Genomic DNA, 55976 nt, shown 5'->3' with positions numbered 1-55976 from the left:
CGCGACCTGATGGTGGACGTGCCCGGCTGCCGGCGCCGCGACGGCTCCCGCAGCGAGGCGATGTTCACGCAGTTCAACCAGGCCTTCGCGAGCGGCGGTTCGGCCTGCACGATCCGCACCCTGGAGAAGCTGACCGACATCCGCGTGGACCACCACATGGTCGTGGACTTCCAGGGGTTCAAGGAGATGGTCGACGCGGTCGACGGCGTCCGGGTGTGCCTGAAGGAACCGATCGACGACAAGGACGCCAGGCTGAACGTCCCGGCGGGCCGGGTGACGCTGAACGGTGAGCAGTCCCTGGGCTACGTCCGCGCCCGCAAGACCGTCGGCGACGGCAGCGACACCGACCGCATGGGCCGCCAGCAGCGCTTCCTCGGCGCCCTGGTGAACAAGGTGCAGAGCAACGACGTCCTGCTCAACCCGGCCAAGCTGTACCCGGTGCTCGACGCGGCCACCTCGTCGCTCACCACGGACCCCGCGCTGGCCAGTCTGCGCGGCCTCTACCAACTCGTCCGCGGCATGCGCGACATCCCCACCGCACGCGTGCGCTTCCTGACCGTCCCGCGCACGTCCTACGCCTACAACGCCAATCGCGATCAGCTCGTGGAGCCCGAGGCCGAGGAACTCTTCGACCGGCTCCGCTCGGACACGCCCGTGACAGTCTCGAAAGAACTTCCGGTAGATACCGCCACAAAGGGCGACAACAGGACATCGAGGAACGAGCGGCACGCGGGAGGCGACGACGGCGGCTCACGGCCGGGCAATACGTCCGGCCACCACGAAGCGGAGTCGTACGGCGACGGAAAGTCCCCGGAAATGCGGCCCGTTGCACCCGCCGGCACTCCGCGCCCCGACCCCACTTTCCGCGGGAACACGGCCGCCGACGACGCCTGCGAGTAAAGCACGGGCCAAGTCCCAGAAGTCGAGTCTCAAGAAATGCGTCGGATTGCCCAGTTGTAGGGAAGTGGAATTTGTCACCGTCGTCGCTCGACGTTGAACTGGGCGGATAGTGTGAGCGATCCGGTGCACCCGGCCACGAGGTCCGTCCTGGGGGTCGCGCATCGCAGACCGAGACCCGAGCGCCTTACTTGAGGGGAGAAAGGCGCCGCGTGGCCCCGACGGAGGATTCAGACAACCGTGGACGCGCAAGGCCGTGGGCGGGCGGACGACATCGATCCCGCAGACCAGTGGGTGCTCAACCCGAACACCGGTGAATACGAACTGCGACTGACTCCTTCCGGACCGCAGTCGACAGTCCCCAGACCGCGCAGAGCCGCTGCCGCCGGCGAGACCCGCGCCCGGACCGCGACACCGGGCCGCGAGAAGCCCGACGCGCCGGCTCCCGACACCGTGCCCGGACCGCGCAGGCGCCGCGGCACGCCGCCCGAGCCGGCCCCGGGCCGCCGGCGCACCAAGCAGAAGAAGAAGGGGAAGGCCAAGAAGATCCTGCTGTGGACCGGCGGCGGCATGGCCTTCGTCCTCGTCGCCGCCACCGGGGCGGGCTACCTCTACCTCAAGCACCTCGAAGGCAACGTCCAGACGACGGACGTCGGCGACGCGGGCTCCAGCAGCTTCAGCAAGGACGAGGCCTTCAACCTCCTCATCATCGGTACCGACAAGCGCACCGGCGAGGGCAACGAGGGCTACGGCGACAAGAACAGCGTCGGGCACGCCGACACCAACATCCTGCTGCACGTCTCCAAGGACCGTACGAACGCGACCGCGATGAGCATCCCGCGCGACCTGATCGTCGACGTACCGGACTGCCCGACGACACTCTCCGACGGCACCGAGAAGGTCATCGCGGGCACGGAGAACCAACGCTTCAACACCAGCCTCGGCCAGTTCGACCGCGACCCGGGCTGCACCATGCGCACGGTCCAGGCGGTCACCGGCATCAAGCCCGACCACTTCATGATGGCCGACTTCAACGCGGTCAAGACGCTGACCACGGCCGTCGGCGGCGTCGAGGTCTGCGTGACGAAGGCCGTCGACGACGCGGACTCGCACCTCAAACTGCCCGCGGGCAAGTCCGTGGTGGAGGGCGAGCAGGCGCTGGCCTTCGTGCGGACCCGGCACAGCTTCGGCAACTCCGGCGACCTCGACCGGATCAAGGTGCAGCAGCAGTTCCTCAGCTCGCTGATGCGCAAGATGGCCTCCAGCGACACCCTCACCAGCCCGACCAAGCTGTACAAGCTGGCCGAGGCCGCCACCAAGGCGCTCACCGTCGACTCCGCCATCGGCAAGGTCGGCACCCTCAAGGACATGGCTCTCGAGCTGAAGAAGGTGCCGACGAAGAACATCACCTTCACGACCGTGCCGGTGGTCGACAACCCCGCCGAGAAGACGCCGGTGACGGTCGTCGTCAACAAGACGCTGGCGGACCCGCTGTTCGAGATGATCCAGAACGACACCTCGCTGACCGAGGTGAAGCAGAAGGAGAAGAAGGAGAAGGCCGAAGTGGCCGCCCGGCTCAAGGGCGACCGCTCGGAGGCCTCCGAGATCCGCGTCGACATCTACAACGGCGGCGCCGAGGCGGGTTCCGCACAGGAAACTCTCAACTGGCTGCAGAATGATGAGGGCGTGCTCAAGTCCAGCCAGCTCGGCAACGCCGACGAGACGCTCAGCAAGACGACCCTGGAGTACTCTCCCGACCAGGCCGACCAGGCACGCAAGCTGGCCGACCTGATGGGCCTGTCGGCTTCCGCGATGAAGCCCGGCAAGAGCGAGAAGAACGCCCAGGGTCTGCCCGCGATGGTGCTCACCCTCGGCAAGGACTTCAAGGGCGCGGGAGTGTCGCTGACGGCGCCGACCAAGGTGTCGGACGACGTCCAGAGGTCCACTGCGGACAAGGAACAGTGCGCCAGTTGATGACCTGACGGGTCCGTCGTGCGTCTACATGGACGTGGGTGCCCAACCAAGAGGGGTGCTCGCGCGTCCAACTGGGCGTACGACGGGCCCGTTTGTCAGGCGCAGGGTGGGGAGAGGGCAGGGAGATGGCGCGGAGCAGTGTGCGTGGGGAGGGGTCACGCCCACGTGTCCGGCAGGCCGGTGAACTGGGCTGGGACGACAGTCTGTACGCGGAGGACGGCGACACCGTTCAAGATCCGGCGCAGGACGTACGGGAAAGACCGGCCGGCACCGCCGATACGGCTGACACCGCCGACGCCCCGGGCGGCGGCCGGAAGCAGGCGAGCGGCGGCACACCCGCCGGTCCCGGGTCCCCCGCCCGGCCGGGCAAGGGCGGCGGCAGCGGTCCGGGCGGGCGGCCGCCGCGCCGCAGACGCCGGGCGCTGCGCTGGTCGGCGACGGTCCTGGCGGTACTGATACTCGGCACCGCGGGTGCCGGTTATCTCTACTACCAGCACCTGAACGGCAACATCAAGAAGGACGACCTCAACCTCGGCGACGAGAAGGACAGGGCCGCGGCGCCCACGGCGAACGCGGCCGGCCAGACCCCGCTGAACGTCCTGCTGATCGGCTCCGACGCCCGGGACACCAAGGAGAACCAGGAACTCGGCGGCGCCAAGGAGACCTTCGGCTCCACCCCCCTCGCGGACGTCCAGATGCTGCTGCACCTGTCCGCCGACCGCACCAACATGTCGGTCATCAGCATGCCGCGCGACACCCTGCTCCAGATCCCCAAGTGCACGGACCCGGACGACGGCAAGGTCTACCAGGCGACCACCGGCCGGACCATGACCAACCAGTCCCTCGGCCGCGGCGGCCCCGGCTGCACCGTGGCCACCTGGGAGAAGCTGACCGGCATCCACATCGACCACTTCATGCAGATCGATTTCTCCGGCGTGGTCTCGATGGCGGACGCCATCGGCGGCGTCCCCGTCTGCGTGGACGCCAACATCTACTCCAAGGACAGCGAGGGCCACGGCTCCGGTCTGAAGCTCACCGAGGGCACGCACTCCATCAAGGGCGAGCAGGCCCTGCAGTGGCTGCGCACCCGCTACGGCTTCGAGGACGGCAGCGACCTCGGCCGGGCCCGCGCGCAGCACCAGTACATGAGCTCGATGATCCGGCAGCTCCGCGAGAACGCCACGATCACCAACCCGAACAAGCTGCGCAGGCTCGCGGAGACGGCCACCAACGCCCTCACCGTCGACCCCGGCCTGGACACCGTGAAGAAGCTCTACGACCTCGGCTCCCAGATGCGGGACGTGAAGCCGGAGCGCGTCACCATGACCACGATGCCCAACCGGTACGTGGGCGCGCGCGTGGAGCCCACCGAGGACGCCGAGAAGCTCTTCCGGCTGGTCCGCGACGACATCGCGCTCGACGGCAAGGACAAGAAGAAGTCGAGTAAGGAGAAGGCCTCCGACGACCCGGCCGCGGCGGACGCCGAGATCGGCGTCCTGGTGCAGAACGGCACCCGTACCGACACCCTCGCCCCGGTCGCCGGGCGCGCGAGCGCCGTCAGCCAGCTCCTGGCCGAGGACGGCTTCGCCAGGGCGACGGCCGACACCACCACGGCGACCACCGAGGACAAGACGGTGATCCGCTACCCGAGCGCCGACCTGGAGGGCGACGCCCAGCGAGTGGCCAAGTCCCTCGGCATCGAGTTCAGTTCGGTCAAGAAGTCGACGGACGTCTCCGGCGTGACGCTGATCGTGGGCGCCGACTGGCGCGAGGGCGACACGTACAAGGCGGCCGAGGAGGACGACACGCTCCCGGACACCGCCGACGCGCTGAGCGGCGACAAGAAGAAGTGCATGCACGTGAACTCGGCGTTCACGTTCTAGCACTCGGTACCCGGCACTCGGTCCCTGATGACGGCTCGGCCCCTGACGCACGGGAGTGCGTCAGGGGCCGACGGCTGTGTCCGGGGGGCCGCTCAGGCGGTCTCCGCCTCCGCGCGGACCGCCGGGCGGCGCGAGGCGATGACCCGCTTCGCCAGCGACTTCGGGCTGGTCAGGAACCCCCAGCCCCAGGACATGTGCATGGTCGCGAGGGCGACGGGGATCTGGAGCCGGGCCTTCAGCGGCAGCCCGCGGCCCGCCGGCAGCGAACCCGCCACGATGGCCGCGAGATAGGCACCGGGAGCGACGAAGCCCCACGGTGAGACGGCGAGACCCACCACGATGCCCGCGGCGATCACGCACACCGCGGTCGGCGGGGCGAGATAGCGGGCGTTGATCGACCCCTCGTGGTAGCGCGCGACGACGTGCCGCCAGCGCCCGTAGTCCTTGTACTGCTTGGCCAGCGCGCGCACGGAGGGCCGCGGCCGGTACGACACCCGCAGCTCGGGCGAGAACCAGATGAGCCCGCCGGCCTCGCGGATCCGGAAGTTCAGCTCCCAGTCCTGGGCACGGATGAACTCCTCGTTGTAGCCGCCCTGTTGCTCCAGCGCGGCCCGCCGGAAGACCCCGAGGTAGACCGTCTCGGCCGGGGCCGCGGCGCCGCCGGTGTGGAAGGCCGCGTTGCCGACGCCGATCTTCGACGTCATGGCGGCGGCGACGGCGTGCTCCCAGTCGTTCTCGCCCTCGGCGTGCATGATGCCGCCGACGTTCTGCGCACCGGTCTCGTCGAGCAGCCGCACGGCGGTCGCGATGTAGTTCGGCGACAGCATGCCGTGCCCGTCGACGCGTACGACGACGGGGTGCCGGGACGCCTTGATCGCGGCGTTCAGCGCGGCGGGGGTGCGCCCTGTCGGGTTCGGCACCGTGTGGACGCGCGGGTCCTCACGGACGAGTTCGGCGGCGATCTCCTCCGTACGGTCCGAGGACGGACCGATGGCGATGACCACCTCCATCTCGCCGTCGTACTCCTGCGCCAGGATCGCTTGGACGGCCCCGCGCAGATGCCGCTCCTCGTTGAGGACCGGCATGATCACAGACACGGCGGGGGACCGCACGTCAGACTTCTCGCTCATCGGACGTCACGTTACCGCGAACGGGGGACACCGGTGCGCGCCGCGGGGGTGCGGGCCCGGGCCGCAGATCGTATCGGCCTACGGTGCTCACGGATTCCCCTGCCCGGCCCTCGCGGAGGTGCCCTCTTGCCCACGCCGTCCCGCTCCCCCGAGCCCCCGGAGCGTCCGCCCCGGCCGCCCCGTGCCCGGCGGCCGCCCGTACGGCGGAGACGGACCGGCTGGGCCATGCGGGCGGTGACGGCGCTCTCGGTGGGGGTGCTGGCCTCGGCGGGCATCGGGCACGCGCTGGTCACCGGGCTCGACGCGGACATCGCCCGGGTCGACCCGTTCAAGGACATGAAGAACCGTCCCGAGGCGGGCAACGGCATGAACGTGCTGCTGGTCGGCACCGACGGCCGGGACCGGATCACGCCCGAGGAGCGGACGAAGTACCGGCTGGGCGGACTGCCCTGCCACTGCACGGACACCATCATGATCGTGCACATCTCCGCGGAGCGGGACCGGGCCAGCATCGTCAGCCTGCCGCGCGACTCCTACGCCGAGGCGCCCGCGCACACCGACCGGATCAGCGGCGAGCGGCACGATCCGCACCCGGTGAAGCTGAACGCGGCGTACGCGGAGGGCGGCCCGCAGCTCACCGTGCGCACCGTCGAGAACATGACCCACGTCAAGATCGACCACTATCTGGAGGTCGACTTCACCAGCTTCATGAAGACGGTGGACGTGCTCGGCGGGGTGGAGATCTGTACCACGGAGCCGATGACGGACCTGTACACCGGGCTCGACCTGCCCGCCGGGCCGCACGAGCTGAACGGCGGGCAGGCCCTCCAGTACGTGCGTTCCCGGCACGTCGACAGCGCCTCCGACCTCGGCCGGATGCAGCGCCAGCAGCGCTTCCTCGCGGCCCTGATCGAGCGGGCCACCTCCTCCGGGGTGCTGCTGAACCCGATGCGGTTCCGGGACGTCACCGGCGCCGTGCTCGGCTCGGTCCGGGCCGACAAGGGGTTCGGCACGGACGACCTCCTCGACCTGGGCCGGGCGATGCGGAACTTCTCGCCCTCGTCGTCCGAGTTCACGACCGTGCCGATCGGCGAGCTGAAGTTCGCCGTGCGGGGGCTCGGCGAGACTCTGAAGTGGGATCCGGCCAAGTCGGCGAAGCTGTTCCGCGCGCTGCGCGAGGACCGGCCCCTGGCCCCGCACAGGGTGCGCAGCAAGGTGGTACGGGTGGAGGTGGCCCCGCAGCAGATCAGTGTGCAGGTGGAGAACGGCACGCTCACCGAGGGCCGCGGCAAGCGCCTCGACCGGGCGCTGGCCGCCACCGGCTTCCACACCACCGGCAACCCGGTCAACTCCGCCGAGCGCACCCACGAGCGGACCGTCGTCGCGTACGACCCGCGCTGGGACCGCTCGGCGCGGTCGCTGGCGGCGGCGCTGCCGGGGGCGGAGCTGCGCGAGATGCCGGGCCAGGGGCCGACGCTGAAGGTGATCGCGGGGTCGGACGGCAGGGCGGTCCGCAAGGTGAAGGCGGCGGACCCCTACCAGGGCGAGTTCGGCGTGGTCACCGGCGACCAGGTGGTCTGCCCGTGACGGAGGGCGTACCACCGGGCGGTCCGCCCACGCCGGACCACGCACCACCGGGCGGTCTGCCCACGCCGGACCACGCACCACCGGGCAGTCCGCCCACGCCGGACCACGCACCACCGGGCAGTCCGCCCACGCCGGACCACGCACCACCGGGCAGTCCGCCCGTGAGGGACCGACCGCGCACGGTCCGTGCTCAGTCGTTCAGGCCCTCGGCCAGCCGCTGCTGCCGGAGCTCCGTGATCGCGCGGCGGCGGGCCAGGCGGTGGGTGCGGCGGATCTGGGCCTCCTGACAGCGGCGGCGGTCGCGCTCGGTCTCCGGGACGACCGGCGGCACCCGCCGGGGCTTGCCGTCGGCGTCCACGGCGGCGAAGACGAGATAGGCGGAGCCGACCTGGGTCGCCGGGGCGGACTCGTTCCAGCGCTCGGCGAGGACCCGCACGCCGACCTCCATCGAGGTCCGCCCGGTCCAGTTCACCTGGGCCTTCACATGGACGAGGTCGCCCACCCTGACCGGCTCCAGGAACGCCATCTCGTCCATGGAGGCGGTGACGGCGGGTCCGCCGGAGTGCCTGCCGGCCACCGCGCCGGCCGCGTCGTCGACCAGTTTCATGATCACGCCACCGTGCACCGTGCCCAGCAGGTTGGTGTCGTTGTGGGTCATGATGTGGCTGAGCGTCGTCCGGGACGCGGAGGTCGGTTTGCCCGGCAGGTCTTCCGGAAGTGCTGCTTCCGCGGCGGGCGCCTGGTCTGTCATGACCTCCACCTTATGCCGGGGCCACTTTGTGTCAGCTTCGCAACAGCCGTGGTCCTATTTTCCGCCGACCCTTGTAAGGCACACAGTCGGGCACTGCACACTGGGCCACATGAATGATTGGCCCGACGACAACCGCAGCAACCGGTACGGCGGCGGCAGCGCGAGCGCACAGCCCGAGAGCGCGCGCGTGATGCGGCAGGTCCGTCGCGGCCCCGCGGCCCCCGGCCCCAACCCCTCCGCCCCGCCGCACGGCGTACCGCAGCAGCCGTCCTACGTCGGCGGGCAGGGCTACGACGACGGCCAGGGCTACGACAGCGGCTACAACACCGGACAGGTCTACGGCTCCCCCGGCGGCGGCGGTCCGCAGGGCCCCGGCGGGACGGGCGGACGCGGCCCGCGGCCCGCGCCGAACTGGCGCCGGCGCATCAAGTGGACCGCGATCACCGTGGTGACCCTGCTGGTCGTGGTCTCCGTGGGTACGTACTTCTGGGCCGACTCCAAGCTCAACCGTGACGTCGATCTCTCCAAGGTCATCGACCGGCCCGACGCGGGCGAGGGCACCAACTACCTGATCGTCGGTTCCGACAGCCGCGAGGGCATGACGGCCGACGACAAGAAGAAGCTGCACACCGGGTCCGCCGACGGCAAGCGCACGGACTCGATGATGATCCTGCACACCGGCAGCAACGGCGACACGCTGATCTCCCTCCCCCGCGACTCCGACGTTGAGATCCCCACGTACAAGGGGTCCGAGTCGGGCAAGACGTACGAGGGGACGGGCCGGCACGTGAAGCTGAACGCGGCCTATGCCGAGGACGGCCCCGAGCTGCTGGTGCGCACCATCGAGTACAACACCGGGCTGCACATCGACCACTACGTGGAGATCGGCTTCGCGGGCTTCGCGAACATCGTCGACTCGGTCGGCGGCGTGGAGATCGAGATCCCCAAGGGCGGCATGAAGGACACCAAGTCCGGCGCCGACTTCGAGGCGGGCAAGCAGACCCTCAACGGCGAGCAGGCCCTGGCGTTCGTACGTACCCGGTACGCGCTCAAGAACAGCGACCTGGACCGGACGAAGAACCAGCAGAAGTTCCTCTCCGCCCTGGCCAACCAGGTGGCGACGCCGAGCACGGTCCTGAACCCCTTCAAGCTCTACCCGACCATGAGCGCGGGCCTGGACACCCTGATCGTCGACAAGGACATGGGGCTGTTCGACCTGGCGGACATGTTCTGGGCCATGAAGGGCGTCAGCGGCGGCGACGGCAAGTCCATGAACATGCCGATCTCCGGCTCCACGGGCGGCAACCTCGTCTGGGACAAGGCCAAGGTCAAGACCCTGGTGAACGAGCTGAAGAACGACGAGACGGTCACGGTGTCGGGCAACTGAGCCGCACCGCGAACCTGTGAAGTGAAGGGCCCCGCCGTACGGAACGGCGGGGCCCTTCACGTGCCGTCGCGCACTCTCAGCGGCGGTTGCGCAGCAGGGCGCCGAGTGCGACGCCGGTGCCGAGGCCGACCAGGGTGCCGACGGCGGTCCGCCAGGCGGGCGCGGGCACGACGGGCGGTGCGGGCGGGCCGGGGACGGCGGGCGGACGAGGAGAGGCTGACGGACGGGGAGCGGCGGGCGGACGGGGAGCGGCGGGCGGCCCCGAGGCGTCAGGCGTGCGCCTCGGTGGCCCGGCGGCGATGGCGGCGACCGCGCGGGCGTGCTCCTCCGCGACGACGGCGAGGAACCGGCGCCCGGCCCGGCTCCCGGAGGTCCCCGTGACCCACGAGACGCGGGCCCGGTCCCAGTAGCGGCGGCCGGCCTCCCCGGCGAACATCCCCGCCAGCATGTCCCGCAGCAGGGGCTCGCGGACGGTGCCGATCTCGAACCCCATCCACGCGTAGTTCATCAGCAGGTCGGCGTACACGTGCCGCTTGCGCTCCCGGGGATCGGCGATGTCCGTGTCGCCCCAGACCGGCTGGTAGAGCTCCATGTCCTCCAGCTCCAGGCGGACCAGCTCCAGGTAGTAGCCGCGGATGCCCCGCACCTGCTCGGCCCTGGCCTGCCGGTTCTGGACGAACAGCGAGGCGGCGACACCGGCCAGCGCCAGCGCCGAGACGACCGCCGAGGCGAAGCCGTACGCCGCGCCGACCTGCCCGAGCCGGTTCCAGTCCGTGCCCTCGGACCCGGCGATCCGCTCCAGCACGAACGGCGACAACGCCAGCACCGCCAGCACCCCGGCCACCACGGCGACCACGGCGACCACCCGGACCACAGCCCCGGCCCCGGCCCCGGCACGGGAAACTCGACGACGGACCATCGAACGGATCACCCCCCACACAAGCCGGCCCCCGCGACCAGCCCGAACCAACCGAAGCCTACGGGCAGTTCACGGCCGCATCTCGGCGCCCGCCGCGCCGCGGTGCCCCAGCAGCCGCGCCTGCTCGCTCTTGAGCCGGGCGAACCGGTCCCGTATGTACTCGTTGAGCTCCCGGCCCGGGAAGTTGATGAGCGACAGGTGCTCCGCGTGGTCGCCCTCGGCCCAGCGGGCGGCGGTGATCTCGTACCCCGAGACATGGGCGCAGAGCTGGAGGAGTGCCTCGGGCATCCGCTCCTCGATGAGGAGATCGGCCTTGGTGACCACCACGTCCCGCATGGCCCTGACGTTGGGGATGAAGACGGTGCTGGCCCACAGTCGCCACCGCGCGAGCTCCTGCTCGGTCGGCGGGACGTCGTGCCGGAACGGGTCGCGCCCGTCCGGGCGGGCGTACGTCTCCGAGAAGGTGTCGTAGACCCGGCTGTTGGACTCCATCAGCGCGAACAACGGCCCGTAGAATTCGCTCAGTTGCTGGTTGACCCGCGCGAGCCGGGCCTGCCGCTGCGCGAGCCGCAGCCCGTTCAGATAGGTCACCAGATAGCCGGCGAACGCCAGTCCGACGGTCACGATCACTGTCCCCATGAAGGGCGATGGTAGGCCGTACCCGCCGTGCCGGTCGGCGGGCGCAGCGCCCGCCGGCCGACGAGGGGCGCCCTACGGCAGATTCCGGGCCATCACGATGCGCTGGACCTGGTTCGTGCCCTCGTAGATTTGGGTGATCTTGGCGTCGCGCATCATGCGTTCCACCGGGTAGTCGCGGGTGTAGCCGTAGCCGCCGAGGAGCTGGACGGCGTCCGTGGTGACCTCCATGGCGACGTCCGAGGCGAAGCACTTGGCGGCGGCGCCCTGGAAGGTGAGGTCGCTGTCGCCGCGCTCGGACTTGGCGGCGGCCGCGTACGTGAGCTGGCGGGCCGCCTCGATCTTCATGGCCATGTCGGCGAGCATGAACTGGATGCCCTGGAAGTCGGCGATCGGCTTGCCGAACTGCTTGCGCTCCTGGACGTAGCCCTTGGCGTAGTCGAGGGCGCCCTGGGCGATGCCGAGGGCCTGGGCGGCGATCGTGATGCGGGTGTGGTCCAGGGTTTTCATGGCGGTGGCGAAGCCGGTGCCTTCCTCGCCGATCATGCGGTCCGCCGGGATGCGGACGTTGTCGAGGTAGACCTCGCGGGTCGGGGAGCCCTTGATGCCGAGCTTCTTCTCCGGGGCGCCGAAGGAGACGCCCTCGTCCGACTTCTCCACCACGAAGGCCGAGATGCCCTTCGAGCGCTTCGTCGGGTCGGTGACCGCCATCACCGTGTAGTACTCGGACTCGCCCGCGTTGGTGATCCAGCGCTTCACGCCGTTCAGGACGTAGGAGTCGCCGTCGCGGACCGCCTTCGTCTTCATGCCCGCCGCGTCCGAACCGGCGTCCGGCTCGGAGAGGCAGTACGAGAACATGCCGTCGCCCTTGGCGAGCGGGGTCATGTACTTCTTCTTCAGGTCCTCGGAGCCGGAGAGGATCACGGGCAGGGAACCGAGCTTGTTCACCGCCGGGATGAGGGAGGAGGACGCGCAGACGCGGGCCACCTCCTCGATCACGATCACCGTGGCCAGCGCGTCCGCGCCCGCGCCGCCGTATGTCTCGGGCACGTGCACGGCGTGCAGGTCGGCGGAGAGCAGGGCGTCGAGGGCCTCCCGCGGGAAGCGGGCCTCCTCGTCCACCGCGGCGGCGTGCGGCGCGATCTTCGCCTCGGCCAGCGAACGGACGGCGTCACGGAGCATGTCGTGCTCCTCGGACGGGCGGTACAGGTCGAAATCAGCCGATCCGGCCAAGGTGTCTCACGCTCCAAGGACGCTAATTACCGTTAAGTAACCCAGATTTTAGGGGTCTGCTCACGGGAGTGATACGTGAGCTTGGCGACAAGGAAGAAGTTGCCCGGTCAAGCGCCCGGTGAAGCGCCTGGTGACGCCCCGACTATGCTCTGCACACACCCACGGCCGTAGACCCCTGGAGCACTCATGGCCCTCAAGATCACCGTGATCGGCACCGGCTATCTCGGCGCCACACACGCCGCGGCCATGGCCGAACTCGGCTTCGAGGTGCTGGGCCTTGACGTGGTGCCCGAGAAGATCGAGATGCTTCAGCGGGGCGAGGTCCCGATGTACGAACCCGGCCTGGAAGAGCTCTTGCGCAAGCACGTGGCCGGGATCGAAGGGTCCACCGGGCGGCTGCGGTTCACCATGGATTTCGCCGAGGTCGCGGACTTCGGCGACGTGCACTTCGTCTGCGTGAACACCCCGCAGAAGCACGGCGAGTACGCCTGCGACATGTCCTACGTCGACGCCGCCTTCGAGTCGCTCGCCCCGCATCTGCGCGGCCCCGCGCTGGTCGTCGGCAAGTCCACCGTGCCGGTCGGCTCCGCGGACCGCCTCGCCGCCCGGCTCGCCGAGCTGGCCCCCGCGGGCGACGACGCCGAACTGGCCTGGAACCCCGAGTTCCTGCGCGAGGGCTTCGCCGTCCAGGACACCCTGCACCCCGACCGCCTCGTCGCGGGCGTCCGCAGCGAGCGCGCCGAGAAGCTGCTGCGCGAGGTCTACGCGACGCCCGTCGCCGAGGGCACGCCGTTCGTGGTGACGGACTTCCCGACGGCGGAGCTGGTGAAGACCGCCGCGAACTCCTTCCTCGCCACCAAGATCTCCTTCATCAACGCCATGGCCGAGGTCTGCGAGGCCGCCGGCGGCGACGTCGCCAAGCTGGCCGAGGCCATCGGGTACGACGAGCGGATCGGCCGGAAGTTCCTGCGGGCCGGCATCGGCTTCGGCGGCGGCTGTCTGCCCAAGGACATCCGGGCCTTCATGGCCCGCGCCGGCGAGCTGGGCGCCGACCAGGCGCTGACCTTCCTGCGCGAGATCGACTCGATCAACATGCGCCAGCGCGGCCAGATGGTCGAGCTGGCCCGTGAGGCGCTCGGCGGCGGCCCGTTCCTCGGCAGGCGCGTCGCCGTCCTCGGCGCGACGTTCAAGCCCGACTCGGACGACGTACGGGACTCGCCCGCGCTGAACGTGGCCGGGCAGATCCACCTCCAGGGCGGCCAGGTCACCGTCTACGACCCGAAGGGCATGGAGAACGCCCGCCGGGTCTTCCCGACGCTCGGCTACGCCGACTCCGCCCTGGAGGCGGTGCACGGCGCCGACGTCGTACTCCACCTGACCGAGTGGCGCGAGTTCCGGGAGCTGGACCCCGAGGCGCTGGGCGGGGCGGTCACCTCGCGGATCATCCTCGACGGGCGCAACGCCCTGGACCCGGAGCTGTGGCGCCGGGCGGGCTGGACGTACCGGGCGATGGGGCGGCCGACCGCGTAGGCGGGAGCCGCCGGCGAGGACGCCGGTCCCGCCGCGCAAGCGGGAGCCACCGGCGAGGACGCCGGTCCGGCCGAGGCTCAGTCGGCCGGACCGGCGTCCTCGCCCATTCTTCACCCCGCGAGCGCGGCACGCGGCCGGAAGCGGCCACTCCGCGCGGTGACGGCGGTTACTTCGCGGGGTGACGGCGGTCTCTTCGCGCGGTGACGGCGGTCTCTTCGCGCGGTGACGGCGGTCTCTTCGCGCGGTGGCAGCCATTGCTGCGCGGTGGCTGCGGTTGCTACGCGAGGCGGCGGCAGGCACTTCGCGGGCGGCGGCAGGCACTTCGCGGGTGGCCGCAGGCACTTCGCGGGTGGCCGCAGGCACTTCGCGGGTGGCCGCAGGCACTTCGCGGGCGGCGGCAGGCACTTCGCGGGCGGCGGCAGCTACTTCGCACGGGGGCAGCCGCTACTTCGCGCGGTAGCGGCGCATCTTCTCGCGGGCGCCGCAGACCGCCATGCTGCACCAGCGGCCGCGCCCCGCCGGGCTGCGGTCGTAGTACGCCCAGTGGCAGGTGGGCGACTCGCAGCCCTTCAGCCGCAGCCAGGTGCCGTCCACGAGCGCCTCGGCGACGGCCGTCGCCACCCTGGAGTGCAGCGTCTCCGGTCCCGCGCCGGTCAGCGACGCCGTGCCGCCCTCGTCGTCCACCGCCACCCGCAGCGGCGCCCCGGCGAGCAGTTCGCCGAGCGGGGTCACGTCGCGGTGCGGCGGGTGGCCCGCGTGGGCCAGGCACACGGCGCGCAGCGACTCGCGCAGTTCGCGGACCGCCTCGATGTCCGCCTCGGCCGCGCCGGCGAGCCCGAAGCGGGCCCGTCCTTCGGCGGTGTCCAGCCGGTCGGCGCCCGTCGCGAGGTCCAGCGTGTTCACCAGCGCCTCGATCAGAGCCAGGCCGCCGGGCGCGGGCGCTCTCTCATTCACCCTTGCGACGTTACCCCTGATGCGGCAGCATGCAGTAACCGTTACCGGTTACCCGGCTCTACGGGTAACTCAGGTGATTCGACTCCGAGGAGGTAGTCATGGCTCTCGCCGCACTGGGCACCGTCGTCCTGGACTGTCCCGATCCGCGCGCCCTCGCCGAGTTCTACGCGGGCGTGCTGGGCGGGACGGTCGAGGCGGACGACACCGGCCGCTGGGTCGACCTGAAGCTGCCGGACGGCCGGACGCTGGCGTTCCAAGCCGCGCCCGGTCACGTACCGCCGAAGTGGCCCGCGGCCGGGGACTCGCAGCAGTTCCACCTGGACCTGGTCGTCGAGGACATGGACGCCGCGGAGCGCGGTGTGCTGGCGCTCGGGGCCACGGCGCTGGACGCCGAGGACCGCTCGCGGGGCTGGCGTGTGTACGCCGATCCCGCGGGGCACCCGTTCTGCCTCTGCGCCTGCTGACACCCAGCCCGCCGATCAAGGAGGATTCCATGGCATCCGCCATCCGTGTGCGGTCCGTCGTCCTGGACTGTCCCGATCCGCGCGCCCTCGCCGAGTTCTACGCGGGCGTGCTGGGCGGGACGGTGAGCCAGGACGACGAGGAGTGGGTCAACCTGGCGGCTCCGGGCGGCCACCGGATCTCTTTCCAGCGGGTCGCTGAATACGTGCCCCCGGAGTGGCCCCGGCAGGACCGCAACCCGCAGCAGTTCCATCTCGACTTCGACGGCGGCAGCACGTGGGAGGAGATGGACGCGGCCCAGGAGAAGGTGTACGCGCTGGGCGCCCGGCCGCTGGACCTGGAGGACGACGGCGGCAAGCGGGACTGGCGTGTGTACGCCGACCCGGCGGGGCATCCGTTCTGCCTCTGCCGGATCGACCACCCGTAGGGCCCGGCGCGGTTCCGGCCGGGGACATGACACAGGCTCTCAGCCGTCCAGGTCGGCGATCCTGGCGGTGGACGGCTCGCGGCGCTGCTGGGCGGCGCGGGCCGTGAAGTCCGCGCTGCGCAGTACGCGCTGGACGTTGCCCCAGGTCAGCAGGGCCACCTCCGCGTCGGACCAGCCCCGCTCCAGGATCTCCGCGATCAGGTTCGGGTAGCCGGAGACGTCGCTGAGGTCCTGCGGGTGGGCGGCTCCCGTGTCGTACGTGCCCGCGAGGCCGACGCACTCCGGTCCGGCCACCGTGCGGATGTGGTCGAGGTGGTCGGCGACGTCCCGGACGGTCGGGCCCGTCTGGCCGGCCGTGAGCGGCACCATGCACAGGCCGTGGCCGGTGCCGAGGCGGCCGAGCACGTCGTCGGTGAGGTTGGCCGGGTGCGGGCGCAGCGCGCGGGCCGCGGAGCGGGTGAAGACCACCGGCGCCTTGGACAGCGTGAGACAGCGGCGGACGGTGGCGTCGGAGGCGCCGGACAGGTCGGCGATCACCCCGAGCCGGTTCATCTCGCGCACCACCTCCTCGCCGAACCGGGTCAGGCCCGTCTCGCCCGCCCAGGACGCGCCGGTGAGCGTCACGAAGCGCACGCCGAGGGCGTTCAGGGCGCGCAGGATGCCGACGGAGTCGCCGAGCGCGGGGGCGCCGACGGGTCCGAGCAGGGCGGCGACGCGGCCGCAGCCGACGGCGTCGATGAGCTGGCCCGCGCCGTAGGCGAGCCGCAGGCCGTCGGCGTGCGCCGCGGCCACCGTCTTCACCAGGTCGAGCTGTTCCAGGGTGGCGCCCACCGCCTGGTCGCCCACCAGGCCCTCGGGCAGGTGCACGGAGCAGAAGAGCGCGCCGACGTGGCCCTCGCGCAGCCGTGGCACGTCCGTGTCGACGGCGGGTTCGCCCTCCTCCAGGTCGTACCAGGGCAGGCGGCCAAGGGCCTGGGCGAGGCCGCTGCACCCGTCGGCCACGGGGTGCACGGCGAGCAGGGCGCGGGCGCGCCGCAGCGACTCGGAGGTGTGCCGGGCGGCGTCCGCGGCGAGGTCGGGTCCGGCAGCGGGCTGCGGTGCCGGGCGGTCGGGCCCGCTCACTTCGGCGGTGAGGCGCAGTTCGTCCTGGAGATCGGCCATGGCGGGCTCCGTACGTCAGCGAGATCGCGGTACGGAAACCGTGGCACGGGGGCCGGGGGGCTTCCTGGTGGACGGTGCGTTCGGAGTAGTGGGCGCCCCCGCGCCGTACGCCCGAGCGGTGGGGCCCACGCGGTGAGCGGGCCCCGGCCGTACGCCCGGCCGGGGCCCGCTCACCGCGCTGCCACGCTCACCGTGCTCAGCCGTCGAGCTGTTCCAGCGTCGCGTTCGACGGGCCGCGCTTCGTCTTCAGGTCGCGGGCCACGTCCTCGGCGGCGCCCAGCACCCGTACCGAGTTCTGCCAGGTCAGCTTGGCCAGGTCGGCGTCGGACCAGCCGCGGTCGAGCAGCTCCGCGATCAGGTTCGGGTAGCCGGAGACGTCGCCGAGGCCGTCCGGGGCGAACGGGGTGCCGTCGTAGTCGCCGCCGATGCCGAGGTGGTCGATGCCCGCGGCCTCGCGCATGTGGTCGAGGTGGTCGGCGACCGTGGCGACGGTGGCGACCGGGCGCGGGTGCGCCTCCTCGAAGGCGTGGTGGACCTTCATCGCCTCGGGGGTGGTGGCGAGGTGGTGGAAGCCGTGCGCCCGCATGTTCTCGTCGGCCGCCACGGTCCAGTCGACGGCCGCCTGGAGGACGAACTTGGGCACGAACGTCACCATCGCGACGCCCCCGTTGGCGGGCAGCCGCTCCAGCACGTCGTCCGGGATGTTGCGCGGGTGGTCGCAGACGGCGCGCGCCGAGGAGTGGGAGAAGATCACCGGCGCGGCGCTGGTGTCGAGCGCGTCGCGCATCGTCGTGGCCGCCACGTGGCTGAGGTCCACGAGCATGCCCTCGCGGTTCATCTCCGCCACGACGGCGCGGCCGAAGGCGGACAGGCCCCCGACGTTCGGCTCGTCCGTCGCCGAGTCCGCCCAGGCGATGTTGTCGTTGTGGGTGAGCGTCATGTAGCGCACGCCCAGCGCGTACAGCTGCCGCAGCGCGGCGAGGGAGTCGTCGATCGAGTGGCCGCCCTCCGCGCCCGTCAGCGAGGCGATACGGCCCTCCGCGCGCGCCGCCTCCATGTCGGCGGCGGTCAGCGCGGCCCGCAGGTGCGCCGGGTGCCGGTCGATCAACTGCCGTACGCAGTCGATCTGTTCGAGGGTCGCGGTGAGCGCGCCCGGCAGATCGGAGCGGACGTACACCGACCAGTACTGGGCGCCGACGTGGCCGGCGCGCAGCCGGGCCAGGTCGGTGTGCAGGTGCGCGCTCTGGTCGGTGGCGATGTCGCGGGCGTCGAGGTCGTAGCGGACCTGTTCGCGCAGTGCCCAGGGCAGGTCGTTGTGGCCGTCGACGACCGGGAACTCGGCGAGCAGCGCGCGGGCCCGGTCCAGGGCGGGGATGTCAGGAGTGGGGGTGGCGGAGTCGGTGGAGGTCATGTCCGGTCACTTCCCCGATCCGAAGCCGAAGCCCGCGCCCGCGCCCTCGGCCTTGGCGCGCAGCCGCTTGCCCTTCTCGGTGGCCTGGTCGTTCAGCTCCTGCTGGAACTCCCGCATCCGGGCGAGCAGTTCCTCGTCGTGCGCGGCGAGCATCCGGGCGGCGAGCAGACCCGCGTTGCGCGCCCCGCCGACGGAGACCGTGGCGACGGGGACGCCCGCCGGCATCTGCACGATGGACAGCAGCGAGTCCATGCCGTCGAGGTACTTCAGCGGGACGGGTACGCCGATGACGGGCAGCGGGGTGACCGAGGCGAGCATGCCGGGCAGGTGGGCGGCGCCGCCCGCGCCCGCGATGATCGCCTTGAGGCCGCGCCCGGCGGCCTGCTCGCCGTACGCGATCATCTCGTGCGGCATCCGGTGCGCGGAGACGACGTCGACCTCGTAGGGGATCCCGAACTCGGCGAGGGCCTTGGCGGCGGCCTCCATGACGGGCCAGTCCGAGTCCGAGCCCATGACGATGCCGACGACCGGCGAGTGCGGTGACGTGCTCATTCGGTGATCGTGCCTCTCAGATATCCGGCTGCGTGCCGGGCGCGATCGAGGACGTCGTCCAGGTCGTCGCCGTAGGTGTTGACATGGCCGACCTTGCGGCCGGGCTTCACGTCCTTGCCGTACATGTGGATCTTCAGCTTGGGGTCGCGGGCCATGCAGTGCAGGTACGCGGAGTACATGTCGGGGAAGTCGCCGCCGAGGACGTTGACCATGACCGTCCACTTGGCGCGCGGGCGCGGGTCGCCGAGCGGGAGGTCGAGGACCGCGCGGACGTGGTTGGCGAACTGGGAGGTGATCGCGCCGTCCTGGGTCCAGTGGCCCGAGTTGTGCGGGCGCATCGCCAGTTCGTTGACGAGGATGCGGCCGTCGCGCGTCTCGAAGAGTTCCACCGCGAGGTGCCCGACCACGCCGAGTTCCTTGGCGATGTTCAGGGCCAGTTCCTCGGCGTGCAGGGCCAGCTCCTCGGAGATGCCGGGCGCGGGCGCGATCACCGTGTCGCAGACGCCGTCGACCTGCTGGGACTCGACGACGGGGTAGGCGACCGCCTGGCCGTGCGGCGAGCGCACCACGTTCGCCGCGAGCTCGCGGACGAAGTCCACCTTCTCCTCGGCGAGGACCGGGACGCCGGCCCGGAAGGGCTCCGCCGCGTCCTCGGCGGAGCGGACGAACCACACCCCCTTGCCGTCATAACCACCACGCACCGTCTTCAGGATCACGGGGAACCCGTCGCCCTCCGCCGCGAACGCGGCGACGTCCTCGACGTCGCGCACGATGCGGTGGCGCGGGCACGGCACCCCGATCGCGGTGAGCTTCTCGCGCATCACGCCCTTGTCCTGGGCGTGCACCAGCGCGTCGGGCCCCGGGCGCACGGGGATGCCGTCCGCCTCCAGGGCCCGCAGATGCTCGGTGGGTACGTGTTCGTGATCGAAGGTGATCACGTCGCAGCCCCGCGCGAAGTCGCGCAGCGTGTCCAGGTCGCGATAGTCGCCGACGACGACATCACCGACGACCTGCGCCGCGGAATCCTGAGGCGTGTCACTGAGGAGCTTGAACCTGATGCCGAGCGGGATGCCAGCCTCGTGCGTCATACGCGCGAGCTGCCCTCCGCCGACCATGCCGACTACCGGGAACGTCACCCTTCAAGAGTATCGGCCGCGCCACGACGGCCGGATTCCGTCCCTCCGGGCACTGCTTCCACGCCCGCGAGATCCCGCCTTTCCCCGTCTCTCCCCGCGTGTCCGCCCGTACACAGGCGCCGCCGAGGGACCCTGGTTAGCATGGCGTGGTTGACGCATCCGACCGAATGCATCCGACCGACGGGGGCTGGCGACACGATGGGCAGTAGTTCCACGGAGCTGCGCGCGCGGCCCCGCAGTGCCATGCGGGAGCGGTTCGACCGGCTGGTCCGCGAGATCGCGAAGTTCGGCGCCGTGGGCGCACTGGGCACCGTGGTCAACTTCGCCGTCTCCAATCTGCTGTGGCACACCACCAGCCTCCAGGCCGTCCGCGCCAACGTGATCGCGACCGTCGTCGCCATCGCCTGCAACTACGTGGGCTTCCGCTACTTCGCGTACCGGGACCGTGACAAGAGCGCCCGGACCAGGGAGCTGACGCTGTTCCTGGTCTTCAGCGCGGTCGGCCTGGTGATCGAGAACGGCGTGCTGTACGCGGCGATCTACGGCTTCGGCTGGAACAGCCCGGTGGAGCGCAACGTCTTCAAGGTCCTCGGCATGGGCATCGCGACCCTGTTCCGTTTCTGGTCCTACCGGTCGTGGGTGTTCCGCACGCTGCCCGCGCCCGAGGCGGAGCCGGAGGCGGACGCGGATGCCGATGCCGACGCGGTGAACGGCGCGACCGTGACCAGTGCCGAATCGTTCCTCGACCAGTCGGCGGGGCGGGCCGGACAGGTCGAGCGGCCCGCCCAGCGCGTGTCCTGACACCCGTGAGCCCCGGCCCGCGTCAGCGGACCGTGGGCTCCTGCGGGGCCGGGTGCGTCCTGACCGGCGTACGGGACAGGAAGAGGCCGAAGACCGGCGGCTTGGCCTGGAGCATCTCGAGACGGCCGCCGTCGGCCTCGGCGAGGTCGCGGGCGACCGCGAGACCGATGCCGGTGGAGTTGCGGCCGCTGATCGCCCGCTCGAAGATCCGGGCGCCGAGGTCCGCGGGGACGCCCTGCCCCTCGTCCGTGACCTCGATCACGGCCTGGTTGCCGGTGACCCGGGTGCGCAGCGCGACCGTGCCGCCCCCGTGCATCAGCGAGTTCTCGATGAGCGCCGCGAGGACCTGGGCGACCGCGCCGGGGGTGCCGACCGCCCGCAGGTGCCGCTTGCCCGAGCTGACGACGGCGCGGCCCGCGCTGCGGTAGGCGGGGCGCCACTCGGCGAGCTGCTGCTGGATGACCTCGTCGAGGTCGAAGGAGACGGCGGAGCCGGTGCGCGGGTCGCGGGAGTTGGTGAGCAGCCGCTCCACCACGTCCGTCAGCCGCTCCACCTGCCCGAGCGCGATGGTCGCCTCCTCCTTCACCGTGTCCGGGTCGTCGGTGAGGGTGATCTCCTCTAGGCGCATGGACAGCGCGGTGAGCGGCGTACGGAGCTGGTGGGAGGCGTCGGCGGCGAGCCGGCGCTCGGCGGTGAGCATCCGCGCGATCCGCTCCGCGCTGCCGTCCAGGACGTCGGCGACCCGGTCCAGCTCGGGCACCCCGTACCGCTTGTGCCGGGGGCGGGGGTCTCCGGAGCCGAGCCGTTCGGCGGTCTCGGCGAGATCGGTGAGCGGGGAGGCGAGCCGGTTGGCCTGCCGTACGGCGAGGAGGACCGCGGCGACCACGGCGAGCAGCGCGACCGCCCCGATGATCATGAGGGTGCGGCCGACCTCGCGGGTGACCGCGGAGCGTGGCTCCTCGACCGTGACCGTCTCGCCCTGCTCGCCCCTGGCCGTGGAGCGGATGACGTCGCCCGCCGCCCGGCGGCCGATCTCGATGGGCCGCTCGCCCGGGATCCGGATGACCGCGTACCGCTGGTCGGCGACCTGGTCGCGCAGGATCTCGCCGCTGACCCGCTCGTCCCCGAGGAGCCGGCTGTCCACGATGCTGGCCAGCCGCAGCGCCTCGGAGTCCACGCGTTCCTGTGCGCTGTTGCTAATCGTCCGGGTCTCGACGATGACGAGGGACACACCGAAGACGGCGATCACCACGAGGACGACGGCGAGCGTGGACTGGATGAGTCGGCGGCGCATATTCCGTTACCTGTGGGCGGGGGTGATGGGCACGGCGGAGGTGTGCCCTAGCTCTTCTCGAAGCGGAAGCCCACTCCTCGTACCGTGGCGATGTAGCGCGGGTTCGCCGCGTCGTCGCCGAGCTTCTTGCGCAGCCAGGAGATGTGCATGTCGAGGGTCTTGGTGGAGGACCACCAGGTGGTGTCCCAGACCTCGCGCATGAGCTGGTCGCGGGTGACGACCCGGCCCGCGTCCCGGACCAGGACCCGCAGCAGGTCGAACTCCTTGGCCGTGAGCTGCAATTCCTCGTCGCCCATCCAGGCGCGGTGGGACTCGACGTCGATGCGCACGCCGTGCGTGGCCGGCGGCTGCTGCGGTTCGGCCGAGCCGCGCCGCAGCAGCGCCCGGACCCGGGCGAGCAGTTCGGCGAGCCGGAACGGCTTGGTGACGTAGTCGTCGGCGCCCGCGTCCAGGCCGACGACGGTGTCCACCTCGTCGGCGCGCGCGGTCAGGATGAGGATGGGCACGGTGTGGCCCTCGGCCCGCAGCCGCCGGGCCACCTCGAGGCCGTCCATGCCGGGCAGACCGAGATCCAGTACGACCAGATCGATGCCGCCCTGCATCCCGGCGTCGACCGCGGTGGGTCCGTCCTCGCGCACTTCCACCTCGTAACCCTCCCGGCGCAGGGCGCGGGCCAGTGGCTCCGAGATGGACGCGTCGTCCTCGGCGAGCAGTACACGGGTCATGGGGTGATGGTAGTCCGCCCCGGACCTGGGCCGCCGCGTGATCGGCGGGCGGGATTCCGGCTCAGCGCCGGGTGTTGCGGGGCCGGCGGGCCGGAAGGGCCCCGGCGGGCGCAGCGCGGGACGTCGCCTGCGGCTTTGGGACACAACCGCAGTGGGTACCTTCGAATACGTGTGCTCGGTTCCACGTTGACCTGTGATCCATCTCTCAAGTCCTTCCATATGGGGCGTTGACATGCCGTATGGTGACCAGACGCCTGTAGCACCAACTCGGGACCTTTGGCGCAAGTTCGATGCTGAAGGTCTCTTTTGTGTGCGGGTTGGCATGCGCCAGCCTCCAAAGGAATGACCTGTGGCCGGGCCTCCCCGCGCGTCGACGCGCGGAGGGGCGTGGATCCCGGTGGTCGCCGTCCACCGCTTCGCGACCCGAGGCGGACACCCCGTGGGCGTGGGGCGGACGGGACAGCCCGCCGGTGCCGGCCAGCCCCCCACCGGGCGCGCATTCACCCCCAGCAGTTCCCGGCCCCATCCGGGAGGGGGGAGCCCCCATGCAGCGCGCCCCGACAGCAAGGAACGACCATGGCGTCCAGCCTGACGAAGGACTCGTACCCACCGGGCACCCCCGGTCACGAAAAGACCTTCTTCGGCCACCCCCGCGGACTGGCCACTCTCTTCATGACCGAGATGTGGGAGCGTTTCTCCTACTACGGCATGAGGGCTCTGCTCCCGCTGTACCTGGTCGCTCCGGGCGGCCTGCACCTGAGCGCGGCGACCGCGACCGCGATCTACTCGGTGTACCTGTCCCTGGTGTACCTGCTGACGCTGCCCGGCGGCTGGTTCGCCGACCGGGTCCTCGGCCCCCGCAGGACGGTCGCCGTCGCCGGCGTGGTGATCATGCTCGGCCACCTGACGCTGGCCCTGCCCTGGGCGGGCACCTTCTACGGCGGTCTCGGTCTGGTCGCCATCGGCTCCGGTCTGCTGAAGGCCAACATCTCGACGATGGTCGGCCACCTCTACGACGGCCCGGACGACCCGCGCCGCGACGGCGGCTTCACGCTCTTCTACATCGGCATCAACGTCGGTGCCTTCGTCGCCCCGCTGGCCATCGGCACCCTCGGCGAGAAGGTCAACTGGCACCTCGGCTTCGCGCTCGCCGCGGTCGGCATGGCCGTGGGCCTGGCCCAGTTCCTGCTCGGCACCCGCCACCTCAGCCCGCGCTCCGAGACCGTGCCGACCCCGCTCTCCGCCGAGGAGAAGGCGGCCACACTGCGCAAGGGCCTGCTCTGGCTGGTCGTCGCAGTCGTCTTCTACGGCATCGTCGGCTTCTCCGGCCTCTACACCCTGAACTGGCTGCTTGTCCCGATCACCGTCGCCGGTCTGGTCATCCCGGTCTGGGTCATCGGCCGGATCAAGCGCGACCGCTCCCTGGACCGCGCCGAGCAGTCCAAGATGAGCGCGTACATCTGGTTCTTCGTCGCCGCGGCCGTCTTCTGGATGATCTACGACCAGGGCGGTTCGACGCTGTCGATCTTCGCCGACTCCTCCGCGGAGAACAGCGTCTTCGGCTGGGGCTTCCCGGTCTCCTGGTACCAGTCGGTCAACCCGGTCCTGATCATGGCGTTCGCGCCGGTCTTCGCCTGGCTGTGGCTCGCGCTGAACCGGCGCGGCAACGAGCCGAGCACGGTCGTGAAGTTCGCCTCGGGCCTCGTCCTCGTCGGCGTCTCGTTCTTCCTGTTCCTCGCGCCGCTGGGGATCGCCGACGGCGGTCACAAGGCGGCCGCGCTGTGGCTGGTCGCGATCTACTTCGTGCAGACCATGGGCGAGCTGCTGCTCTCCCCGGTCGGCCTGTCCGTGACCACGAAGATGGCGCCCGCCAAGTACGCCTCGCAGATGATGGGCGTCTGGTTCCTGGCCGTCACCGCCGGTGACGCCACGACCGGTCTGCTCTCCATCGCGGGCGTCGACCTGAACAAGACGGGCATCGTCGCGCTGGAGGCCGCGCTCGCCGTGGTCGCCGGCGTGGCGGTCTGGATGTACCGCAAGAAGGTCAAGGCGCTCATGGGCGACGTCCGCTGACGTCCCGCCCCGTACGCCCAAAGGGCCGCCGCACCTCGGGTGCGGCGGCCCTTCCGCCTTTTCCAGCCCCCTGGGGGGACGCGGTCAGCGGGTCCGTACGTACGGCATGAGCGTGAGGACGCCGCCGCCGAGCAGGATCACCGTGCCGCCGATCAGACCGAGGGCCTTGAGCGCCTCGTGGCTGCCGCTGCCGGTGTTCGCGAGCCCGCCCGAGACGGTCCCGGAGGAGCCGGAGCCGGACGTGCCCGCCGCCGAACCGCCGCCCGAGGCGCCGCTCGCCTGCGCGGTGGTGTCCAGGGTCAGCGACACCAGCGACTTCTGAGGGGTACAGGTGGTCGTGGTGCCGAGCGCCTCCACCGTCAGCACGCCCGGCGCGAGCGTCGACTTCCCGTCGGCGCCCGGCTTGTAGGTGCCGGTGAGGTCCGGGATCCCGATCGGATCGCCGGACTTGATCGGCTCCGCGTTGGTGGGCCCCTCCACATGCACGGTGCCCTTGTCGGCGCCGCCGAGGACGACCTCCATGGACGGCTTGACGGAGTCCGCGGGGATGTCGGCCGGGCTGTCCATCACCGACCCGTTGAACTTGACCGAGAGCGCGAAGCTCCCGCCGTCCTTCTTCGCGTCGATCCGCACGGGCGAGGTGGCGCTCTTGTCCCCGATGGGCGTCTTGCACGCGTACGGTACGGAGACCTCGTCGCCGGTGAACTCGGTCGCGCCGCCCTCGTCGCCGCCCGCCGCGCCGCCCGTGTCGGTCCCGCCGGTGTCACTGCCGCCCGTACCGCTCGGGCTCTCGGAGGGCTCGGACGAACCCGTCGGCGAACCGGTCGGCGACACGGTCGGTGACGTCGGCGGATCGGTGGGCGAACCCCCGCCGCCCTCCGTCACCTTGATCGTGGCCCCCGGCTGCACGGCCTCCTTGGGCGCGCACTTGGTGTCCGTCGACAGCGGCTTGCTGACGTTGATGTTGTACGCGTCCGGCGTCAGCGTCAGCTCGCCCGGCGCCGTCAGCTTCAGCGTGCCGGTCATGTCCGACAGTTTCATCTCGCTGTTCTTCGGGATCGCCGGGTTGGTGCGCGGCCCCTCCATCGCGATGTCCGCGCTCTGCGCCCCGGCCGCCTTGAGGGTGCCGGTGGGCTGCACGGTGTCCGCTTCCAGGTCGAGGATGTCGGGGTTCTTCGACGCGGCCTGGACGAACTTCCAGGTGACGGTGACCGTGTCGCCCACCTTCGCCTCGGCGGGCGCGGTGATCTCCGCCTTCGTGGTGCCCTGCACCGCGGGGAGCCCCGAGATCGCGGGCGGGATGCACTCGGTGGCGTACGCCACCTCGGCGGCCTGGGCCGGGGTCGCGGCGACGGCCACCAGCAGGCCCGCGCCGCCGAGCATCAGCGCGGCACCGGCCGCGCTCGTCCTGCGCCGGACCGTCCGGCCGTCGGACGATCCGCGGCCTGCCCGGCCGTCGGGCGGTCTTCCTGCGGTGCCGAGAACTCTCCGTTGCCTGGTCACGGGTTTCCCTTCGTCGTGCGGTGCCGGTGGTCGTCGTGCGGTGCGGAGAGCTGACCGGCCGCCGGGGTCCCCGGATCGCTGTCCGGTGTGAACCACGGCAGGGCCGGGGCGGCGGAGGCCGAGGTGCTGGTGGCGGAGGCCGAGGTACTGGTGGCGGAGGCGGAGGCGTCCGCGGTGGTGCCGGTGGCGGCGGGGGGCCTCGCCCGCGTGCGGTGGCGGCCCGGCTGTGCGGACGGTCCGTGCGGCCGTATCCGGTCCACCACGGCCATCCCGGCCCGGAACAGCGCCGCCGGTACGACGAGGCACAGCAGGATCCAGAAGAGGGTCACGCCCCAGGGGCGGCCGACGCCCCACGGCTGCTCGGCGAGCACCTTCCCGCCGTACTTCAGGGAGATCGTGTAGTCACCGTGCGCGCCCGCCGACAGCTCCACCGGCAGGCTGATCCGGGCCTTGCGGCCGGGCGCGACGGTGCCGCGCCACTGCTGCTCCTCCCAGCCGGGCGCGAAGACGCCGTGCGCGGTGCCGACCTCGAAGACGGGGTTCTGGATGGCGGTGGTCCCGGTATTGCCGACGGTGAACACCAGCGTCCGCGAGGGCGGCGCCCCGAACCAGGTCAGCAGGGAGCCCGACCCGTCGAGCCGGGCCGCCGTCAGCACCGAGAGCCGCCCGCCGGCCGGTTCCGCGGGCAGCGGCTCCACCGAGTGCCCGGCGACCATGAAGATGGCGTCCGCCGCCGTCTTGCGCCCGGTGACCGTCGCGACGTGCACCACGCAGGGGCACGGCACGGGCGGCTCCGCGACGGGCAGCTTCCGGCGGAACCTCCCCTTCGTGTCGGTGGTGACGGCGCGGCCGTCCCCGTTGGCACAGGAGTTGGTGCCGCCGGTCACCCCCTGGGCCGGCACGGCCTGCCCGCAGATCAGCAGCATCAGCAGCCGCTCGGCGCCCCAGCCGCTCCCGCTGACGGTGATCGAACCGCCCGTGCCCGCCTGCGCCTTCGACAGCTCGATACGCGGACCGTCCGCCGCGACCGCCGGTGCCCCGGACAGCGGGGCGAGGACGAGCGCGAGGAGCAGCGCCAGCTTCACCGGCAGCACGCTCCGCCTCCGAGACACCCGCACCTTCACGTCACCGCTCCCATCGGCTCGGGCACGGACGCCGTGCCGTCCGTCGTACGGCGCCTGCGGCGGCGTACGGCGGCGAGGGCCGCAAGCGTGACGGCCGCGGCGAGGGCGCCCGCCGTCACCGGACCCCACGGGACGAAGCGTGCCGACGCCGTCGCCGTGGAGCGCGCACCGCCCGCCGCCGTCACCGTCAGCCGCACGTCGACCGCGTCGAGGACGGGCCGCCCGGTCCACGGCTCGTCGAGCGCGATCCGGCGGCCCGGCGGCAGCTCGACGGACAGGCCGCGCGGCGCCCGGTCCAGGACGGTGCCGAAGACACCGTCGGCGCGCACCGCGAGCCGGGGCGCGAGCACGGTGGTGCCGCGGTTGACCAGTTCGTAGTGGATGCCGTCCGCGCGCACCGCGACGTGCTCGACGGTCAGCGCGGACAGCGCCGGGCCGGTCACCCCCACCCGCACGCGGACCGCCGCGGAGCGGCCCCCGCCGCTCGCCACGATCACCCCGGTACGGTCACCGGGCGCCGCGCCCGCCGGGACCCGCACGCTGAACGGGACGTCGGCACGGGTACGCGCCGGTACCCGTACCGACGTGGTGGGCACGGCCGTCCGCCGGCCCCGTTCGGTCCCGGCGAAGGCGATCCACGCCCCGGTGCCCGCCACCGCCCGGTCCCTGGCGCCGTCGTCCCCGTCCGTGGTCGCGTCCGCGCCGCGCAGCCGTACGGTGACCGCCCGCTTCCCCGGGTTGACCAGGGACACCGAGTCCTGGAGGACCGCGCCGGGCGCGCCCTCGGCGTACACGTACGGGCGCCCCTCGGGCTCGCTCGCGGACGGCGCGACGGACCAGCCCCCGCCGGCCGCGGCCCGTGGCGCGGCGGCCGTCAGCAGCAGGACGGCGAGGGGGACCAGCAGACGGAGGCGGGGGACGTACGGCATCGGCGGGTCAGCGGCGTACGGTCTGGTGCCGCCGGGAGAGCCAGAGCGCGCCGGCCGCGCCCGCGAGCAGCACGGTGCCGCCGAGCGTGCCCAGCGCGATGGCCGAGTCCTCGGGGCCGGTCTGCGGGAGGTCGCCGGAGGAGCCGGAGGCCGAGTCCGAGCCCGACTGGTCCGAGCCGGTCGAGCCGCCGCCGGAGGCCGCCGTCACGTCGAGTGTCAGGGACGGCTTCGGGTCGTTGCCCGGGGTGCACGTCGTCGTGGTGCCGAGCGCCTTGATCGTCAGTACGCCCGCGGTGAAGGTGACCTTGCCGGTCTTGCGCGGCGTGTACGTGCCCGACAAGTCGGTGATCTTTATGGGGGTGTTGGCGGGTATCGCCGCCGCGTTGGCGGGGCCCTTCACCGCCACGGTGCCGCTGTCCGCGCCGCCCAGCTTGATCACGGCGCTCGGGTTCATCGCCCCCTTGCCCAGTTCCACCGGGCTGGAGGAGACGCCCTTCTGGAACGACATGGTGAGCTTGTACGCGCTGCCGCTCCTGACGCTCTTGATGTCGATGGGCGACACGGCGCTCTTGTCGCCGATCGGCGTCTTGCACTGGTAGTTGACGTCCACCACGTCGGCCCGGGCGGCGGGGGCGGCCATCAGCACCGCCGAGCCGGCCAGGGCCGCGGCGGACGCGAGCACGGCGGTCCGTTTCTGGTACGTCGGGTACGACACCTCAGGTCCCCTCGTCGCCGGGAGATTTGCTGACGGCACATCAGATAGGGCGCTCAAAGTACGCCCGGGACCTTGTGGAGGGAAGACAAAGTGCGCGCCGGATCCTTTGATCCGACGCGCACTCGGCGTTGTCGAGGTGAGGCAGTCAGGGGCTGGTCGTGGTGGGCTGCCGGGAGGCCCGCTACGCGGGTGCTCCCACCTCCGCCCACACCGTCTTGCCCGCGACGCCCGGGGATCTCAGAACTCCCCAGTCCAGGCAGAGCCGCTGCACGATGAACATGCCGTGCCCGCCGGGGCGGCCGGCGCGGTGCGGGGTGCGCGGGGCGGGCTGACCGGTCCCCCGGTCGGCGACCTCGATGCGCAGCACCTTGTTGTCGCAGGAGATCATCAGCTCGTCCGGGCCCTCGGCGTGCAGGCAGGCGTTGGTGACCAGTTCGGAGACGACGAGCAGGACGTCCTCGGCGGCGGCCCGCTGATCGGCGCCGTCGGCCGGCAGCCAGCCCCAGGCGTAGAGCGCCTGCCGTGCGAAGTCGCGGGCGAGCGGGACCACCCCGCTCGCCTCGTCGAAGTTCAGTCTGCGGACCCGACGCGAGGCCGAGGACGCGGGCGCGCCCGTACCGGACGCCCCGGAAGCGCCGCCGGCGCCCGACTCCGGGCCGCGGTCGCCCGGCGAGTAAGGCCGGGTGGTGCTCATCAGCGCTTCACCTCACCGATTCACCAGTTCACGATTCAAGACTCAGTACGTTTGGATCTGCGGCGTCGAGGCCGCTCGGGCTGCCGGCGAGTGGCGGGCGCCGGCTTCGTTCAGGATGTCTCCTGCCCGACCGAACCGTCCGAACACCCACTTATTCGGCGCGGAACTTGTGACGCGGGCAACGCGCCCGTCGCACAGGGGCAACCGGGACGTCACCTCGGCGGCCCGGCCGCCGGTCGTTCCGCTCATATCGGTCCGCTCATTCGGCGAGGGCGGCGTCCAGCGTCTCGTGGACAGTGAAAACGGCCTCCGCCCCGGTGATCTCGAAGACCCTGGCGACCACGGGCAGCATGCCCGCCAGATGGACCGCGCCCCCGGCGGCCTCGGCCTTCAGTCGTGCACCGAGCAGTACGTTCAGCCCGGTGGAGTCGCAGAACTCCAGGCGTGAGCAGTCCACCACCAGACGCGAGAACCCCTTGCCGAGGCATTCCTCGAGCGGCTCGCGCAACAGATCGGCCGTGTGGTGATCCAGCTCACCGGCCGGGGTCACGACGGCACTCGTGCCCTGTTCTCGCACTTCGACAAGAAGCCGGCCCGACTGTGCGCTGCCGACCGTCCCGCGGTCCATGCCGTCTCTCTCCCGACCGTCGTGGCTGTTGCTTGATGCCCTCGAACACTACGCCTTCCCTACGCACCTTGACACCCGAACAACCGCACCGAAGCGGACATAACGCCGCAGAACGCACTTGCGGTGGTGTTGCGAAACCGGATAGGGCTAGAGGGAGACCTAATCGACACGGCCGGCTTTGGAGGCGCCGCACACCGCAGTGCACGTATTGGCATCGGCGGCCATATGCCGAGAACGATGGAGGACATCATGTCACCCCGGCTCGACGAATCGCACACCCAGTGGGCGACGTCGGCATCTCATCCGGATCTTCTGGAGAACGAGCACCCCGAGCACCTCGTGGACGACTCCCCCGCGGAGAGCGATGTACTCGCGGGACTTCCGGAGATCCCCCCGTACGAAGAGGTGGGGCCGGTTGACGCACGGGCCCTGTCCAAGACGCTCTTCGAGCGGCTCGAGTCCCTCGAAGAAGGCACGCGCGAATATTCGTACGTGCGCAACACCCTCGTCGAACTCAACCTCGCGCTGGTGAAGTTCGCCGCCTCCCGGTTCCGCTCCCGCAGTGAGCCGATGGAGGACATCGTCCAGGTCGGCACGGTCGGCCTGATCAAGGCGATCGACCGGTTCGAGCTCAGCCGCGGCGTCGAGTTCCCCACCTTCGCGATGCCGACCATCGTCGGCGAGATCAAGCGCTTCTTCCGCGACACGAGCTGGTCCGTGCGCGTGCCACGCCGGCTCCAGGAGCTCCGCCTCGACCTGGCCAAGGCGGGCGACGAACTCGCCCAGCAGCTCGACCGTTCGCCCACGGTCGGCGAGCTGGCGGAGCGCCTCGGCATCACCAAGGAAGAGGTCGTCGAGGGCATGGCCGCCTCGAACGCCTACACCGCGAGTTCGCTGGACGCCCAGCCCGAGGAGGACGACTCCGAAGGCGCGCTCGCGGACCGCATCGGCTACGAGGACCACGGGCTCGAGGGCATCGAGTACATCGAGTCCCTGAAGCCGCTGATCGCCGAGCTTCCCTCCCGTGACCGCAAGATCCTCTCCCTGCGCTTCGTCGCCGGCATGACCCAGTCGGAGATCGGCGAGGAGCTGGGCATCTCGCAGATGCACGTGTCGCGGCTGCTGTCGCGGACGCTGGTGCGGCTGCGGAAGGGGCTGACCGTCGAGGAGTGACGGGCGCTGTCCGGTGGTGACGGGCGCTGTCCGGTGGTGCCGGGCCGGCCCGGTGGTGCCGGGCCGGCCCGGTGGTGCCGGGCCGGCCCGGTTCGATGCGGGGCCTAGGCGCGTGTTCCGCGGCTCCACACCTGTGACACCAGCGGGACCCCCGGGCGGTACGCGAGGTGCACGTGGCTCGGGGCGTCCAGGAGCGCCAGGTCCGCGCGGGCGCCGGGGGCCAGGTGGCCGATGTCGTCCCTGCGCAGGGCCGCGGCGCCGCCCGCCGTCGCCGACCAGAGCGCCTCGTCCGGGGTCATGCCCATGTCCCGTACCGCGAGGGCGATGCAGAACGGCACCGACGACGTGTACGACGAGCCCGGGTTGCAGTCCGTGGACAGGGCCACCGTGGCGCCCGCGTCCAGCAGGCGGCGGGCGTCCGGCCACTCGGCCCGGGTGGAGAACTCCGCGCCCGGCAGGAGCGTCGCCACGGTCGCGCTGTGGGCGAGCGCGTCGATGTCCTCGGCGGTGAGGTGCGTGCAGTGGTCCGCGCTGGCCGCGTCCAGCTCGACCGCGAGCTGGACGCCGGGGCCGTACGACAGCTGGTTGGCGTGGACGCGGGGGTGCAGGCCCTTCGCCCGGCCCGCCGTGAGGATCGCGCGGGCCTGGTCGCCGTCGAAGGCGCCCCGCTCGCAGAAGACGTCGATCCAGCGGGCGTGCGGGGCGCAGGCGTCGAGCATCTCGCCGGTGACGAGGTCCACGTACGCGGCGGGATCGCCGGCGAGTTCCGGCGGGACGATGTGGCCGCCGAGGAAGGTCACCTCGTCGGTGTGGCGGGCGGCGATGCGCAGGGCGCGGGACTCGTCCTCGACGGTGAGGCCGTAGCCGGACTTGGTCTCGAAGGTCGTCGTGCCCTGGCGGAGCGCTTCGCGCAGGTGGCGGGTGAGGGTGCGTTCCAGGTCGTCGTCGGTGGCGGCGCGGGTGGCGGCGACGGTGGTGCGGATGCCGCCCGCCGTGTAGGCGCGGCCCGACATACGGGCGTTGAACTCCTCCGTGCGGTCGCCCGCGAAGAGGAGGTGGGAGTGGGAGTCCACGAAGCCCGGGATCACGGTGCGGCGGCCGGCGTCGACGTGATTGTCAGTGGCGGGTGCTTTGCTTGATTCACCGGTCCACGCGACGCGGTCGTCCTCGATGACGAGCGCCGCGTCGTGGATCAGGCCGAGGGGGGACTCGTCGTCGCCGAGGGAGGGGGCGTTGGTGACCAGTGTGGCGATGTTCGTGATGGCGGTGCTGATGCTCATGGCGTCCTTTGGGGGTGCGCTGTCCGACGGGGGCGGGGCGGTGCGGTGCCCCTCGCGTGCGAGGTATAGGGCGGGGCGGTGCCCCTCGCGTGCGGACGGCGGCTGCGGGTCGTGGGGGCTCAGGCGCGTAGCTGCCCGATCGCTGTCGCCAGCGCTGTCGGGACGTCCGGTACGGATGCGTGTGCTCCGTCGCGGACGATGTGGCGGCCCCCTACGACCGTGTGGCACACGTCGGCCGCTGTCGCGGCGAATACGGCCGTCTCGGCGCCCAGGCGGGGCAGCGGGCCCGCTGTTCTGACCGAGTCGAGGGCGATCGTCGTGAAGTCGGCGAGCGCGCCCGGCTCCAGGGCGCCGGCGTCGTGCCAGCCGAGCGCCGCGTGGCCGTCCGCGGAGGCGGCGCGCAGCAGGGCGGCCGCCGTCCAGTGACCGCGGGTACGGGTGCGCAGGCGCTCGTTCAGCTCCATGGCGCGGGCCTCTTCGAGCAGGTCGATCACGGCGTGGCTGTCGGAGCCGAGGGAGAGCGGGGAGCCCGCGCTCTGGAGTGCGGCGGCCGGGCCGATGCCGTCGGCCAGGTCCCGTTCGGTGGTCGGGCACATGCACGTGCCGGTGCCCGAGGTGCCGATCAGGTCGATGTCCTCGGCGGTCAGGTGGGTGCTGTGGACGGCGGTCGTGCGCGGGCCCAGGACGCCGTGGTCGGCCAGGAGCCGGGCGGGCGTGCGGTCGTGGGCCTGCCGGCAGGCGTCGTTCTCGGCCGTCTGCTCGGACAGGTGCACGTGCAGGGGGGCCTGCCGGTTCTCGGCCCAGCGCACGACGGTGTCCAGCTGGCCGGCGGGCACGGCCCTCACGGAGTGGATGGCGGCGCCGATCCGTGCGTGATCCCGGTCCTTGAGAACTGAAGAGCGTTCCGCCCATGCCTCGGCCGTGCCGTCGGAGAAGCGGGCCTGGTGGCGGGTCGGGGGGCGGCCGAAGCCGGAGGACAGGTAGGCGGTGTCGAGGAGGGTGATGCGGATGCCCGCCTCGGCCGCCGCGGCGATCAGCGCCTCCCCCATCGCGTTGGGGTCCTCGTACGGGGTCCCGCCAGGGGCGTGGTGCACGTAGTGGAACTCGCCCACCGCCGTGATCCCGGCGAGCGCCATCTCCGCGTACACCGCGCGCGCCAGCTGGTGGTAGGTGTCCGGGGTCAGCTTGTCGGCCACGGAGTACATCAGCTCGCGCCAGGTCCAGAAGGTGCCCGAGCCGACCTGGACGGTGGCCCGCAGGGCCCGGTGGAAGGCGTGCGAGTGGGTGTTCGCCAGGCCGGGGAGGGTGAGGCCCCGCAGAGGCTCCGCGCCGGGTGGCGGGGTGTCCGTCCGCGGGCGCACGGCGGTGATCCGGCCGTCCGCCGTTCCGGCCTCGACGAGGACGCCCGGTTCTACGTTGGTGCCCAGCCAGGCGTGCTCCAGCCAGTACGTTCGCGTCACGTGCGGGTCAGCCCTTCCAGTACGTCGGCGAGCGCGCCCACCCCGGCCGCGCAGTCGTCCTCGGTGGCGTGCTCGGCCGGGGAGTGCGAGACACCGGTGGGGTTGCGTACGAACAGCATGGCGGTGGGGATCGCCGAGGAGAGGATTCCGGCGTCGTGTCCCGCGCCCGTTCCGAGGACGGGGATCCGGAGAGGTGACCGCTGCGCCGTGCCCAGGATGCGTGTCAGTTCGTCGCGCAGGGCGTGCTGGAAGTCGACCACCGGGGTGAACGACTCACGGGTGACGGTGAGTTCGACGCCGTGCGTGCGGGCGTGGCCGTGGGCCGCCTCCTCGATGGCCGCGACGAGGGTGTCCAGGGTCCGCTGGCCGGGGGCCCGGGAGTCCAGCCAGCCGCGGACCAGGGACGGGATCGCGTTCACTCCGTTCGGCTCCGCGGTGATCTTGCCGAAGGTGGCGACGGCTTCGGCCAGGGCGGCCTCGCGGCGGGCGGCGAGCACGGTCTCGGCGTACGGCAGCATCGGGTCGCGCCGGTCGGTGAGGCGGGTGGTGCCCGCGTGGTTCGCCTCGCCCCGGAAGTCGAAGCGCCAGCGGCCGTGCGGCCAGATGGCGGAGGCGATGCCGAGCTGGTCGCCGGACAGGTCCAGGGCGCGGCCCTGCTCGACGTGGAGTTCGACGAACGCTCCGATGCGGGCGAGGCGTTCCGGGTCCGGGCCGAGGGCGGCGGGGTCGTGGCCGGCGCGTTCCATCGCCTGCGGGAGGGTGACGCCGTCCGCGTCCGTGAGGCGGTGCGCCTGCTCGACGGTCAGCTCGCCCGCGGTGAGCCGGGAGCCGACGCAGGCCAGGCCGAAGCGGGCACCCTCCTCGTCGGCGAAGTTGACGACGGCCACGGGATGCGCCAGCTCCGTGCCGCGGGAGCGCAGTTCGTCCAGGGCGGCGAAGGCGGAGATCACTCCCAGGGGGCCGTCGAAGGCGCCGCCGTCGGGGACCGAGTCCAGGTGGGAGCCGGTGACCACGGCGTTGCCCGCGGCCGGGTCGCCGAGCCACGCCCACTGGTTGCCGTTGCGGTCCACCTCGTACGTCAGGCCGCGGGAGGTGGCCTGCTCGCGGAACCAGGCCCGGCAGTCGGTGTCGGCGGCGGTCCAGGCGTAGCGCCGGTAGCCGCCGGAGGCGGCGTCGCGGCCGACCGGCAGCAGCTCCGCCCACATGCTGTGAAAGCTCAACGCTCGCCGCCCTCGCGCATCGGCACCCGCACACCGCGCTCGTCCGCCACGGCCTCGGCGCTGTCATATCCGGCGTCCACGTGGCGGATGACGCCCATGCCGGGGTCGTTGGTGAGGACGCGGCGGATCTTCTCACCGGCCAGCGGCGTTCCGTCGGCCACGCAGACCTGGCCCGCGTGGATCGAGCGGCCCATGCCGACGCCGCCGCCGTGGTGGATCGAGACCCAGGACGCGCCCGACGCCACGTTCACCATCGCGTTGAGCAGCGGCCAGTCGGCGATGGCGTCCGAGCCGTCGAGCATGGCCTCGGTCTCGCGGTAGGGGGAGGCCACGGATCCGCAGTCGAGGTGGTCGCGGCCGATGGCCAGCGGGGCGGCCAGTTCGCCCGAGGCGACCATGTCGTTGAAGCGCTCGCCGGCCCGGTCGCGTTCGCCGTAGCCGAGCCAGCAGATGCGGGCGGGCAGGCCCTGGAAGTGGACGCGTTCACCGGCCAGCTTGATCCAGCGGGCCAGGGACGCGTTGTGAATGGACTCAGCCTCCGGGAAGAGGTCGAGGATCGCCCGGTCCGTCTTCGCGATGTCGGACGCCTCGCCGGACAGGGCCGCCCAGCGGAAGGGGCCCTTGCCCTCGCAGAAGAGGGGGCGGATGTAGGCGGGGACGAAGCCGGGGAAGGCGAAGGCGCGGTCGTAGCCCGCGAGTTGTGCCTCGCCGCGAATGGAGTTGCCGTAGTCGAAGACCTCGGCGCCGGCGTCCATGAAGCCGACCATCGCCTCGACGTGCCGGGCCATCGACTCCCGCGCGCGCGTGGTGAAGCCCGCCGGGTCCTTCGCCGCGTACGACGCCATCTCGTCGGGATCGACACCGGCGGGGAGGTAGGACAGCGGGTCGTGGGCCGAGGTCTGGTCGGTGACGATGTCGATGGGGGCGTCCATCGCGAGGAGCCGCGGGACCAGCTCGGCGGCGTTGCCCAGTACGCCGATGGAGAGCGGGCGGCGGGCGTCGCGGGCCTCGACGGCCAGCCGGAGGGCGTGGTCGAGGGAGTCGGCGCGGACGTCCAGGTAGCGGTGCTCGATGCGGCGGTCGATGGCGCGCGGGTCGCAGTCGATGCAGATCGCGACGCCGTCGTTCATGGTGACGGCGAGGGGCTGGGCGCCGCCCATGCCGCCGAGGCCCGCGGTGAGGGTGATGGTCCCGGCGAGGCTGCCGCCGAACTTCTTGGCGGCGACGGCGGCGAAGGTCTCGTACGTGCCCTGGAGGATGCCCTGCGTGCCGATGTAGATCCAGGAACCGGCCGTCATCTGGCCGTACATGGTCAGACCGAGCTGTTCCAGGCGGCGGAACTCCTCCCAGTTCGCCCAGTCGCCGACCAGGTTGGAGTTGGCGATGAGGACGCGCGGGGCCCACTCGTGGGTCCGCATGACGCCGACCGGGCGGCCCGACTGGACGAGCATCGTCTCGTCCTGCTTCAGGGTGGTGAGGGTGCGGACCATGGCGTCGAAGGAGCGCCAGTCGCGGGCCGCCTTCCCGGTGCCGCCGTAGACGACCAGCTTGTCGGGGTGTTCGGCGACCTCGGGGTCCAGGTTGTTCTGGAGCATCCGCAGGGCGGCCTCCTGCTGCCATCCCAGGGCACTGCGTTCCGTACCGCGCGGCGCCCGGACGGGGCGGGGTCCTGACATGGTCTGCCTCCTGGTGGGCTCCCGCACACGGACGGCCAGGGGGACGGCCGCATACGGATTGTTGCCGTGGTTATTCACATCCTGGGGTCATGAATAGGGCTAGTCAATACGTTCGTACGTCAGCGCGGGGGCGCCGTGGGTGTTTGGCTTGGCCCATAAGCCCGGACACCGAGACGACGGGGGATCCTGTGGAGGACGGCGTGAGCGGTACCGCGGTGCGTGCGACCGGGCACGGTGACGGGGACGACGGCGAGCGGGTCGCCCGGCGCGACGACGCCGTCCGGGCCGCCGTCGAGCAGCGGCTCGTCGGACCCGGCGCCCCCCTCGCGGGGCTGCTCGACGTCACCGGGATCCGGGCCTCCGCCGCCGCCCTGCGGGCCGCCTTCGAGTCGGTGAGCGCGCCCGGCACCGAGATCCTGCACGCCTTCGCGGTGAAGGCGACGCCGCTGGTGCCCGTGCTGCGGCTGCTGCACGCAGCGGGCATCGGCGCGGAGGTGGCCGGCCCCGGCGAGCTCGCCCTCGCCCGCGCCGCCGGGATACCCGTGGCCCGTACGGTCCTCGACTCCCCCGCCAAGACACCGGCCGAACTGCGCGAGGCCCTGGCGCTCGGCATCGCCGTCAACGCCGACAACCCGCAGGAACTGGCGCGCCTCGACGCGCTGGTGCGCTCGGCCGCCACCCGCTCGCCCCTCGGCCTCCGGGTCAACCCGCAGGTCGGCGGCGGCGCCATCGAGGCGCTGTCCACGGCCACCGCCACCTCGAAGTTCGGCGTCGCGCTCCAGGACGAGGGCGCCCGCGAATGGCTCGTCCGGGCGTATCTGGACCGGCCCTGGCTGACCCGGCTGCACACCCACACCGGCTCGCAGGGCGTCCCGCTCTCGCTGATGGCGCGCGGGGTGGCGGAGGTCTACCAGCTCGCGGAGGAGATCAACCGGCGGGCCGGGCGGCAGCAGGTCGACACCCTCGACATCGGCGGCGGGCTGCCGGTCGACTTCGGCTCCGACGCCACGGCGCCGACGTACGCGCAGTACGCGCGGCTGCTCGCGGAGGTGGTGCCGGGGCTGTTCGGCGGGCGCTACGGGCTGGTCACCGAGTTCGGGCGGTCGCTGCTCGCCAAGCACGGCACGGTGCTCGCCCGCGTCGAGTACGCGAAGAGCGCCGGCGGACGGCGCATCGCGGTCACCCACGCCGGGGTGCAGATCGCCACCCGCACGGTGTACGCGCCGGCCTCCTGGCCGCTGCGGATCGCCGGGTACGACGCGAAGGGGCGCCCCAAGCCGGGGCCCGGCGTCGTGCAGGACATCGCGGGGCCCGCCTGCTTCGCGGGCGACCTGCTCGCCGAGGGCCGCGCGCTCCCGCCGCTCGACCAGGGCGACCACGTGGCGGTGCTCGACACCGGCGCTTACTATTTCGCCGCCCACTACGCGTACAACTCCCTGGCCAGGCCCGGGGTCTACGGCTTCGTCCGGGACGGCGGCGGCATACGCTTCGCGACCGTGCGGGAGCCGCAGACGGTCCAGGAGATCGTCGCGGAGTCCGGCGGGGACCGGGCCGCGGCGCTGACGGAGCTCTAGGCTCCCCCGGTTCACGACGGCGCCCGGTTCACGACGGCGCCCGGTTCACGACGGCTCCGCCCCGGCTCGCGACGGCTCGCGCCACATCGGCGACTTGGCGGAAAATCGGCCCAGTTGGCCCACCTTAGACCTGCCGGGCACGTTCCACAGGGAAATGCCGGGAACCCTCACCCCTCGTACACACGGTGCGTAGCGTCTCGGTGACGCGACCGGATCCGAGGCGGGAGGAACCGAGGTGCCCGGAATCGACGAGTGCCTGCTGGAAGCCATGCGGCTGCCCGGTGCACGGGGCGCCGCCGTGGTCGACTGGACCAGCGGCCTGGCCCTGGGGACCGTCGGGGACGCGCCGGGCGGCGACCACGAGACGACCGCGGCGGAGGCGGCCGAGCTGGCCCGGCTCGCCGCGGAGCACCACGCGTTCGCGCCCGCCGACGGCTCCGACTGGTCCGAGCAGGAGCCGCCGGTCGAGGACCTGATCGTCAGCAACCGCGACAGCTACCACGTGCTGCGGTTCGTCCGGACGACGTTCGACAGCAGCGTGTTCCTGCACCTGTGGCTGGCCCGTGCGGACGGGAACCTGGCGCTGGCCCGCATCAGGCTCGGCGAGATGGCCGGACGGCTGGTGCTCGGATGACGACCGTCGACATACCCGCCCGGGACAGACAGCAGGACGCGCCCCCCGACGGACAGCGGAACGAGAAGCAGGACGCACCCCTCGCCGGGCAGCGGGAAACGCCTTCGGACGGACAGCAGGACGTGCCTGCCGACGGACAGCCGGGCGGACAGTCCGACGGACAGCCGGGCGGGCGGCAGGAGGGCGAGCCGGGGACCGGGGGCCGCGCCGTCTCCCCCATGCTCAGCCGGCTCGCCGCCGAGCGGGCCACCGGTGTGCTGATGCGCGAGCGCGGCACGCTCTATCTGCGCGACGGCGAGGTGGTGCACGCCGAGAGCCCCGCGGCGCCCGGGCTCGACGTGCTGCTCACCGTCCGCGGCGCGCTGGACGGCGAGTCCTGGCGGCAGGCGGTGGCGCAGGCGGGCGCGCGGCGCCGGGTGGGGCGGTTCCTGGTCGACAGCGGCCGGATCGCCGAGGGCGCCCTCGAACTGTGTCACCTGGGGGCGCTGTACGACGCGGCGTACTTCGTGCTCGGCCCGAGCAGCACCCCCGCCCGCTTCCGGTACGGGGCCGCGCACTGGCTCGGCCCGCTGCACCCGGTCCCGGTGGCCGCCCTGGAACGCGAGTCGCTGCGCCGCCGCGAGCTGCTGCACCGCATCTGGCCCGACCCGCTGACGGACACCGCGCCGCTCATCCGGTGCCGGGTCCCCTCGGGGCCGGCGCTCAGTCCACGGCAGCGGGCCGTGCTCGACCTGGTGGACGGGGTGCGCACCGCGGCGGACATCTCCCGCCTGCTGGGCCGGCCCGCGTTCCACACCCTGGTCGATCTGCGCCGCCTCGCCGCCGCCGGGGCCGTCGCGGCCCCGCGTCCGCCGGAGCGGCGCCCCGAGCCCGCCGTGGCCGCCGTCCTCGCCCGCACGTCCGACGACCCGGACGTGGCCCTGCTGCGTCGGCTCAGAGACGCCTTGGAGGCCCTGTGATCCGCGCGCTCCGACAGCGTGCCGAAAGGAGACTGCTGATGGCCACGGAGACCGAGGTCCTCGACGAACTCCGCCGGTTGAGGGCACGCGTCCCCCAGGTGACCGGCGCGCTCGCGGCCAGCGTCGACGGCCTCGTACTGGCCCACGACACCCCGGGCGTGGAGCCGGAGGGCATGGCCGCGCTGACCGCGGCCGCGCTCGGCGTCGCGCTGCGGATGACGGACGCCACCGCGCAGGGCGACTTCCGCGAGCTGCTCGTGCGCGGCGTCGACGGCTACGTGGCGACGTACGCGGCCGGTGGCTCCGCCGTGCTGACCCTGCTCGCCCAGGACCGGGTGAACGTCGGCCGGCTGCACCTGGAGGGGCGCCGGGCCGGTACCCGGATCGGCGAGGTCGTGGACGCCGCGACGGCCGCCGGGGAAGCCGTCCCGCCCGCCAGGGCCCCGGCCAAGTCGGCGGCGGTCAAGTCCGCGGCCAGGGCGGCCGGTGCCCGGACCCGTACGCCGCGTGCCTCGGGAGGTGCCCGCGCCGCCAAGACCCCCATCACCAGAAACAGTCCGACCCCGAACGAAAGCTGAAAGGACGTACCACTGATGACCAACACCGAGACCGCGCTGAAAGAGGCCCTGGCGTCCATCGAGGGCGCGACCGGAGCCGCGCTCGTCGACTACACCAGCGGCATGGCGCTGGGCACCATCGGCGGCAGCAAGGGGTTCGACCTCAACGTCGCCGCCGCCGGGAACACGGACGTCGTCCGCGCCAAGCTGCGCACCATGGAGCACCTCGGGCTCAAGGGCGAGATCGAGGACATCCTCATCACCCTGAGCGACCAGTACCACCTGATCCGGCTGATCACGGGACGGGGCGGCAACGGCCTGTTCCTGTACCTGGTGCTCGACGCGAAACGGTCCAACCTGGCGATGGCCCGCCATCAACTACGGCGGATCGAGGCGGACTTGGAGGTATAGGAGGTATAGGAGGTGTAACGGCCTCCTGTCCTTCAGGGCCTCAGACCAGGACGCCGCCGCGGCGGCGCGACCCTCCAGGGGCCGCGTCGCCCGCGGCGATGCCCGTGCTGCGGTAGCCCTTGACCGGCTTGCCCGCGGGCGCGCCGCCACCCTTGCCGAGCCAGTCGACGCGCACCCAGAGCAGCACGCCGTCGGCCTGTTCGCGGCGGCCGAGCCAGGCCGCCTTGAGCCAGAGCCCGGCGCCGGTTCCGGCGAGCAGCATGCCGCCCGCTGCGGGCACCGCGAAGGCGCTGCCCAGCGCGAGCAGGAAGGCGAGCACCAGCCACCAGCGGTGGCGGCGGCGCCAGTTGCGCACGGACACGGCGCGGTCCTGGAGGACGTCGTGCTTGCCGGCCCGGGCGGCGCCGCGGGCCAGCGCGGTGTAGCGCTTCCGGCGCCGGTACGCGACGACGAGCGCGGCGACGACGAAGAGCACCGCTCCGGCCATGACCCCGATGCGGCGGCCGGTGACGCCGGGCGGCAGCAGGCCGATCCCGGCCGCGAACACCCCGAACCACCACAGCGGCGCCGCCCCGGCCCGCACCACGACGGCCACCCGGGCCAGCCCCTGCCCTCCGCGCGCCACGTCCGCCTCCTCGAAGCTCGTGCACATACGTCTGCCGGGCGGGCACGTTAGCGAGGGAACGTGAGACGAGTCTGAGAACCGCCGGTGCGCGGCCACTACGGCTGCTCCGGCTACTCCATGAAGAGCCCGCGCGCGGCGGCCCGCGCGTCGAAGTCCTCGAGGCCGGCCTGGGCGTCGGGCAGGTCGTCGCACATGGCCTCCAGCAGGACCCGGCCGAGCAGCATCGGCGAGCAGGCCGTGTCGAAGGCGAGTCCGGTGCCGACGGCGGCGGGCAGCAACAGGTCCGACACCTTGGCCACCGGCGCGAACGCCGAGTCGGCGACCGTGACGACCGTCAGTCCGGCCGCCTTGGCGTAGCCGAGCGCGTCGACGACCTCGCGCGGGTGGCGGGGCAGCGCGAAGCAGAGCAGGGCGCTCGCCCCGGCGCGTACGGCGGCGTCGATGCGGTCGTGCAGCATGGTGCCGCCCTCGTGCAGCAGCCGTACGTCCGGGTGGACCTTGGCGGCGAAGTAGGCGAAGCCGTACGCCTGGGAGGCGGCGGCGCGCAGGCCGAGCACCGGCAGCGGGCGGGACGCGGCGAGCAGCCGGCCCGCGCGCTCGACGGGGCGCGGGTCGGCCAGCACCTCCGCGAGGTGCCGCAGGTTCTCGATCTCGGCCTCGACGGCCTGCTGGTACTCGTTGTACGCGGCCGGGTCGGCGACGGGCTCCGCCGGGGCGACCTCGCGCAGGTGTCTGCGCAGCGCCGGGTAGCCGTCGAAGCCGAGGGCGACGGCGAAGCGGGTGACGGAGGGCTGGCTGACCCCGGCGAGTTCGGCGAGTTCGACGCTGGACAGGAAGGGCACGTCGGCGGCGCGGCGCACCATGATGTGCGCGATACGGCGCTGCGTCGGCGTCAGCCTGCGTCCCTCGAAGAGCGACTGGAGCCGTGCGGCAGGGCTGTCGGTCACGCTCATGTCGTGCTCCCCCTCCAGATGTCCGTGAACCGGTCGAGCAGTGCGGCCGCCGCCGTCACGTCGTCCGTGAGCGGCCGGTCGGCCGGGTCCGGGTCGAGTACCGACTCGGCGAGTGCGAGCGCCCGCCCGGCCGGCAGCTCCGCGTCCGGCCTGAGGTCGCGCTGGCGCAGTGCCCGTACGGCGGCGACGAGTTCGCAGCCGACAACGAGACGGTACGCGCCGCAGGCCCGCAGGGTCTGACGGGCGGCGAGCGAGGCGAAGCCGGCCTGCTCCTCGACGCCGCGGGAGAGCACGGCGTGGCCGAGCGAGGCGGGCGCGGAGAAGGCGCGCAGGTCACCGAGGGCGGCACCGGCGGCGCCCCTTCCTCGCCGACCACGTGGCCGCCTCGTCCGGGTGATGATCCTGGAGTACGCCGCCGACGGTGTGTCCACGATCCGAGACGACATCACGCGCGAACTCCCTTCAACCCGGACATGCCGTCTCGGCGGCCGGTCACAAGTGACCGCTGATCAACGCCGAGGCCGCGCCGAGCTATTGACAACCTATTCAGCCACCGAGAACTCTGCATGACGGTATGCAGGCCGGGCAAGGGACACTTCATGATCCAGTTCGATGCCGTCCACAAGCGCTTCCCCAACGGCACCACAGCAGTCCACGACCTCTCCCTGGAGCTGCCGGAGGGCGGCGTGACCGTGCTCGTCGGGTCCTCGGGCTGCGGCAAGACGACCACCCTGCGGATGGTCAACCGGATGGTCGAACCGACCTCCGGCACGGTCCGCGTCGGCGGCAAGGACGTCCGGCACCAGGACGCGGCCGAACTGCGCCGCTCCATCGGTTACGTCATCCAGCAGGCCGGGCTCTTCCCGCACCGCACGGTGCTCGACAACATCGCGACCGTGCCGCTGCTGCTGGGCTGGGGCCGCAAGAAGGCGCGGGCCAGGGCCGCCGAGCTGCTGGAGACCGTCGGCCTCGACACCACCACCGGCAGGCGGTACCCGCACCAGCTCTCCGGCGGCCAGCAGCAGCGCGTCGGCGTGGCCCGCGCGCTCGCCGCCGACCCGCCCGTGCTGCTGATGGACGAGCCGTTCGGCGCGGTGGACCCGGTGGTCCGCAGCCAGCTCCAGGACGAACTGCTGCGTCTTCAACAGGAGTTGCACAAGACGATCGTCTTCGTCACGCACGACATCGACGAGGCGGTACGGCTCGGCGACCGGATCGCCGTCTTCCGCACCGGCGGCCACCTGGTGCAGTGCGCCACTCCCGCGGAGCTGCTGGCCCGCCCCGCCGACGACTTCGTGGCCGGCTTCCTCGGCGCCGAACGGGGCCTGAAGCTGCTCTCCCTGACGACGCTCGCGGACGTGCCGCAGGCGCCCGCCCCCGAGGGCGGCACCTGGGAGCTGGTCCTCGACTCCGCCCGCAGGCCGCTGCACTGGCGCTCCGCTGAGGGTGGCACCGAGCTGCCGGTGCGGCCGCTCGGCGACACCGGCTCCCTGCTCGCCGCGATCGACGAGTCGATCGCCTCGCCCACCGGGCTGGTCGCCCGCGTCGACGCGAGCGGCGCGCTGACCGGCGTCACCTCGCGCGACGAGATCCACGAGCACGCGGGCCGGGCCCACGGCGCGGCGGGCGAGGCGAGCGAGGGCACGACGGGCGCAGGGGCTGGGAACACGGCGGGCACGACGGCTTCGGCAGGGGATGCGGGCTCGGCGGGCGTGACGATATGACCGTCGACTGGTCCTGGCTCGGTGCCCACACCGACGACCTCACCACCCTGACCGTCTCCCACCTTCAGGCGGCCCTGTCCGCCGTCTTCTTCGGGCTGCTGATCTCGCTTCCGCTGGCCGTGCTCGCGCACCGGGTCCGCCCGCTGCGCGGTTTCCTGCTCGGCCTGTCGAACGTCCTGTTCACGATCCCGTCGATCGCGGTCTTCGTCCTCCTGCTGCCGGTCTCCGGACTGACCCGCACCACCACGGTCACCGGGCTGACCGTCTACACCCTCGTCGTCCTGCTGCGGAACACCGTCGAGGGCCTGGACTCCGTACCCGAGAAGACCAAGGAGGCCGCGCGGGCCATGGGCACCCGGCCGCTGCGCACCCTGCTCACCGTCGAGCTGCCGCTCGCCCTGCCGGTCATCATGGCGGGCGTCCGGATCGCCACCGTCATGTCGATCTCCCTGGTCTCCGTGGCCACGTACATCGGTGACGGCGGTCTCGGGCAGCTCTTCACGGACGGCTTCCAGCGCAACTTCCCCACACCGGTGATCGCCGGTGTCGTCCTGACCCTGCTCCTCGCACTGGCCGCCGACGCGCTCCTGGTGGGCGTGCAGTACGTCCTCACGCCGTGGAACCGCCGGAAGCGAAGGGCCTGACGCCATGTACGAGCTGTTCAAGAACCTCGGCGCGTGGCTGGTCAGCGGCGACCAGTGGTCCGGCACGGACGGCATCGCCCACCGCGTCGCCGAACACCTCCAGTACTCGCTGCTCGCCACCCTGGTCGCCGCCGCGATCGCCCTCCCGGTGGGCCTGCTGATCGGGCACACCGGACGCGGCGCCTTCCTGGCGATCAACCTCGCCTCCTTCGGCCGCGCCCTGCCGACCGTCGGCCTGGTCGTCCTGGTCTTCCTCGCCGGCGGCCTGTCGATGTGGCCCGTCTACATCGCCCTGGTCGCCCTCGCCGTCCCGGCGATCGTCACCAACACCTACGCCGGCATGACGGCCGTGGACCCGGAGGTGAAGGACGCGGCGCGCGGCCAGGGCATGCGCCCGCACCAGGTGCTCTTCCAGGTCGAACTGCCGCTGGCGCTCCCGCTGATCATGACGGGGCTGCGGCTCGCCCTGATCCAGGTGGTCGCGACGGCCACCATCGCCGCGTACGTCTCCTTCGGCGGGCTCGGCCGCTACGTGTTCGACGGGCTCGCCCAGCGCGACCTGGTCCAGGTGCTGGGCGGCGCGGTCCTGGTCGCCGTGGTCGCCGTCGTCCTGGACGCCGCGCTCGCCGGTGTCCAGCGCCTGCTGTTCCGCGCCCGCACCGGTCCCCGTACGGACCGGAAGTCCCCCGCCGGCCCCGCCCACCCCGCCTAGGAGCACCGCAGATGTCCCAGCGCACGAACCGGCAGCTGTCTCTTCCGAAGCGCCGCACCCTCCTCGGCGGGCTCCTCGCGGCCGCCTCCGTCCCGGCCCTCGCCGCGTGCAGCAGCGGCATCACCTCGCTGGACGGCGAGGGCTCCGCCGGCGGCGGTGGCGGCTCCAGCGAGGGCGGCCTCACCATCGGCACCGCCAACTTCACCGAGAACCAGGTCCTCGGCTACCTCTACGCGGCCGTCCTGGAGGCGGCCGGCGTCACCACGAAGGTCCGCCCCAACCTCGGCACCCGCGAGATCCTCATCCCCGCCCTCAAGAGCGGCGACCTCGACCTGCTGCCCGAGTACCAGGGCGCGCTGCTGCACTACCTCGACCCGAAGTCGAAGGCGACGGAGGAGGGCGAGATGCAGAACGCCCTCGCCGTCGCCCTGCCCAAGGGCCTCCAGATCCTGCCGTACGGGATGGCCGAGGACTCGGACGCGTTCGTCGTCACCCGGGAGACGGCGAAGAAGTACGGGCTGGCCTCGCTCGCCGATCTCGCCGCGCACAACGGGAAACTGGTCGTCGGCGCGTCCGCCGAGGTGAAGACGCGCCAGGTCGGCGTGGTCGGCCTGAAGGACGTGTACGGCGTGGAGTTCAAGAAGTTCAAGTCGCTCGACTCCTCCGGGCCGCTGGTCAAGGGCGCCCTGAAGAAGGGCGACGTGGACGTGGCGAACCTGTTCACCACCGACACCGACATCCGGGCCAACGACTGGGTCGTCCTCACCGACCCGAAGAACCTGGTCCCGGGCCAGCGCGTCGTCCCCCTGATCGCCGACCGCAAGGCCGACTCCACCGTCCGCAAGGCCCTCGCCCGGCTGGGCAACGTCCTCACCACGGCCCAGCTCACCGAGCTCAACCGGCAGGTCGACAAGGACAAGAAGGACCCGGAGGACGTGGCGCGGACGTACGCCGGACAGCACGGGCTGGCGAAGTAGGCCGCGCGGCCAGGGGGGCGGGGCCCCGGCCCGACAGGGGGGCTAACCCCAGTGCCACAAGGGCTCCCGCTCCCTACCGTGGACACCATGACCGGAATGGACGCGCGTGACGCCGAACTGAAGAAGGAACTCGACGCCACCCTGCACGCCCGCAGGGAACTGGGCGAGGAGTACGAGTCGGCACTCGTCGACTCCTTCCTGGAGAAGGTCGAGCAGCGCGTCGACGGCGCGGTCGACCGGCGGGTGCGCCGCCAGCTCGCCGAGCAGCAGATGGTGGCGGCCCGCGGCGCCCGCTCGCCGCAGTCCACGGACACCTTCGGCGAACGGTTCGGCTTCGGCATCGTCTCGCTCGTCCTCGCCGTCCCGCTGTCCGCGATCGGCGGCGGCGTCGGACATCTGCCGGGCCTGATCGTCACCTGGCTCGGCATCGTGGGCGTGAACGCGGTGCAGGCCGCCCGCAACTCGCCGGGCCTCTTCGGCCGCCGCGACCGGGAGAAGCAGGACTCGGACTGGCAGGACTGAGGCCCGGCGGGCCGGGTCGGGCGGGTCGGGCGGGTCGGGCGGGTCGGGCGAACGGCCTCCGTTACGCGAAAGGCCCGGCACCTGTGAGCGGTGCCGGGCCTTCGCACGTCGTGCGCGGGGACCGCCGCACCCCCGTTACCGGGGGGCGGGACGACGGCGGTCCCCGCGAGGGACGCGGGCCGGGTCAGGGCCGGGCTGCGCGTCCGTGGCGTCCATGGAGGTCCGGGAGCCGCTCCGGAGGTCCTTGGCGCCGTCTGCGCCGGCATCGAGGTGGGGAGCCGCTCCCACCCCCTGCCGACACCCACTAATGTGCCGGACCTGTGTTAAGCGGGTGCTGCGCGGACGTGTCGCGCTCGTACCACTTCTGCGAAGTTCCCCGACCGGACCGCAAGAAGATCGCTTTCCGGCCGGGGCGACGGCGGATTTCCGCCGCCTCCCCGCGTAGACCCGTCGTACTTTGCGCCCGGGGCCTTTCGGAGCGTTACTGCTTCGCGCCGCCCTTGGCCAGGAAGGACAGCAGGTCCTGCCGGCTGACGACCCCCGTCGGCTTGCCCTCGACCAGCACGATCGCCGCGTCGGCGGCGCCGAGCACGGACATCAGGTCCCCGACCGGCTCGCCGGAGCCGACCTGCGGCAGCGGCGGCGACATGTGCTTCTCCAGCGGGTCCTCCAGCGAGGCTCGCTTGGCGAACAGCGCGTTCAGCAGCTCCCGTTCCACCACGGACCCGACGACCTCGGCCGCCATGACGTCCGGGTGTCCCGCGCCGGGCTTCACGATCGGCATCTGCGAGACGCCGTACTCGCGCAGTACGTCGATGGCCTCGCCGACGGTTTCGTCCGGGTGCATGTGGACCAGCGAGGGGATGGAGCCGCCCGCCTTGTCGCTGAGCACGTCGGCGACCCGGGCGCTGGGCCCGGAGTCGTCGAGGAACCCGTAGTCGGCCATCCATTCGTCGTTGAAGATCTTGCTGAGGTACCCGCGTCCGCTGTCCGGCAGCAGGACCACCACGACGTCGTCCGGACCGAGCCGCTCTGCGACGCGCAGCGCGGCCACGACGGCCATCCCGCAGGAGCCGCCGACGAGCAGCCCCTCCTCCTTGGCGAGCCGCCGGGTCATCTGGAAGGAGTCCTTGTCGGACACGGCCACGATGTCGTCGGCCACGGTCCGGTCGTACGCGGTCGGCCAGAAGTCCTCGCCGACGCCCTCGACCAGGTACGGCCGCCCGGACCCGCCGGAGTACACCGAACCCTCCGGGTCGGCGCCGATGACCTGGACCTTGCCGTCACTGGCGTCCTTCAGGTACCGCCCGGTGCCGGAGATGGTGCCGCCGGTGCCCACGCCCGCCACGAAGTGGGTGATCCGCCCCTCCGTCTGCTCCCACAGCTCGGGGCCGGTGGAGTGATAGTGCGAGGCGGGGTTGTCGGGGTTGGAGTACTGGTCGGGCTTCCAGGCGCCGGGCGTCTCGCGGACCAGCCGGTCGGAGACGTTGTAGTAGGAGTCGGGGTGCTCCGGGTCGACGGCCGTGGGACACACGACGACCTCGGCGCCGTACGCGCGCAGCACATTGATCTTGTCGGTGCTCACCTTGTCGGGGCACACGAAGATGCACTTGTACCCCTTCTGCTGGGCCACGATGGCCAGCCCGACACCGGTGTTCCCGCTGGTCGGCTCGACGATCGTGCCGCCCGGCCGGAGCGCGCCGCTCTTCTCGGCGGCCTCGATCATGCGCAGCGCGATGCGGTCCTTCACGGAGCCGCCGGGGTTGAAGTACTCGACCTTCGCGAGGACGGTCGCCCGGATGCCCGCCGTCACACTGTTGAGCCTCACCAGCGGGGTGTTGCCGACGAGACTGATCATCGAGTCGTGGAATTGCACCGTTGTCTCCGGAGCCTTGAATCTTAAGGATGGTGCCGTCAGCCTACGGCCCCGTCTACGACGGGGGTTTCGAACTTGCCTGCGGAAAGTGCCGTCCGGCCGGTCGCGATTGGCCCACCTCCCCTACGGGGCAAGCAGTGTGTGTACGGCTAGGAGGAGGTGGCGGCTACGCATGTCGAGCTTGTCCAGAGCGAGGGTGGCCCGGCGGATCGCGGCGGGCGCGGCTTACGGCGGTGGCGGCATCGGGCTGGTGGGTGCCGCGGCGGTCGGGGTCGTGCTGGCCGAGGTGCAGCTGGCGAAACGGCACGTCGGCAACGGGCACAGTCCGTCGGCACCACGAGCGGACGGCCTGTACGGGCACGCCTACGCCGGTTTCGACGACCCGCCGCTGCGCCTGGTCATGCTCGGTGACTCGACGGCCGCGGGACAGGGCGTGCACCGCATCCGCCAGACGCCGGGGGCGCTGCTGGCCTCAGGGCTCGCCGCGGTGGCCGAACGGCCGGTGGAGCTGGTGAACGTGGCGCTGCCCGGCGCCCAGTCGGACGACCTGGACCGGCAGGTGGCGCTGGTCCTGGCGGACCCGGGCCGGGTGCCGGACGTCTGCGTGATCATGGTCGGCGCGAACGACGTGACGCACCGGATGCCGCCGACCCGGTCGGTCCGCCATCTGTCGTCGGCGGTACGCCGGCTGCGCACCGCCGGGGCGGAGGTGGTCGTCGGGACCTGTCCCGACCTGGGCACGATCGAGCCGGTGCAGCAGCCGCTGCGCTGGCTGGCCCGGCGGGCCTCGCGGCAGCTCGCGGCGGCGCAGACGATCGGCACGGTCGAGCAGGGCGGGCGCACGGTGTCGCTGGGCGACCTGCTGGGGCCGGAGTTCGAGGCGAATCCGCGGGAGCTGTTCGGGCCGGACCACTACCACCCCTCGGCGGAGGGGTACGCGACCGCCGCGATGGCCGTGCTGCCCACGGTGTGCGCCTCCCTCGGGCTGTGGCCCGCGGAGGAGGAGCGGCCGGACGCCGCCCGCCGCGAGGGCTTCCTGCCGGTGGCGCGGGCGGCGGCGGAGGCCGCGTCCGAGCCGGGTACGGAGGTCACGGCCGCGATGCCGACGGGGCCGCGGGGGCCGTGGGCCCTCCTCAAGCGCCGCCGCCGGCGCCGGCTCCCGGCGACGGACCCGGCCCCGGCGACGCCCTGACGGGGCACCACCGGAACCCTTACCGGCCCCGGCGCCGGGATCGTGCCTCGCCGGCGCCGTGCCCGACCGCGGCGCCGTCCTGGCTGATCGCGCAGTTCCCCGCGCCCCTGACAGGGCGCCGCCGGGACCGCGGCTCAAACCGGCGCCCGCCCCGGCCGGGTTCGGCTTCGCCGGGATCGTGCCCCGCCGGCGCCGTAGTCGACCACGGCGCCGTCCTGGCTGATCGCGCAGTTCCCCGCGCCCCTGACAGGGCGCCGCCCCGATCGGTGGCCGGCCCTGCGACCCTATGCTGAGCGTCGTCACAGGGGCTCGGGCAGTGGGTTCCGGCTGGGTCGGGAGGGTTTACGTGGCAGCGCTGGAGGCGGGCGACCCCCGTACCGTCGGGGAGTACCGCCTGCTGAGCCGCCTCGGCGCGGGCGGTATGGGGCAGGTGTACCTCGGCCGGTCGCCGGGCGGGCGCGCCGTCGCGGTCAAGGTCGTGCACGCCGAGCTGGTCCGCAGGCCGGAGTTCCGGGACCGGTTCCGCCGCGAGGTGCGGGCGGCCCGGATGGTCAGCGGAGCGTTCACCGCGGCGGTGATCGACGCCGACCCGGACGCCCCGCTGCCGTGGCTGGTCACCAGTTACGTCAACGGCCCCTCGCTGCACGACGCGGTGGCCGAACAGGGTCCCATGTCCCCGGCGGCCGTACGGTCCCTCGCGGCCGGTCTCGCCGAGGCCCTGATGTCGATCCACAAGGCCCAGGTGATCCACCGCGACCTCAAGCCGTCCAACGTGCTGCTCGCCGACGACGGCCCCCGCGTCATCGACTTCGGCATCGCCCGCACCGTGGAGACCACCGAACCGACGCGGAGCGGACGCACGGTCGGCTCCCCGGGCTTCATGGCCCCCGAGCAGGTCTCCGGCGACGCCGACATCACGCGGGCCACCGACGTCTTCTCTCTCGGCGCCGTCCTGGCCTATGCGGCCACCGGCACGAACCCCTTCGGCAGCGGCCCCACCCCCGCCCTGCTCTACCGGGTGGTCCACTCCGAGCCCGATCTGGCGGCGGTCGACGACCCGGAGCTCCGCTGTCTGATCGAGGACTGTCTCAGCAAGGACCCGGACCACCGTCCGGCCCTTCGCGACATCCTCGACCGGGCCGGCCCCGACTGGGACGCCCCGGCCGCCCCAGCTCCCGCTGCCCTCCCCGCCGGGCCCGCGTCGCCCGACCAGACGCCGACCTGGGTCGGCCCGCGCCCGCCCCGGCCGCCCGGTGCCCCGGCCATACCGGCCCTACCGGCCCCACCGGCCCGCTACGGGCGCCGGCCCGTGCCGCGCACCAGCCGTCGTGCCTTCCTGCTCGCCGGCGCGGGCGGAGTGACGGCGCTGACCGCGACCGCCGGTTTCCTCATCGCCCAGTCCGACCGGTCCACCGCGAAGGAGGGCATCGCCCCGTCGCCGTCCCGGTCCGCTCCGCCCTCCCCGCCGCCCGCCCCCATGCCGGTGGGCCGATGGCTGCTGGACGAGGTGTCCGGGACGGTCGCGCGGGACATCGCCGGCGACCACAGCGGTACCGCGAGCGGTGTCCGCTGGGGCTCCGGCGACGGCGGGGCCGCCGAGTTCGACGGGGTCGCCAGCCAGATCGTCACCGCGGGACCGGTACTCAGCACCGGTACCGGCCAGTCCTTCACCGTCTCGGCCCGGGTACGCCTGTCCACCGCCCCGAAGACCTTCGCCACCGCCGTCAGCCAGGAGGCGGCCAAGGCCAGCGGCTTCTACCTGCAGTATTCGAGCGCCGAGAACCGCTGGGCCTTCGCCCGCCCCGATCTGCGCGCCGCCCTGTCCACCTCGGTCCCCGAGGTCGGCAGATGGACCCGGCTGACCGGCGTCTGCGAGGGCCCCGCCCGCCGTATGCGCCTGTACGTCGACGGGGTGCAGGAGGGCGTCGGCGACGACAGCGAGCCGACCGCCGCCCGAGGCCCCCTGATGATCGGCCGCGCCACCTACGACGGCGTCGCGGCCGACTTCTTCCCCGGCGCGATCAAGGACGTGCGGGTCTTCCAGCACGCCCTGACCGGTGCCCAGATCAAGGCGCTCGGCTGACCGTGCCACCGGGCGCGGCCACCTCCGCGTACACCGGCCGGTGTACGTCGCGCACACGCGCCGACGGACAAAGCAAGCGCTTGGAAAGTGCGGCCCGTGTCACACGCCGATACCGGTGACCCCTGCGGTACGTACGGGTAACTTCCCACTCAGCCCTGCCCACCGCATGTCTGGAGCCGTGATGCCCGAAGCCGTGATCGTCTCAGCCGCCCGCTCCCCGATCGGCCGCGCCTTCAAGGGCTCCCTGAAGGACCTGCGACCCGACGACCTGACCGCCACGATCATCGAGACCGCCCTGGCCAAGGTGCCGGAGCTGGACCCGAAGGACATCGACGACCTGATGCTGGGCTGCGGCCTGCCGGGCGGCGAGCAGGGGCACAACCTCGGCCGGATCGTCGCCGTGCAGATGGGCATGGACCACCTGCCGGGCTGCACCATCACCCGCTACTGCTCCTCCTCGCTCCAGACCACCCGCATGGCGCTGCACGCCATCAAGGCCGGAGAGGGCGACGTCTTCATCTCGGCCGGTGTCGAGATGGTCTCCCGCAGCGTGAAGGGTTCGAGCGACGGGCTGCCGGACACCCACAACCCGCTGTTCGCCGAGGCGGAGGCCCGTACCGAGGCCGTCGCGCAGAGCGAGGGCGCTTCCTGGCACGACCCGCGCGAGGACGGCCTGCTCCCGGACGCGTACATCGCGATGGGCCAGACCGCGGAGAACCTGGCCCGGCTGAAGGGCGTCACCCGCCAGGACATGGACGAGTTCGGCGTCCGCTCGCAGAACCTGGCCGAGCAGGCCCTGAAGAACGGGTTCTGGGAGCGGGAGATCACCCCGGTCACGACCCCGGACGGGACGGTCGTGAGCAAGGACGACGGCCCGCGCGCCGGTGTCACGCTGGAGGGCGTCCAGGGCCTCAAGCCGGTCTTCCGTCCCGACGGCATGGTCACGGCCGGCAACTGCTGCCCGCTCAACGACGGCGCCGCCGCCCTGGTGATCATGTCCGACACCAAGGCCCGCGAGCTGGGCCTCACCCCGCTCGCCCGCATCGTCTCCACCGGCGTCACCGGCCTCTCCCCCGAGATCATGGGCCTCGGCCCGGTGGAGGCGTCGAAGCAGGCGCTGAAGCGCGCGGGGCTGAGCGTCGGCGACATCGACCTGTTCGAGATCAACGAGGCGTTCGCCGCCCAGGTGATCCCCTCCTACCGCGACCTGGGGATCCCGCTGGAGAAGCTGAACGTGAACGGCGGCGCCATCGCCGTCGGCCACCCCTTCGGCATGACCGGCGCCCGCATCACCGGCACGCTCATCAACAGCCTCCAGTTCCACGACAAGCAGTTCGGCCTGGAGACGATGTGCGTCGGCGGCGGCCAGGGCATGGCGATGGTCGTCGAGCGCCTGAGCTGACCGGCGGTCGAACGTGCGGAAACGGCCCGGAGCCCAGGAAACCCAAAGGTTTCGGGCCGTTTCGTGATCCAATCTCCCCCAGGATGTGACCTATCTCCCTCGCCCGAGGGATTCGCGCAGGTCAGGGCCGTTTCACGGGCAAACCGAGGGACCGAAGTCCTGTCCTTTTCGTGACGTTACGCACTGACAGCTGGTTAGTCCGCCCTTCAAGCTGATGCTAGGAAGTCGGGGGTCGACTTTGAACCGGGAGTACGTCAGTGAGCGCCATGCCTCTTGCTCTGCTGCTCACCACGGCCGCAGCCGCCGCCGTGGGCGTCGCCGTCCTGCGCGCCGTGCACCGGCTGCGCCGGCAGGTCAGGGCCCTGCACGCCGAGCTCGCGGGAAGCCGCGGCGCCGCGCTGGCGGCCGCGGTGCCCGTCGCCCGCAGCGCGGACACCGAGGAGATACGTGCCGCCGTGGCCGAGGCCCTCGCCGAGGAACGGGAGCGCGAGCTCGCCGAGGCGCGCGCCTTCTGGGCCGCGCAGGAGGCGCGGGACGCCTCCGACACCCCGGCGTCGCTGCTCGGACTGCCCGACAGCGAGCTGTTCCTGCCGCGCCAGTCGGACTTCGCGGGCCTGGAGCACCTGGAGCCGGTGACCGAGCACGGCCCCGACGCGGAGGACTTCGCGGGGGACTCCCCGGAGCTGGCCGCGGCCCGCCGCCGGCACCCCTCGCACCCGGACTTCGTCCCGGTGCAGTCGCCGGTGGTCAACGACCACGAGCGCACGGTGGCCTGTCTCGAAGAGCTCGCCGAGTCCCGTACCGAACTGGCCGACGTCCGCCCCGGCCCGCTCGGCACCCTCGACGTCTACGTCTTCGCCGACGGCACCACGCTCTGCATGACCCCGGGCCACCGCGAGACCGCGGAGCGCCTGGCCGCGGCGCTGAGCGAGGGGCACACCCCGGTGCTGCTCGGCGGTTCCGGCGTCTCCGGCGCGTACGCGCTGACCTTCTCCTGCGGCGACGAGAACGTGTACATCCTCGCGGACCGCGTCATAGCCTCCCTCTGACACCGCCGCGTCCGCGCCACGGACGCGAAGCACCCGCGCCGGAGCCGCTCAGACTCCGGCGCGCTTCTGTGCCTCGGCCACGAGGCCCACGGCTTCGGTCAGTTCGCCCTCGTTCTTCAGTACGAGCGCCAAGTCGCGCCCGGCCACCGTGATCTGGTCGGCGGCCGCGAACATGCCCGCGTCCGGCATCTCGCGGGGGTCGGCCGAGGGCGCCTCCAGGAGCTGGGCACGCCGTGCCAACTCCCTGGCCAGCCCCAGCGCCTCGGTCGCCGCGCCGCGCTGGAGGCGGCTCTGCGGGGCCGCCCGCAGCCGGTCGGCGAAGTGGTCCACGGCTCGGGTCAGCGGCGTCGTATCAAGCACGCCGCGAGACTACGCGCCGCAACGCGACTGTTGCCAACACCCCAACCCTCAGGCACGGTGGCGTGAAGGACCGGCTTACATCCCCCAGCGTCCGGAGGCGCCGATGTCCCAAGTCTTCTCCGAGGAGACCCATCGCAACCTGCTAGCCCGCATACCCCACTGCACCGGTCGTGAAGTATCCGACTGGCTGCGCACCGTCGACGAAGGCCCCTCTCTCTTCCGCTTCGAGGAGAAGGTGAGCTGGCTCCGGGCCGAACACGACCTCGCGTACGGCCACGCGAAGGCGATCATCCACGAGTACGACCTGAGGAGGGCCGCGCGCAAGCTGCGCTAGGGCGCGGACTGTGCCGGGCCTTCGAGGGTTCACACGGCGAAGGGCCCGCGAACCGGGGTTCGC

At 72.2% G+C, this 55976-nt stretch carries 52 protein-coding genes and 1 pseudogene (1 of these 53 running past the window's edge); 26 read left to right on the top strand and 27 right to left on the bottom strand.

Annotated elements, in window-relative coordinates; translation table 11 throughout:
* From ACFV6E_RS29790 to ACFV6E_RS29780, 3 genes are all read left to right on the top strand, one after another.
* On the top strand, positions 1-900 hold the 3' portion of the coding sequence (locus ACFV6E_RS29790; RefSeq protein WP_385465767.1) for an LCP family protein. 453 nt of this gene lie to the left of the window's left edge; only the last 900 of its 1353 coding nucleotides appear in the window; the start codon falls outside the window, past its left edge; it ends in the stop codon at positions 898-900.
* 237 nt (positions 901-1137) lie between these two features.
* The gene (locus ACFV6E_RS29785) at positions 1138-2871 is read left to right on the top strand and encodes an LCP family protein (RefSeq protein ID WP_385169841.1); all 1734 of its coding nucleotides are present in this window, start codon (positions 1138-1140) and stop codon (positions 2869-2871) included.
* 125 nt (positions 2872-2996) lie between these two features.
* Positions 2997-4754: an LCP family protein gene (locus ACFV6E_RS29780; protein WP_385465764.1), complete on the top strand. Its 1758-nt coding sequence runs from the start codon at positions 2997-2999 to the stop codon at positions 4752-4754.
* Between the two features lie 92 nt (positions 4755-4846).
* Here the strand turns inward: ACFV6E_RS29780 and ACFV6E_RS29775 are convergent, their stop codons facing one another.
* On the bottom strand, positions 4847-5884 hold the full coding sequence (locus ACFV6E_RS29775; protein ID WP_385177887.1) for a glycosyltransferase family 2 protein: 1038 nt from the start codon (positions 5882-5884) through the stop codon (positions 4847-4849).
* A 225-nt stretch (positions 5885-6109) separates the two neighbouring features.
* Between ACFV6E_RS29775 and ACFV6E_RS29770 the strand changes: the two genes are divergently transcribed.
* On the top strand, positions 6110-7471 hold the full coding sequence (locus ACFV6E_RS29770) for an LCP family protein (protein WP_385465762.1): 1362 nt from the start codon (positions 6110-6112) through the stop codon (positions 7469-7471).
* Between the two features lie 190 nt (positions 7472-7661).
* Here the strand turns inward: ACFV6E_RS29770 and ACFV6E_RS29765 are convergent, their stop codons facing one another.
* Positions 7662-8222, bottom strand: a complete 561-nt coding sequence (locus ACFV6E_RS29765) for an acyl-CoA thioesterase (protein ID WP_385177617.1) — start codon at positions 8220-8222, stop codon at positions 7662-7664.
* 109 nt (positions 8223-8331) lie between these two features.
* On the opposite strand from ACFV6E_RS29765, the gene ACFV6E_RS29760 reads away from it, so the two are divergent.
* Positions 8332-9609 carry an LCP family protein gene (locus ACFV6E_RS29760; RefSeq protein ID WP_385465759.1) on the top strand — a complete coding sequence of 426 codons (1278 nt, stop codon included), beginning with the start codon at positions 8332-8334 and terminating at the stop codon, positions 9607-9609.
* A 76-nt stretch (positions 9610-9685) separates the two neighbouring features.
* Here ACFV6E_RS29760 and ACFV6E_RS29755 read toward each other — a convergent pair whose 3' ends face one another.
* The 3 genes from ACFV6E_RS29755 to ACFV6E_RS29745 form a co-directional block, all read right to left on the bottom strand.
* Positions 9686-10528 carry a DUF6082 family protein gene (locus tag ACFV6E_RS29755; RefSeq protein WP_385465756.1) on the bottom strand — a complete coding sequence of 281 codons (843 nt, stop codon included), beginning with the start codon at positions 10526-10528 and terminating at the stop codon, positions 9686-9688.
* A 69-nt stretch (positions 10529-10597) separates the two neighbouring features.
* Complete coding sequence (locus ACFV6E_RS29750; RefSeq protein ID WP_385465753.1) at positions 10598-11167, bottom strand: hypothetical protein; 570 nt, start codon at positions 11165-11167, stop codon at positions 10598-10600.
* Positions 11168-11239: 72 nt separating this feature from the next.
* Positions 11240-12397, bottom strand: coding sequence for an acyl-CoA dehydrogenase (locus tag ACFV6E_RS29745; protein WP_385177614.1), 1158 nt, complete (start codon positions 12395-12397; stop codon positions 11240-11242).
* A gap of 186 nt (positions 12398-12583) precedes the next feature.
* On the opposite strand from ACFV6E_RS29745, the gene ACFV6E_RS29740 reads away from it, so the two are divergent.
* Positions 12584-13927: a UDP-glucose dehydrogenase family protein gene (locus ACFV6E_RS29740; RefSeq protein ID WP_385465751.1), complete on the top strand. Its 1344-nt coding sequence runs from the start codon at positions 12584-12586 to the stop codon at positions 13925-13927.
* Between the two features lie 444 nt (positions 13928-14371).
* On the opposite strand, the gene ACFV6E_RS29735 is transcribed toward ACFV6E_RS29740, so the two are convergent.
* The gene (locus tag ACFV6E_RS29735; protein ID WP_385465749.1) at positions 14372-14881 is read right to left on the bottom strand and encodes a CGNR zinc finger domain-containing protein; all 510 of its coding nucleotides are present in this window, start codon (positions 14879-14881) and stop codon (positions 14372-14374) included.
* A 98-nt stretch (positions 14882-14979) separates the two neighbouring features.
* Here ACFV6E_RS29735 and ACFV6E_RS29730 point away from each other — a divergent pair, with 98 nt between their 5' ends.
* Positions 14980-15345: a VOC family protein gene (locus ACFV6E_RS29730; RefSeq protein WP_385465746.1), complete on the top strand. Its 366-nt coding sequence runs from the start codon at positions 14980-14982 to the stop codon at positions 15343-15345.
* 29 nt (positions 15346-15374) lie between these two features.
* Positions 15375-15770, top strand: a complete 396-nt coding sequence (locus ACFV6E_RS29725; protein WP_385167250.1) for a VOC family protein — start codon at positions 15375-15377, stop codon at positions 15768-15770.
* A gap of 39 nt (positions 15771-15809) precedes the next feature.
* Here ACFV6E_RS29725 and ACFV6E_RS29720 read toward each other — a convergent pair whose 3' ends face one another.
* The 4 genes from ACFV6E_RS29720 to ACFV6E_RS29705 all read right to left on the bottom strand — a co-directional run bounded on the left by ACFV6E_RS29720 (position 15810) and on the right by ACFV6E_RS29705 (position 20030).
* Positions 15810-16931 carry a dipeptidase gene (locus tag ACFV6E_RS29720; RefSeq protein WP_385167252.1) on the bottom strand — a complete coding sequence of 374 codons (1122 nt, stop codon included), beginning with the start codon at positions 16929-16931 and terminating at the stop codon, positions 15810-15812.
* 196 nt (positions 16932-17127) lie between these two features.
* Positions 17128-18342 carry a dipeptidase gene (locus ACFV6E_RS29715; protein ID WP_385167254.1) on the bottom strand — a complete coding sequence of 405 codons (1215 nt, stop codon included), beginning with the start codon at positions 18340-18342 and terminating at the stop codon, positions 17128-17130.
* Positions 18343-18348: 6 nt separating this feature from the next.
* Positions 18349-18894: a 5-(carboxyamino)imidazole ribonucleotide mutase gene (gene purE, locus ACFV6E_RS29710; RefSeq protein WP_385465743.1), complete on the bottom strand. Its 546-nt coding sequence runs from the start codon at positions 18892-18894 to the stop codon at positions 18349-18351.
* Positions 18891-20030, bottom strand: coding sequence for a 5-(carboxyamino)imidazole ribonucleotide synthase (locus ACFV6E_RS29705; RefSeq protein WP_385167258.1), 1140 nt, complete (start codon positions 20028-20030; stop codon positions 18891-18893). The genes purE and ACFV6E_RS29705 overlap by 4 nt, the downstream gene beginning before the upstream one ends.
* Positions 20031-20228: 198 nt before the next feature.
* On the opposite strand from ACFV6E_RS29705, the gene ACFV6E_RS29700 reads away from it, so the two are divergent.
* Positions 20229-20831, top strand: coding sequence for a GtrA family protein (locus ACFV6E_RS29700; protein ID WP_385167259.1), 603 nt, complete (start codon positions 20229-20231; stop codon positions 20829-20831).
* A 22-nt stretch (positions 20832-20853) separates the two neighbouring features.
* On the opposite strand, the gene ACFV6E_RS29695 is transcribed toward ACFV6E_RS29700, so the two are convergent.
* Positions 20854-22125, bottom strand: coding sequence for an ATP-binding protein (locus ACFV6E_RS29695; RefSeq protein WP_385167261.1), 1272 nt, complete (start codon positions 22123-22125; stop codon positions 20854-20856).
* Between the two features lie 47 nt (positions 22126-22172).
* Positions 22173-22850, bottom strand: a complete 678-nt coding sequence (locus ACFV6E_RS29690) for a response regulator transcription factor (protein ID WP_385167263.1) — start codon at positions 22848-22850, stop codon at positions 22173-22175.
* 576 nt (positions 22851-23426) lie between these two features.
* Here ACFV6E_RS29690 and ACFV6E_RS29685 point away from each other — a divergent pair.
* The gene (locus ACFV6E_RS29685; protein WP_385167265.1) at positions 23427-24923 is read left to right on the top strand and encodes an oligopeptide:H+ symporter; all 1497 of its coding nucleotides are present in this window, start codon (positions 23427-23429) and stop codon (positions 24921-24923) included.
* 84 nt (positions 24924-25007) lie between these two features.
* On the opposite strand, the gene ACFV6E_RS29680 is transcribed toward ACFV6E_RS29685, so the two are convergent.
* The 6 genes from ACFV6E_RS29680 to ACFV6E_RS29655 all read right to left on the bottom strand — a co-directional run bounded on the left by ACFV6E_RS29680 (position 25008) and on the right by ACFV6E_RS29655 (position 30516).
* Positions 25008-26306: a hypothetical protein gene (locus ACFV6E_RS29680; protein ID WP_385167311.1), complete on the bottom strand. Its 1299-nt coding sequence runs from the start codon at positions 26304-26306 to the stop codon at positions 25008-25010.
* Positions 26307-26422: 116 nt separating this feature from the next.
* A complete protein-coding gene (locus ACFV6E_RS29675) occupies positions 26423-27520 on the bottom strand; it encodes a hypothetical protein (protein WP_385465741.1) in 1098 nt (365 codons plus the stop codon).
* Positions 27521-27546: 26 nt separating this feature from the next.
* Positions 27547-28479, bottom strand: a complete 933-nt coding sequence (locus ACFV6E_RS29670) for a hypothetical protein (protein ID WP_385465738.1) — start codon at positions 28477-28479, stop codon at positions 27547-27549.
* 7 nt (positions 28480-28486) lie between these two features.
* A complete protein-coding gene (locus tag ACFV6E_RS29665; protein ID WP_385465735.1) occupies positions 28487-29194 on the bottom strand; it encodes an LPXTG cell wall anchor domain-containing protein in 708 nt (235 codons plus the stop codon).
* A gap of 181 nt (positions 29195-29375) precedes the next feature.
* On the bottom strand, positions 29376-29888 hold the full coding sequence (locus ACFV6E_RS29660; RefSeq protein WP_385167271.1) for an ATP-binding protein: 513 nt from the start codon (positions 29886-29888) through the stop codon (positions 29376-29378).
* Between the two features lie 259 nt (positions 29889-30147).
* The gene (locus ACFV6E_RS29655; RefSeq protein ID WP_385167272.1) at positions 30148-30516 is read right to left on the bottom strand and encodes an STAS domain-containing protein; all 369 of its coding nucleotides are present in this window, start codon (positions 30514-30516) and stop codon (positions 30148-30150) included.
* Positions 30517-30753: 237 nt separating this feature from the next.
* On the opposite strand from ACFV6E_RS29655, the gene ACFV6E_RS29650 reads away from it, so the two are divergent.
* Positions 30754-31689 carry an RNA polymerase sigma factor SigF gene (locus ACFV6E_RS29650; RefSeq protein ID WP_385167274.1) on the top strand — a complete coding sequence of 312 codons (936 nt, stop codon included), beginning with the start codon at positions 30754-30756 and terminating at the stop codon, positions 31687-31689.
* A 104-nt stretch (positions 31690-31793) separates the two neighbouring features.
* Here ACFV6E_RS29650 and hutI read toward each other — a convergent pair whose 3' ends face one another.
* From hutI to hutU, 4 genes are all read right to left on the bottom strand, one after another.
* Positions 31794-32969 carry an imidazolonepropionase gene (gene hutI / locus ACFV6E_RS29645; RefSeq protein ID WP_385167276.1) on the bottom strand — a complete coding sequence of 392 codons (1176 nt, stop codon included), beginning with the start codon at positions 32967-32969 and terminating at the stop codon, positions 31794-31796.
* Between the two features lie 119 nt (positions 32970-33088).
* Complete coding sequence (locus ACFV6E_RS29640; RefSeq protein ID WP_385167278.1) at positions 33089-34429, bottom strand: formimidoylglutamate deiminase; 1341 nt, start codon at positions 34427-34429, stop codon at positions 33089-33091.
* A complete protein-coding gene (locus ACFV6E_RS29635; RefSeq protein ID WP_385167280.1) occupies positions 34426-35649 on the bottom strand; it encodes an allantoate amidohydrolase in 1224 nt (407 codons plus the stop codon). Before ACFV6E_RS29635 ends, ACFV6E_RS29640 begins: the two co-directional genes overlap by 4 nt.
* A complete protein-coding gene (gene hutU / locus ACFV6E_RS29630) occupies positions 35646-37325 on the bottom strand; it encodes a urocanate hydratase (RefSeq protein ID WP_385167282.1) in 1680 nt (559 codons plus the stop codon). Before hutU ends, ACFV6E_RS29635 begins: the two co-directional genes overlap by 4 nt.
* A gap of 200 nt (positions 37326-37525) precedes the next feature.
* Between hutU and ACFV6E_RS29625 the strand changes: the two genes are divergently transcribed.
* The 5 genes from ACFV6E_RS29625 to ACFV6E_RS29605 all read left to right on the top strand — a co-directional run bounded on the left by ACFV6E_RS29625 (position 37526) and on the right by ACFV6E_RS29605 (position 41460).
* Positions 37526-38899, top strand: a complete 1374-nt coding sequence (locus ACFV6E_RS29625) for a diaminopimelate decarboxylase (RefSeq protein WP_385465732.1) — start codon at positions 37526-37528, stop codon at positions 38897-38899.
* A 235-nt stretch (positions 38900-39134) separates the two neighbouring features.
* On the top strand, positions 39135-39533 hold the full coding sequence (locus tag ACFV6E_RS29620; protein WP_385167285.1) for a hypothetical protein: 399 nt from the start codon (positions 39135-39137) through the stop codon (positions 39531-39533).
* Between the two features lie 218 nt (positions 39534-39751).
* Positions 39752-40492: a transcriptional regulator gene (locus ACFV6E_RS29615; RefSeq protein ID WP_385167312.1), complete on the top strand. Its 741-nt coding sequence runs from the start codon at positions 39752-39754 to the stop codon at positions 40490-40492.
* 38 nt (positions 40493-40530) lie between these two features.
* Positions 40531-41070, top strand: a complete 540-nt coding sequence (locus ACFV6E_RS29610; RefSeq protein ID WP_385167287.1) for a roadblock/LC7 domain-containing protein — start codon at positions 40531-40533, stop codon at positions 41068-41070.
* 15 nt (positions 41071-41085) lie between these two features.
* Positions 41086-41460: a hypothetical protein gene (locus ACFV6E_RS29605; RefSeq protein ID WP_385167288.1), complete on the top strand. Its 375-nt coding sequence runs from the start codon at positions 41086-41088 to the stop codon at positions 41458-41460.
* A 40-nt stretch (positions 41461-41500) separates the two neighbouring features.
* Here the strand turns inward: ACFV6E_RS29605 and ACFV6E_RS29600 are convergent, their stop codons facing one another.
* The 3 genes and pseudogenes from ACFV6E_RS29600 to ACFV6E_RS29590 all read right to left on the bottom strand — a co-directional run.
* Positions 41501-42085, bottom strand: a complete 585-nt coding sequence (locus ACFV6E_RS29600) for a hypothetical protein (protein WP_385167289.1) — start codon at positions 42083-42085, stop codon at positions 41501-41503.
* Positions 42086-42195: 110 nt separating this feature from the next.
* Positions 42196-43038, bottom strand: coding sequence for a MurR/RpiR family transcriptional regulator (locus tag ACFV6E_RS29595; RefSeq protein WP_385167291.1), 843 nt, complete (start codon positions 43036-43038; stop codon positions 42196-42198).
* A pseudogene (locus ACFV6E_RS29590) lies at positions 43035-43394 on the bottom strand (aromatic amino acid lyase); the annotation flags it as partial. The gene ACFV6E_RS29595 and the pseudogene ACFV6E_RS29590, both read right to left, overlap by 4 nt.
* A 243-nt stretch (positions 43395-43637) precedes the next feature.
* Here ACFV6E_RS29590 and ACFV6E_RS29585 point away from each other — a divergent pair.
* The 5 genes from ACFV6E_RS29585 (at position 43638) to ACFV6E_RS29565 (ending at position 47617) form a co-directional block, all read left to right on the top strand.
* The gene (locus tag ACFV6E_RS29585) at positions 43638-44762 is read left to right on the top strand and encodes an ABC transporter ATP-binding protein (protein WP_385167293.1); all 1125 of its coding nucleotides are present in this window, start codon (positions 43638-43640) and stop codon (positions 44760-44762) included.
* Positions 44759-45406, top strand: a complete 648-nt coding sequence (locus ACFV6E_RS29580; protein WP_385167295.1) for an ABC transporter permease — start codon at positions 44759-44761, stop codon at positions 45404-45406. The genes ACFV6E_RS29585 and ACFV6E_RS29580 overlap by 4 nt, the downstream gene beginning before the upstream one ends.
* Positions 45407-45410: 4 nt before the next feature.
* Positions 45411-46118, top strand: coding sequence for an ABC transporter permease (locus ACFV6E_RS29575; RefSeq protein ID WP_385167298.1), 708 nt, complete (start codon positions 45411-45413; stop codon positions 46116-46118).
* A gap of 11 nt (positions 46119-46129) precedes the next feature.
* Complete coding sequence (locus ACFV6E_RS29570) at positions 46130-47095, top strand: ABC transporter substrate-binding protein (protein WP_385167299.1); 966 nt, start codon at positions 46130-46132, stop codon at positions 47093-47095.
* 96 nt (positions 47096-47191) lie between these two features.
* Positions 47192-47617 carry a hypothetical protein gene (locus ACFV6E_RS29565; protein WP_385167314.1) on the top strand — a complete coding sequence of 142 codons (426 nt, stop codon included), beginning with the start codon at positions 47192-47194 and terminating at the stop codon, positions 47615-47617.
* 481 nt (positions 47618-48098) lie between these two features.
* On the opposite strand, the gene ACFV6E_RS29560 is transcribed toward ACFV6E_RS29565, so the two are convergent.
* Complete coding sequence (locus tag ACFV6E_RS29560) at positions 48099-49493, bottom strand: cystathionine beta-synthase (RefSeq protein WP_385167301.1); 1395 nt, start codon at positions 49491-49493, stop codon at positions 48099-48101.
* 172 nt (positions 49494-49665) lie between these two features.
* Between ACFV6E_RS29560 and ACFV6E_RS29555 the strand changes: the two genes are divergently transcribed.
* From ACFV6E_RS29555 to ACFV6E_RS29540, 4 genes are all read left to right on the top strand, one after another.
* Positions 49666-50685 (top strand): SGNH/GDSL hydrolase family protein, encoded by a 1020-nt coding sequence (locus tag ACFV6E_RS29555; protein WP_385167303.1) that lies wholly within the window; start codon positions 49666-49668, stop codon positions 50683-50685.
* 346 nt (positions 50686-51031) lie between these two features.
* Positions 51032-52768, top strand: a complete 1737-nt coding sequence (locus tag ACFV6E_RS29550) for a protein kinase (protein WP_385465729.1) — start codon at positions 51032-51034, stop codon at positions 52766-52768.
* A 181-nt stretch (positions 52769-52949) separates the two neighbouring features.
* Positions 52950-54170 (top strand): acetyl-CoA C-acetyltransferase, encoded by a 1221-nt coding sequence (locus tag ACFV6E_RS29545; protein WP_385167307.1) that lies wholly within the window; start codon positions 52950-52952, stop codon positions 54168-54170.
* A 266-nt stretch (positions 54171-54436) separates the two neighbouring features.
* Positions 54437-55219 carry a hypothetical protein gene (locus ACFV6E_RS29540; protein WP_385465726.1) on the top strand — a complete coding sequence of 261 codons (783 nt, stop codon included), beginning with the start codon at positions 54437-54439 and terminating at the stop codon, positions 55217-55219.
* A 48-nt stretch (positions 55220-55267) separates the two neighbouring features.
* Here the strand turns inward: ACFV6E_RS29540 and ACFV6E_RS29535 are convergent, their stop codons facing one another.
* Complete coding sequence (locus ACFV6E_RS29535; protein WP_385167308.1) at positions 55268-55579, bottom strand: hypothetical protein; 312 nt, start codon at positions 55577-55579, stop codon at positions 55268-55270.
* 103 nt (positions 55580-55682) lie between these two features.
* On the opposite strand from ACFV6E_RS29535, the gene ACFV6E_RS29530 reads away from it, so the two are divergent.
* Entirely contained in the window at positions 55683-55913 is a 231-nt protein-coding gene (locus ACFV6E_RS29530; RefSeq protein ID WP_385167310.1) for a DUF4287 domain-containing protein, read from the top strand.
* The last annotated feature ends 63 nt before the right edge of the window (positions 55914-55976 follow it).

This window comes from Streptomyces sp. NPDC059785, from assembly GCF_042732375.1.
Classification (GTDB): domain Bacteria; phylum Actinomycetota; class Actinomycetes; order Streptomycetales; family Streptomycetaceae; genus Streptomyces.
Note: the sequence above shows the minus strand (reverse complement) of the source record. Positions and strands in the feature narration are given on the sequence as shown.

Bases quoted from the DNA above. Each gene is read 5' to 3' on its own strand.
- ACFV6E_RS29780 (WP_385465764.1), top strand. From the start codon at position 2,997: ATGGCGCGGAGCAGTGTGCGTGGGGAGGGGTCACGCCCACGTGTCCGG.
- ACFV6E_RS29775 (WP_385177887.1), bottom strand. From the start codon at position 5,884: ATGAGCGAGAAGTCTGACGTGCGGTCCCCCGCCGTGTCTGTGATCATG.
- ACFV6E_RS29770 (WP_385465762.1), top strand. From the start codon at position 6,110: ATGCGGGCGGTGACGGCGCTCTCGGTGGGGGTGCTGGCCTCGGCGGGC.
- ACFV6E_RS29765 (WP_385177617.1), bottom strand. From the start codon at position 8,222: ATGACAGACCAGGCGCCCGCCGCGGAAGCAGCACTTCCGGAAGACCTG.
- ACFV6E_RS29760 (WP_385465759.1), top strand. From the start codon at position 8,332: ATGAATGATTGGCCCGACGACAACCGCAGCAACCGGTACGGCGGCGGC.
- ACFV6E_RS29755 (WP_385465756.1), bottom strand. From the start codon at position 10,528: ATGGTCCGTCGTCGAGTTTCCCGTGCCGGGGCCGGGGCCGGGGCTGTG.
- ACFV6E_RS29750 (WP_385465753.1), bottom strand. From the start codon at position 11,167: ATGGGGACAGTGATCGTGACCGTCGGACTGGCGTTCGCCGGCTATCTG.
- ACFV6E_RS29740 (WP_385465751.1), top strand. From the start codon at position 12,584: ATGGCCCTCAAGATCACCGTGATCGGCACCGGCTATCTCGGCGCCACA.
- ACFV6E_RS29730 (WP_385465746.1), top strand. From the start codon at position 14,980: ATGGCTCTCGCCGCACTGGGCACCGTCGTCCTGGACTGTCCCGATCCG.
- ACFV6E_RS29725 (WP_385167250.1), top strand. From the start codon at position 15,375: ATGGCATCCGCCATCCGTGTGCGGTCCGTCGTCCTGGACTGTCCCGAT.
- ACFV6E_RS29720 (WP_385167252.1), bottom strand. From the start codon at position 16,931: ATGGCCGATCTCCAGGACGAACTGCGCCTCACCGCCGAAGTGAGCGGG.
- ACFV6E_RS29715 (WP_385167254.1), bottom strand. From the start codon at position 18,342: ATGACCTCCACCGACTCCGCCACCCCCACTCCTGACATCCCCGCCCTG.
- purE (WP_385465743.1), bottom strand. From the start codon at position 18,894: ATGAGCACGTCACCGCACTCGCCGGTCGTCGGCATCGTCATGGGCTCG.
- ACFV6E_RS29700 (WP_385167259.1), top strand. From the start codon at position 20,229: ATGGGCAGTAGTTCCACGGAGCTGCGCGCGCGGCCCCGCAGTGCCATG.
- ACFV6E_RS29695 (WP_385167261.1), bottom strand. From the start codon at position 22,125: ATGCGCCGCCGACTCATCCAGTCCACGCTCGCCGTCGTCCTCGTGGTG.
- ACFV6E_RS29690 (WP_385167263.1), bottom strand. From the start codon at position 22,850: ATGACCCGTGTACTGCTCGCCGAGGACGACGCGTCCATCTCGGAGCCA.
- ACFV6E_RS29685 (WP_385167265.1), top strand. From the start codon at position 23,427: ATGGCGTCCAGCCTGACGAAGGACTCGTACCCACCGGGCACCCCCGGT.
- ACFV6E_RS29680 (WP_385167311.1), bottom strand. From the start codon at position 26,306: ATGCTCGGCGGCGCGGGCCTGCTGGTGGCCGTCGCCGCGACCCCGGCC.
- ACFV6E_RS29670 (WP_385465738.1), bottom strand. From the start codon at position 28,479: ATGCCGTACGTCCCCCGCCTCCGTCTGCTGGTCCCCCTCGCCGTCCTG.
- ACFV6E_RS29660 (WP_385167271.1), bottom strand. From the start codon at position 29,888: ATGAGCACCACCCGGCCTTACTCGCCGGGCGACCGCGGCCCGGAGTCG.
- ACFV6E_RS29655 (WP_385167272.1), bottom strand. From the start codon at position 30,516: ATGGACCGCGGGACGGTCGGCAGCGCACAGTCGGGCCGGCTTCTTGTC.
- ACFV6E_RS29650 (WP_385167274.1), top strand. From the start codon at position 30,754: ATGGAGGACATCATGTCACCCCGGCTCGACGAATCGCACACCCAGTGG.
- hutI (WP_385167276.1), bottom strand. From the start codon at position 32,969: ATGAGCATCAGCACCGCCATCACGAACATCGCCACACTGGTCACCAAC.
- hutU (WP_385167282.1), bottom strand. From the start codon at position 37,325: ATGTCAGGACCCCGCCCCGTCCGGGCGCCGCGCGGTACGGAACGCAGT.
- ACFV6E_RS29615 (WP_385167312.1), top strand. From the start codon at position 39,752: ATGCTCAGCCGGCTCGCCGCCGAGCGGGCCACCGGTGTGCTGATGCGC.
- ACFV6E_RS29610 (WP_385167287.1), top strand. From the start codon at position 40,531: ATGGCCACGGAGACCGAGGTCCTCGACGAACTCCGCCGGTTGAGGGCA.
- ACFV6E_RS29605 (WP_385167288.1), top strand. From the start codon at position 41,086: ATGACCAACACCGAGACCGCGCTGAAAGAGGCCCTGGCGTCCATCGAG.
- ACFV6E_RS29595 (WP_385167291.1), bottom strand. From the start codon at position 43,038: ATGAGCGTGACCGACAGCCCTGCCGCACGGCTCCAGTCGCTCTTCGAG.
- ACFV6E_RS29585 (WP_385167293.1), top strand. From the start codon at position 43,638: ATGATCCAGTTCGATGCCGTCCACAAGCGCTTCCCCAACGGCACCACA.
- ACFV6E_RS29580 (WP_385167295.1), top strand. From the start codon at position 44,759: ATGACCGTCGACTGGTCCTGGCTCGGTGCCCACACCGACGACCTCACC.
- ACFV6E_RS29575 (WP_385167298.1), top strand. From the start codon at position 45,411: ATGTACGAGCTGTTCAAGAACCTCGGCGCGTGGCTGGTCAGCGGCGAC.
- ACFV6E_RS29570 (WP_385167299.1), top strand. From the start codon at position 46,130: ATGTCCCAGCGCACGAACCGGCAGCTGTCTCTTCCGAAGCGCCGCACC.
- ACFV6E_RS29565 (WP_385167314.1), top strand. From the start codon at position 47,192: ATGGACGCGCGTGACGCCGAACTGAAGAAGGAACTCGACGCCACCCTG.
- ACFV6E_RS29555 (WP_385167303.1), top strand. From the start codon at position 49,666: ATGTCGAGCTTGTCCAGAGCGAGGGTGGCCCGGCGGATCGCGGCGGGC.
- ACFV6E_RS29545 (WP_385167307.1), top strand. From the start codon at position 52,950: ATGCCCGAAGCCGTGATCGTCTCAGCCGCCCGCTCCCCGATCGGCCGC.
- ACFV6E_RS29540 (WP_385465726.1), top strand. From the start codon at position 54,437: ATGCCTCTTGCTCTGCTGCTCACCACGGCCGCAGCCGCCGCCGTGGGC.
- ACFV6E_RS29530 (WP_385167310.1), top strand. From the start codon at position 55,683: ATGTCCCAAGTCTTCTCCGAGGAGACCCATCGCAACCTGCTAGCCCGC.